General features: G+C 57.9%; 45 protein-coding genes, 1 pseudogene and 5 CRISPR repeat arrays (2 of these 51 running past the window's edge). Of the genes and pseudogenes, 27 read left to right on the top strand and 19 right to left on the bottom strand.

Annotation, left to right across the window (positions count from 1 at the left end; translation table 11 throughout):
• A protein-coding gene (locus GYH26_RS07450) for an ATP-dependent DNA helicase (protein ID WP_161541113.1) crosses the window boundary here: on the bottom strand, window positions 1–191 show its 5' end (the start). 1,846 nt of this gene lie to the left of the window's left edge; only the first 191 of its 2,037 coding nucleotides appear in the window; the start codon lies at window positions 189–191; the stop codon falls past the left edge of the window.
• A 188-nt stretch (window positions 192–379) separates the two neighbouring features.
• Between GYH26_RS07450 and GYH26_RS07445 the strand changes: the two genes are divergently transcribed.
• From GYH26_RS07445 to cas6, 11 genes are all read left to right on the top strand, one after another.
• Window positions 380–649 (top strand): hypothetical protein, encoded by a 270-nt coding sequence (locus tag GYH26_RS07445; protein ID WP_161541112.1) that lies wholly within the window; start codon window positions 380–382, stop codon window positions 647–649.
• Between the two features lie 7 nt (window positions 650–656).
• Window positions 657–1,013: a single-stranded DNA-binding protein gene (locus GYH26_RS07440; RefSeq protein ID WP_161541111.1), complete on the top strand. Its 357-nt coding sequence runs from the start codon at window positions 657–659 to the stop codon at window positions 1,011–1,013.
• A 312-nt stretch (window positions 1,014–1,325) separates the two neighbouring features.
• Window positions 1,326–1,592, top strand: coding sequence for a hypothetical protein (locus GYH26_RS07435; protein ID WP_242006305.1), 267 nt, complete (start codon window positions 1,326–1,328; stop codon window positions 1,590–1,592).
• Between the two features lie 60 nt (window positions 1,593–1,652).
• Entirely contained in the window at window positions 1,653–2,027 is a 375-nt protein-coding gene (locus GYH26_RS07430) for a hypothetical protein (RefSeq protein ID WP_161541109.1), read from the top strand.
• A gap of 218 nt (window positions 2,028–2,245) precedes the next feature.
• A CRISPR array of direct repeats spans window positions 2,246–4,198; the repeat unit is 37 nt; unit sequence GTCTGAAAACCTGACCCGATGAAAAGGGGATTACGAC.
• Window positions 4,199–4,403: 205 nt separating this feature from the next.
• Window positions 4,404–5,000, top strand: a complete 597-nt coding sequence (locus tag GYH26_RS07425) for a DUF488 domain-containing protein (RefSeq protein WP_161541108.1) — start codon at window positions 4,404–4,406, stop codon at window positions 4,998–5,000.
• A 2-nt stretch (window positions 5,001–5,002) separates the two neighbouring features.
• Window positions 5,003–5,485 (top strand): DUF488 domain-containing protein, encoded by a 483-nt coding sequence (locus GYH26_RS07420; protein ID WP_161541107.1) that lies wholly within the window; start codon window positions 5,003–5,005, stop codon window positions 5,483–5,485.
• On the top strand, window positions 5,482–6,207 hold the full coding sequence (locus GYH26_RS07415) for a dual OB domain-containing protein (protein WP_161541106.1): 726 nt from the start codon (window positions 5,482–5,484) through the stop codon (window positions 6,205–6,207). Before GYH26_RS07420 ends, GYH26_RS07415 begins: the two co-directional genes overlap by 4 nt.
• A gap of 140 nt (window positions 6,208–6,347) precedes the next feature.
• A complete protein-coding gene (gene cas1 / locus GYH26_RS07410) occupies window positions 6,348–7,892 on the top strand; it encodes a CRISPR-associated endonuclease Cas1 (RefSeq protein WP_242006304.1) in 1,545 nt (514 codons plus the stop codon).
• Window positions 7,893–8,174, top strand: coding sequence for a CRISPR-associated endonuclease Cas2 (gene cas2, locus GYH26_RS07405; protein ID WP_161541104.1), 282 nt, complete (start codon window positions 7,893–7,895; stop codon window positions 8,172–8,174). It abuts the gene before it with no gap.
• 14 nt (window positions 8,175–8,188) lie between these two features.
• The gene (locus GYH26_RS07400) at window positions 8,189–9,064 is read left to right on the top strand and encodes a J domain-containing protein (RefSeq protein WP_161541103.1); all 876 of its coding nucleotides are present in this window, start codon (window positions 8,189–8,191) and stop codon (window positions 9,062–9,064) included.
• A gap of 61 nt (window positions 9,065–9,125) precedes the next feature.
• Window positions 9,126–10,115, top strand: coding sequence for a CRISPR system precrRNA processing endoribonuclease RAMP protein Cas6 (gene cas6, locus GYH26_RS07395; RefSeq protein ID WP_161541102.1), 990 nt, complete (start codon window positions 9,126–9,128; stop codon window positions 10,113–10,115).
• Here the strand turns inward: cas6 and csx2 (GYH26_RS07390) are convergent.
• The 12 genes from csx2 (GYH26_RS07390) to GYH26_RS07335 form a co-directional block, all read right to left on the bottom strand.
• Window positions 10,101–11,444: a TIGR02221 family CRISPR-associated protein gene (gene csx2, locus GYH26_RS07390; protein ID WP_161541101.1), complete on the bottom strand. Its 1,344-nt coding sequence runs from the start codon at window positions 11,442–11,444 to the stop codon at window positions 10,101–10,103. The two genes, cas6 and csx2 (GYH26_RS07390), sit on opposite strands and share 15 nt — an antisense overlap.
• A 6-nt stretch (window positions 11,445–11,450) precedes the next feature.
• Window positions 11,451–12,635, bottom strand: coding sequence for a CRISPR-associated ring nuclease Csm6 (gene csm6 / locus GYH26_RS07385; RefSeq protein WP_161541100.1), 1,185 nt, complete (start codon window positions 12,633–12,635; stop codon window positions 11,451–11,453).
• Window positions 12,636–12,688: 53 nt separating this feature from the next.
• On the bottom strand, window positions 12,689–13,054 hold the full coding sequence (locus tag GYH26_RS07380) for a hypothetical protein (protein ID WP_161541099.1): 366 nt from the start codon (window positions 13,052–13,054) through the stop codon (window positions 12,689–12,691).
• Between the two features lie 3 nt (window positions 13,055–13,057).
• Complete coding sequence (locus tag GYH26_RS07375; protein ID WP_161541098.1) at window positions 13,058–13,456, bottom strand: hypothetical protein; 399 nt, start codon at window positions 13,454–13,456, stop codon at window positions 13,058–13,060.
• Between the two features lie 112 nt (window positions 13,457–13,568).
• Complete coding sequence (locus GYH26_RS07370; protein ID WP_161541097.1) at window positions 13,569–13,961, bottom strand: CRISPR-associated protein; 393 nt, start codon at window positions 13,959–13,961, stop codon at window positions 13,569–13,571.
• Window positions 13,942–14,391 carry a TM1812 family CRISPR-associated protein gene (locus tag GYH26_RS07365; protein ID WP_242006641.1) on the bottom strand — a complete coding sequence of 150 codons (450 nt, stop codon included), beginning with the start codon at window positions 14,389–14,391 and terminating at the stop codon, window positions 13,942–13,944. Before GYH26_RS07365 ends, GYH26_RS07370 begins: the two co-directional genes overlap by 20 nt.
• On the bottom strand, window positions 14,348–15,496 hold the full coding sequence (locus tag GYH26_RS07360; RefSeq protein WP_161541096.1) for an RNA-guided endonuclease InsQ/TnpB family protein: 1,149 nt from the start codon (window positions 15,494–15,496) through the stop codon (window positions 14,348–14,350). Before GYH26_RS07360 ends, GYH26_RS07365 begins: the two co-directional genes overlap by 44 nt.
• A gap of 50 nt (window positions 15,497–15,546) precedes the next feature.
• The gene (gene csx2, locus GYH26_RS07355; RefSeq protein ID WP_161541095.1) at window positions 15,547–16,395 is read right to left on the bottom strand and encodes a TIGR02221 family CRISPR-associated protein; all 849 of its coding nucleotides are present in this window, start codon (window positions 16,393–16,395) and stop codon (window positions 15,547–15,549) included.
• Window positions 16,396–16,398: 3 nt separating this feature from the next.
• On the bottom strand, window positions 16,399–17,217 hold the full coding sequence (locus GYH26_RS07350; protein WP_161541094.1) for a hypothetical protein: 819 nt from the start codon (window positions 17,215–17,217) through the stop codon (window positions 16,399–16,401).
• A 6-nt stretch (window positions 17,218–17,223) separates the two neighbouring features.
• Window positions 17,224–19,011, bottom strand: a complete 1,788-nt coding sequence (locus tag GYH26_RS07345) for a hypothetical protein (RefSeq protein WP_161541093.1) — start codon at window positions 19,009–19,011, stop codon at window positions 17,224–17,226.
• A 20-nt stretch (window positions 19,012–19,031) separates the two neighbouring features.
• The gene (locus GYH26_RS07340) at window positions 19,032–20,069 is read right to left on the bottom strand and encodes a hypothetical protein (protein ID WP_242006640.1); all 1,038 of its coding nucleotides are present in this window, start codon (window positions 20,067–20,069) and stop codon (window positions 19,032–19,034) included.
• A gap of 113 nt (window positions 20,070–20,182) precedes the next feature.
• Entirely contained in the window at window positions 20,183–20,368 is a 186-nt protein-coding gene (locus GYH26_RS07335) for a DUF4236 domain-containing protein (protein WP_054684809.1), read from the bottom strand.
• A 289-nt stretch (window positions 20,369–20,657) separates the two neighbouring features.
• A CRISPR array of direct repeats spans window positions 20,658–21,253; the repeat unit is 37 nt; unit sequence GTCTGAAAACCTGACCCGATGAAAAGGGGATTACGAC.
• Window positions 21,254–21,393: 140 nt separating this feature from the next.
• Between GYH26_RS07335 and GYH26_RS07330 the strand changes: the two genes are divergently transcribed.
• The 14 genes from GYH26_RS07330 (at window position 21,394) to GYH26_RS07265 (ending at window position 49,106) form a co-directional block, all read left to right on the top strand.
• Window positions 21,394–22,311 (top strand): CRISPR-associated ring nuclease, encoded by a 918-nt coding sequence (locus tag GYH26_RS07330; RefSeq protein ID WP_161541092.1) that lies wholly within the window; start codon window positions 21,394–21,396, stop codon window positions 22,309–22,311.
• 102 nt (window positions 22,312–22,413) lie between these two features.
• A complete protein-coding gene (cas10, locus tag GYH26_RS07325; protein WP_161541091.1) occupies window positions 22,414–24,627 on the top strand; it encodes a type III-A CRISPR-associated protein Cas10/Csm1 in 2,214 nt (737 codons plus the stop codon).
• Between the two features lie 29 nt (window positions 24,628–24,656).
• Window positions 24,657–25,043 (top strand): type III-A CRISPR-associated protein Csm2, encoded by a 387-nt coding sequence (gene csm2 / locus GYH26_RS07320; protein WP_161541090.1) that lies wholly within the window; start codon window positions 24,657–24,659, stop codon window positions 25,041–25,043.
• Between the two features lie 16 nt (window positions 25,044–25,059).
• On the top strand, window positions 25,060–25,854 hold the full coding sequence (gene csm3, locus GYH26_RS07315; protein ID WP_161541089.1) for a type III-A CRISPR-associated RAMP protein Csm3: 795 nt from the start codon (window positions 25,060–25,062) through the stop codon (window positions 25,852–25,854).
• Window positions 25,851–26,864, top strand: a complete 1,014-nt coding sequence (csm4, locus tag GYH26_RS07310) for a type III-A CRISPR-associated RAMP protein Csm4 (protein ID WP_161541088.1) — start codon at window positions 25,851–25,853, stop codon at window positions 26,862–26,864. Before csm3 ends, csm4 begins: the two co-directional genes overlap by 4 nt.
• 17 nt (window positions 26,865–26,881) lie before the next feature.
• Window positions 26,882–28,537, top strand: a complete 1,656-nt coding sequence (gene csm5 / locus GYH26_RS07305) for a type III-A CRISPR-associated RAMP protein Csm5 (protein WP_161541087.1) — start codon at window positions 26,882–26,884, stop codon at window positions 28,535–28,537.
• Window positions 28,538–28,726: 189 nt separating this feature from the next.
• Window positions 28,727–29,382: a CRISPR direct-repeat array (repeat unit 37 nt; unit sequence GTCTGAAGACCTGACCCGATGAAAAGGGGATTACGAC).
• A gap of 795 nt (window positions 29,383–30,177) precedes the next feature.
• A complete protein-coding gene (locus tag GYH26_RS07300) occupies window positions 30,178–32,910 on the top strand; it encodes an FG-GAP-like repeat-containing protein (RefSeq protein WP_242006639.1) in 2,733 nt (910 codons plus the stop codon).
• A 72-nt stretch (window positions 32,911–32,982) separates the two neighbouring features.
• Window positions 32,983–35,676: a TonB-dependent receptor gene (locus tag GYH26_RS07295; RefSeq protein WP_161541086.1), complete on the top strand. Its 2,694-nt coding sequence runs from the start codon at window positions 32,983–32,985 to the stop codon at window positions 35,674–35,676.
• 11 nt (window positions 35,677–35,687) lie between these two features.
• The gene (locus GYH26_RS07290) at window positions 35,688–39,086 is read left to right on the top strand and encodes a hypothetical protein (RefSeq protein ID WP_242006638.1); all 3,399 of its coding nucleotides are present in this window, start codon (window positions 35,688–35,690) and stop codon (window positions 39,084–39,086) included.
• Window positions 39,058–40,125, top strand: a complete 1,068-nt coding sequence (locus GYH26_RS07285; RefSeq protein WP_012845294.1) for a PorV/PorQ family protein — start codon at window positions 39,058–39,060, stop codon at window positions 40,123–40,125. The genes GYH26_RS07290 and GYH26_RS07285 overlap by 29 nt, the downstream gene beginning before the upstream one ends.
• A gap of 5 nt (window positions 40,126–40,130) precedes the next feature.
• On the top strand, window positions 40,131–41,753 hold the full coding sequence (locus GYH26_RS07280; protein ID WP_242006637.1) for a peptidoglycan recognition protein family protein: 1,623 nt from the start codon (window positions 40,131–40,133) through the stop codon (window positions 41,751–41,753).
• A gap of 256 nt (window positions 41,754–42,009) precedes the next feature.
• Entirely contained in the window at window positions 42,010–47,280 is a 5,271-nt protein-coding gene (locus GYH26_RS15225; RefSeq protein ID WP_161541084.1) for a T9SS type A sorting domain-containing protein, read from the top strand.
• Between the two features lie 24 nt (window positions 47,281–47,304).
• Window positions 47,305–48,198 carry a serine hydrolase gene (locus GYH26_RS07270; protein WP_242006636.1) on the top strand — a complete coding sequence of 298 codons (894 nt, stop codon included), beginning with the start codon at window positions 47,305–47,307 and terminating at the stop codon, window positions 48,196–48,198.
• A gap of 257 nt (window positions 48,199–48,455) precedes the next feature.
• Window positions 48,456–49,106, top strand: a complete 651-nt coding sequence (locus GYH26_RS07265; RefSeq protein ID WP_161541083.1) for a hypothetical protein — start codon at window positions 48,456–48,458, stop codon at window positions 49,104–49,106.
• An 828-nt stretch (window positions 49,107–49,934) separates the two neighbouring features.
• Here GYH26_RS07265 and GYH26_RS07260 read toward each other — a convergent pair.
• The 3 genes and pseudogenes from GYH26_RS07260 to GYH26_RS07250 form a co-directional block, all read right to left on the bottom strand.
• Window positions 49,935–50,186 carry a hypothetical protein gene (locus GYH26_RS07260; RefSeq protein ID WP_161541082.1) on the bottom strand — a complete coding sequence of 84 codons (252 nt, stop codon included), beginning with the start codon at window positions 50,184–50,186 and terminating at the stop codon, window positions 49,935–49,937.
• A 364-nt stretch (window positions 50,187–50,550) separates the two neighbouring features.
• Complete coding sequence (locus tag GYH26_RS15665; RefSeq protein WP_197738555.1) at window positions 50,551–50,856, bottom strand: IS1 family transposase; 306 nt, start codon at window positions 50,854–50,856, stop codon at window positions 50,551–50,553.
• A 70-nt stretch (window positions 50,857–50,926) separates the two neighbouring features.
• A CRISPR array of direct repeats spans window positions 50,927–51,360; the repeat unit is 30 nt; unit sequence ATTTCAATCCCTCATAGGTAGGCTACAAAC.
• A 14-nt stretch (window positions 51,361–51,374) separates the two neighbouring features.
• Window positions 51,375–52,135: pseudogene (locus tag GYH26_RS07250) on the bottom strand (IS5 family transposase); the annotation flags it as partial.
• A 98-nt stretch (window positions 52,136–52,233) separates the two neighbouring features.
• A CRISPR array of direct repeats spans window positions 52,234–53,872; the repeat unit is 30 nt; unit sequence ATTTCAATCCCTCATAGGTAGGCTACAAAC.
• 226 nt (window positions 53,873–54,098) lie between these two features.
• Here GYH26_RS07250 and GYH26_RS07245 point away from each other — a divergent pair.
• The gene (locus tag GYH26_RS07245) at window positions 54,099–54,365 is read left to right on the top strand and encodes a hypothetical protein (RefSeq protein ID WP_161541081.1); all 267 of its coding nucleotides are present in this window, start codon (window positions 54,099–54,101) and stop codon (window positions 54,363–54,365) included.
• Window positions 54,366–54,415: 50 nt separating this feature from the next.
• Window positions 54,416–54,679 carry a CRISPR-associated endonuclease Cas2 gene (cas2, locus tag GYH26_RS15660; protein ID WP_161541080.1) on the top strand — a complete coding sequence of 88 codons (264 nt, stop codon included), beginning with the start codon at window positions 54,416–54,418 and terminating at the stop codon, window positions 54,677–54,679.
• Between the two features lie 11 nt (window positions 54,680–54,690).
• On the opposite strand, the gene cas1b is transcribed toward cas2 (GYH26_RS15660), so the two are convergent.
• The 3 genes in view from cas1b to cas3 are tightly spaced (at most 1 nt apart) and all read right to left on the bottom strand, a layout consistent with a single transcriptional unit that may run on beyond the window.
• Window positions 54,691–55,683 (bottom strand): type I-B CRISPR-associated endonuclease Cas1b, encoded by a 993-nt coding sequence (gene cas1b / locus GYH26_RS07235; RefSeq protein WP_161541079.1) that lies wholly within the window; start codon window positions 55,681–55,683, stop codon window positions 54,691–54,693.
• 1 nt (window position 55,684) lies between these two features.
• Window positions 55,685–56,233 carry a CRISPR-associated protein Cas4 gene (cas4, locus tag GYH26_RS07230; protein WP_206751749.1) on the bottom strand — a complete coding sequence of 183 codons (549 nt, stop codon included), beginning with the start codon at window positions 56,231–56,233 and terminating at the stop codon, window positions 55,685–55,687.
• A protein-coding gene (gene cas3, locus GYH26_RS07225; RefSeq protein WP_161541077.1) for a CRISPR-associated helicase Cas3' crosses the window boundary here: on the bottom strand, window positions 56,226–57,671 show its 3' portion. The gene runs 1,038 nt beyond the window's last position; only the last 1,446 of its 2,484 coding nucleotides appear in the window; the start codon falls outside the window, past its right edge; it ends in the stop codon at window positions 56,226–56,228. The genes cas4 and cas3 overlap by 8 nt, the downstream gene beginning before the upstream one ends.

The following is a 57,671-nucleotide window of genomic DNA, read 5'->3' as shown; positions in this document are numbered from 1 at the left end:
CGTCCGGTGGGGGCAGCCAGCGCGTACTTGATACGGCGCTGGTGCAACGCTTGCACCAGGTGCCGGATCAGCAGGGTTTTGCCGGTCCCGGCACTGCCCGTGAGGATGAAGATCGGAGGCGCTTCGGGCCGATCAAGCCAGGCAAGTAGCTGATCAAGTATGCGCTGCTGTTCGCCTGAAAGTTCTACCATCAACTGCATCGGGTTTGGTGGTGGAGATTTTTTCGGGGCGTTTACGCAGCAGCCGGCCGTGCCGCCTCGTTCGGGAATTTCCCCGAAAGTTGCCCCGTCAATCCGGGTTTTCCGAAAAAGGGCCAGCGTGCAGAAAGTGCCGTATAATGTGGGCGAAAGATATGTTGCACTTTTAGCGCAGATTCACTATGAATGACTTCTGGTACGAAGAGGACTTCGAATTCGACGATGAATTCGAAGGCGATCCGGAGTCCGGCGACTACGAAGGCTTCCAGGACCTGCCCGATGCCAGAGACTGGGAAGAAGACTGGGACGACGAATGGGACGACTGGGACGATGAGCTGGACGACGGGCTGGCGACCTGCGATATCTGCGGAGCACCTGTCGGACGATATGGCTATGACGATGGGTACATGACCCTGTGCGAGGATTGCCGGGATCAAATGTACGGAGATTGAAGGCCCCATGGAACCATTGCAGCCGAAGCGGACGGTCAACCGCGTGATCCTGCTGGGGCGGTTGGCCGCGCCGCCAGAGCCGGTTTCGGAGGCCGGCAACGTCTGCCAGATGGTGCTGACCACTCAGGAGCAGGCCATCGGGCCTACGGGCGAACCTGCCGTGCGCCTGGAACCTCACCTGCTGCAGGTCGAAGATGCTGCGCTAAGGGATTTCTGCCTGCGGCACCTGACGGTAGGCCAGATCCTTTACGTCGAGGGCATGTTGCGGCGCAACGAATGGCCGGAGCGTAATGCGATGCCGGTCGTGGTGCTGGTGCGCAAGCTGCTGGTGGCCTCCTGGGATGCGGGCGAGCCTTCCGCGTAACGTTCGGGAACCCGTGCGCAACGTGTTCCGTTAGGAGCTATCCTTCCCAGACCAGCCGCCTCGAGCATGGGATTTATCGGCAGCCGGTTCGATTACCGGATCTCACGTTCCCACTTTTCCACACAGCCTTCTCTGCACTGTACGCTTCGCCGAGCATCCCCGGGCAAAAACAACCTCATGAAATAGATCGGTGCGGTTGATCTCCGTGATGGGGGAAGATTGTCCTCGACCCAACCACGCACCAGCCGATCTGCACGTATGCGGACCTCGTACCGATTTATGCTGCATTACCGGGGCAGTAACCCCGAGCTTATGCCGGCACTGATTCGAGCGCTGAGCCAGATGGGCTATGGGCCGGTAACCGGTCCTGCGTTCATCTGGACGTTCGAGCAGCCCCAACTGGATCAGGTGCTGAAGAAACTGCAGCTCCGGATCTGTCGCGAGCTGGCACGATCAGGTGCTCCGGGAGAAGAAGTGACCGTCTCCTACGGACCGGCGGCTGTAGCGGCCGGCCGCGTCGATCTGTTTGGTGAAGAACTCTCGCCGGACCTGGAGGGCTGGCCCGAGTTAAGCCGCTGAGGAAGCGCCTCTTAGCACGGCCCGGTGTAGCGCATTACCTGCAACCAACCCGATGTCCCTATGGCCTGTCCGGTACTGCTTGAATTCCTGCTTTACATTGAGGGCGAAAACGATCTTGAGAAAGACCTGGAAGGGCTCCGACAGCGCCTTCCGGAGGCGGAGGTGAATGCCTGGCCCGGGGCGTTCGATCTGGAAGTGAGCTGTCTGATCGAGGTGGAAGCCGAGCGCATCTATGACGAGGTGGAGCGTATCTGCGAAACGATCAAAAGCTGGGCGCGCTCGCATCTGAACGGGCGCGAGCCTTACGGCTCGATTTCATGGAAGGTGCCTCGCATGTTAGTGGGGCGAATGCGGATTCGTTACGAAGAAGCCCGGGAGTTTATGAATCGGCGGCGTGAGCGCATCTGCGCGCAGGTCCAGCAGCTCTGCAACTGATGTCGGAGGGGTGGCCGGCTTCGGCCACCCCTCTTGACATTCCATTGAAAAACACGTATGCTCCCTGGCAGATCGATGCGACCGGGAGAGGGTGTGACACGGAATTGTCACAGGGTTTTCGAAGCAAATTCTATTCCGTTTTTTGACGTGCTGACGGCGAAAAAATCGGCCTTTTTGAGGGCAAACAGGCCGGTTCGGATGGACCCCGTAACAATGGGGTCTGAAAACCTGACCCGATGAAAAGGGGATTACGACACGAAACGCTTCCCAAGCTGATCGAAGCCGTTGCCGAAGTCTGAAAACCTGACCCGATGAAAAGGGGATTACGACGGAGAAACGGTGCTCACCGAGACGGAGGCAAAAATTGGCGGTCTGAAAACCTGACCCGATGAAAAGGGGATTACGACCAGATAGCCAGCCACCGCCCGGCTTACCTCGCCGGGCCGGTCTGAAAACCTGACCCGATGAAAAGGGGATTACGACCGTTCGTCGTTGTCTAGCAGGTACACCTTCTGGCGCCACCGTCTGAAAACCTGACCCGATGAAAAGGGGATTACGACACGGCAGCAACGTCCGGTCTTCATCGCTCTTTCAGCACAGGAACGTCTGAAAACCTGACCCGATGAAAAGGGGATTACGACTGAATTGTATGAAATGGAAGTAGGCGACTTTCTTTCCTGTGGGTCTGAAAACCTGACCCGATGAAAAGGGGATTACGACGGAGAAACGGTGCTCACCGAGACGGAGGCAAAAATTGGCGGTCTGAAAACCTGACCCGATGAAAAGGGGATTACGACTTAATAACTTCGTGTTATTTTTATTCAATTCACGGAAAGTCTGAAAACCTGACCCGATGAAAAGGGGATTACGACTGCGCGCGGACGTGCATGTTTTTGTGCAGAAATATGTAGGCAGTCTGAAAACCTGACCCGATGAAAAGGGGATTACGACGCAGGTTAATGCGCTCCACGCTGCCGATCACCTGTGCCGTCTGAAAACCTGACCCGATGAAAAGGGGATTACGACGCCCCTTTCCTGGGCTATCTTTTCTAACTTGGCTAACTGGGGTCTGAAAACCTGACCCGATGAAAAGGGGATTACGACATGGTGAGACCTGCTGAGCGCTTGCTCAGCAGGTACACATGGGGCTGCGTCTGAAAACCTGACCCGATGAAAAGGGGATTACGACCAGCCATCGCTCCGAAGAATATACCGTGTCCGCCAAGTCTGAAAACCTGACCCGATGAAAAGGGGATTACGACTCACGTACACATCCGTGCGCACGGGCGACACCTCCACCGTCTGAAAACCTGACCCGATGAAAAGGGGATTACGACCCCACACCGTCGCCATGATCGACGCGGGCGCTCCGCCACTCTCAAGCCGAGACGGTCTGAAAACCTGACCCGATGAAAAGGGGATTACGACGCTGTAGTAACCGGACCAGCGCGCAGGTGAAGGTCATCTCACCCATGACGTGGTCTGAAAACCTGACCCGATGAAAAGGGGATTACGACGAGAGTAGCGTACCATTTCTCCATGCGCGGTTGGTTATTGGGTCTGAAAACCTGACCCGATGAAAAGGGGATTACGACAGTATTGTACCGGAGAGAATGGGGAAATCGACTGGGATCGGTCTGAAAACCTGACCCGATGAAAAGGGGATTACGACTATCGTCCAAGCCGAGCTTGGGTTCGGACCTGTCGGCGTCTGAAAACCTGACCCGATGAAAAGGGGATTACGACGGTTGGCCGTAGCCGTTTTATTCGATTAGCAAGCCCCTTGCCTTAAGGGCTTGTTTGAGTCTGAAAACCTGACCCGATGAAAAGGGGATTACGACAAGATAGATCATGGCAAGCCCGGCACATACCATTCGGTCTGAAAACCTGACCCGATGAAAAGGGGATTACGACGCTGTAGTAACCGGACCAGCGCGCAGGTGAAGGTCATCTCACCCATGACGTGGTCTGAAAACCTGACCCGATGAAAAGGGGATTACGACGCGTTCCAGAATCTCGGCAGCCTCCGAGAGTTCGGCCAGTGCCTCTAGTCTGAAAACCTGACCCGATGAAAAGGGGATTACGACCTGTTCGCGCGGTTCGTGTAACCCAGGATATCCTGGGCTACGCGGTGGTCTGAAAACCTGACCCGATGAAAAGGGGATTACGACCTGCGTGGCCCGCCTGCGCATGAGCGGGCCCATGTCAGCCAACCCTGAAGACTTGACCTGATGAAAAGGAGATAGCGTTGATAGTCTTGGGTGTAAGGTCGCTCGTAAGAGGTAATGCTCTGCGGTTGATCTTCCTGAAAGACCTTTTTATTTTCCGGAAAGGCTGGTGTATTGGGCGCGCCAAAAGTTTCAACCTGGAGATCAAATGAATGAGGTGCAGCCGCTTTTCACAGTGGGATATGGCACTTCCTCAATAGAGGAGTTTATCAATGTGCTCAAACAGTATGAAATTAAATGCATTGTGGACATACGCTCGAATCCTTATTCAAAATTCAATCCCGACTTTTCTATAGGAACGCTGAAGAATCATTTAGAAAAAAATGGAATTGCATATGAGTACATGGGGGATACTCTTGGGGGTAAACCTACAGACGAAAGCTGCCTCGAAAACGATAAACCGATATTTTCTGTAATAAAAGAAAAAGATTTTTTCAAAGAGGGAATTCGGAAGTTACTTTCGTTGTGGAGATACTATCAGCCACAGCGAATTGCTCTAATGTGTGCCTGTCAGTATCCTGATAAATGTCATCGAAGTAAGCTCGTTGGACAATATATATATGAGACCAGAAGTGACAACGATATACGTATTATTCATATTTACAAAGATAAAAATGGTGAATATAAAGTTATCGAACAGGACAAAGTTATTTTGAAAATTGTCAGCGGTCAGTTAAATCTTTTTGGTTTTGACTTCGAAAGCAAAATTGCCGTTTCCGGAAAGAAAATTAAAAAAGATGCCTGAAAATGATTGAGCAAATCTTTACAATTGGTGTCTATGGGAGAGACGAGGATAGTTTTTTTGACACTTTGCAGCAAAATAAAATCGATACCTTCTGTGATATTCGTCAACGCAGAGGAGTAAGGGGTCGTGAATATAAATTCGTAAATAAAAATTATCTGTGTCAAAAGTTGGACAAACTGGGTATCAGGTATGTTTACCTGAAAGAATTGGCACCTCCCAGAGAAGTAAGGGCCATCCAGAGAGCAGTCGATCAAAAAAAATCCATTCTCAAGCGCCAGCGTACCCTGCTTTCCCATGCATTTATTGAAGCATATAAACAGGCTTGTCTATCTAAAATATCTCCTGTTGATATCTTTGCAAAACTTCCAGTAGATTCAAAACGCATCGTGTTTTTCTGTGTGGAGAAAGATCCTCGCGCCTGTCATAGATCTATCTTGACCGACTGGATTGAACAAAAGGAAAATATACCCGTAGTTCATCTATGAATAAAATAAAAGTACTGATTGTTGCTCGTACTCGTACCAACAATGATCAGATGAGATGTATAGGTGGACTGGCTTGGGAGGAAAATGAGGCCCAATGTTATAGTGTTCGCCTGATGAACCCTCGTGATCTTTATAGAGGAAGGATAATCAGGCGAGGGTTTAAAGGTTTCTGGGATACGTCTGCGCCCTATCGGATTGGAGATGTCTGGGAGCTCACTGTAAGAGAGCTTGAACAAAAAATTCCTCCTCATGTAGAAGACGTGATTGTTGAAGATGCCATACTTTTGAAAAAGATCAGAGTAAGTGAAATGTATGACAGAATCCTCTATATGCTTCAAAAATCGAGATTGCCAATTTTGTGGCGCGGCGATCCTAACAACTTATTTGACGGAAAGATTCAGTTTAATAAGAATGGAAAGGGATATATAGATAAAAATAACGTTTCGAAATGCAGCACTGGATTTTGGTTGCCCGATAAGAATCTTTATAAAAGCTATGATTCTAACAATAAACTATGCTATCGGTATAAAGCAGATAATAATAGACTTTACTATATACCCTACGTAGGAGTCTTTTCAAAAACACCACCTGTCATAAAGGAAGGTTCGCTTATTCGCGTATCCCTTTCGAGATGGCATCGAGAAACAGAGATGTGCTGGCTGATGATCTCCGGCTGGTTTGAGCCTCCGCATCCGCGTCTCTCTTGCGACCTGTATGGCTAAAGGGAATCTTTTCCTATAGATAATGGGCTCGTTTGCCCATGCATTACGCTTTCCCGAGACGATAGATTGTCTGCATATCAAGGCAACTGATTGGCTTCATACAGTACATGCAGGCACCATACGAAGGCCCCTGTTGGCCGGTGGCATGGGTGTATGAGTTTGCCTACTGCCTGCGGCGAGGCTACTATGCCTGGGTGGAGGGGCCGGGCGAACCAGTTGCCCTCTCTTCGGGCGAGGGCACATGGATGGCGGCCGATGGCTGGTGCGGACCGGTGCAGTTCATCCGAGACGGCCATGGAAGCCCTGTGCCGGTGATCCGGTTGGCGCATGTAGCGGAAAGCGACACGGCCGAGCGGCCGGAGCATCTGATGCTGGCCGCGCTTGCCCGACTGATCGAAGCCGAAACAGGCCAGTCCGTTGCCCGCGGCATCGTGCAGTACGGTCCTACCGGCCGGCAGGAAGTGGTAACCCTGGACGAGCGCCTGCGGGCCGCATGGCAACGCCTCGATGCGGAGATCCGGGCGGTTATTCATGAAGGAAGGCTACCTGCACCACGGGCCGACCAGCGTTGCCCGGCCTGTCCACGGCTTGAAGTCTGTAACCCTTCTGGTGCAGCCGAAACTGCGGCCCAGTTGAACGTTCTGCCTCCGGTGCGTCAGGCCCGCACGCTCTACGTGGATGAAATCGGAGCCGTCGTGCGCCGTGATGGGCGGCAGCTGGTGGTGACCGTCAGCCGCAACGGCACCCGCCGGGAATTGCTGCGACTGCCCGCATTGCTGGTGGATCAGGTCGTGCTCGTCGGACCCGTGCAGATCACCTCGCAGGCCCTGCGGCTGCTGCTGCGCCAGAACGTGGACATCGTATATCTCTCGACCGAAGGGCGCTTTGAGGGACGACTGGCGACCGAGTTCCATCCGCACGTGGCCCTCCGGTTGGCGCAGTACGAGGCAGCCCGTGATCCGCAGCGCGCCCTGCCACTGGCGCGGCAGTTTGTGCGCGGAAAACTGCAGAATATGGCCCGGTTGCTTCGCCACTACGCGCAGGACTATCGAAACAGCACGCTCGAGGCCACCGCTGCAGCAATCGAAAGCGATCTGCAGCATCTGTCCGAGCTGAAGTCGCCGGACGCCGTGCGGGGACTGGAGGGAGCCGCTACCCGCCGCTATTTCTCGGTTTTCAATGAAATGCTGCGGCCGGAAGCGCACGAACCGATCGACTGGCCGGTTTTCCCCGGGCGCAACCGGCGCCCCCCCACCGATCCGGTCAATGCCACGCTGGGCTATCTCTACGCCCTGCTGCTCGGCAATCTCGTAACGGCCTGTGCAGTAGCCGGGCTCGATCCCTATGTGGGCTATCTGCACACACCGGCCTATGGACGCCCCTCGCTGGCGCTCGACCTGATGGAGGAGTTTCGCGCCCCGATAGCCGACCGGCTGACGCTGCACCTGTTCAATCGCGGGAAATTGCGTCCCCGCCACTTCGAGGAGCGTAGTGGTGGGGTGTACCTGAACGAAGAAGGCCGTGCGGTTGTGCTGGCTGCCTGGCAGGAATGGCGGCAGCAGGTAAGTCGGCATCCGGTGCTCGGTCTTGAAATGTCGCAGATGCGCCACTTCGAGGCGCAGGCGCGATTGCTGGCGCGTACCCTCCAGGAGCCCGGCGCCGAATACACGCCGTTTGTTGCATAGATGGCATTCTGGCTGATCGGATACGACATTGCCGACCCCCGCCGCCTGCAGCGGGTGGCGCGGCTGCTTGAAGACTACGGGCAGCGGTTGCAGTACAGTGTGTTTCTGTGTCGGCTTGAGGCCGAAGCGATACGGCAGCTCCGTCGCGGGCTGCTGCGCATCGTCGATCTTGAAGAAGACCGCCTGTTCTTTCTGCGTCTCTGTCAGGGTTGTATCGAAGCCCTCGAGCAGATCGGCCAGGGGAAAGGCGTGGACCTCAGACAGAACCACTGGATCGTCTGAACCTCGGGAGTACCATGGATCAGTTTGAACGAGTTAGTACGTTGATCGAACGAGGCAACTACGAAGCGGCGTTTCTGCTGCTGGGAGACAGTGTGGACCTGGCGCTTCGGGAACTCGAGGCCGATCGCCGGGCACGTCGCAACGGGACCATTCTGGGGATAGGGCTTTCTCTGCTTACAGGTGGCCTGGGGCTGGAGGACCTGATTATTGGACCACTGGCCTACAAGGCGGCCCGCTTCTTCGGAGGTGGAACCATGAAGCCCGAAGAAGCTGGAGCACTGCTATGGGAGGCATTGAATCTGCGCCTGCTCATGATCAAGCACTTCGCCGAAATCGTAATCACGGCAGAGAATCCCGCACGCATTCTGCGTGACCTGCTCGTCGTTTACTTCATCGCGAAAGAATCCTTCGAGCGTTTCGATGAGCTGCTCCCGGTGCTGATTGCTCCGACGCAGGAGAAGAACCTGCATCGGATCGTCTCGCAGCTCGAGGCGGAGGTTGGCGATGAACGTACTCATGATTTCGATACGATTCTTTTTATATGCCTGCTACTTTACGGTTTGCAACACTGGAATCTTTACCAGAAACTCCGGACAGGTCGTGAGGCACTGGAGCAGGAGATCGAGGAGATCCTCAGAGAAGAACGCTATGGGGCTTCGGAGGCCGGGGCCGATCTGGATCGTGCACTGGAACGCCATTATGCCGCCGTGCTGGAGCTCGAGGCCCCCTACACGCCCGAGAAGGTGCGCCGCAACTACCGGAGGCTGATCAAAACCTGTCATCCGGACCGCATGCAGCAGGCCTCGGCGGCCGAGCGCAGACAGGCCGAGGAGCGGGCGCGCGAACTGAACGAAGCCTATGAGTACTTCCGGGCCCGGCTGAATTTCTGAGTGGTGCTTGCGGGAGAGCGCTTCGGGTGGCTACCTTCTCTGCCGGTATGCCACACCGAATATGTACGAAACGTTGTTGCAGTCGTCCGGACTTGCGCGTCTGCGCTGGTCGGTGGTGCGCTTCGAGCTGGAGGCGGTCTCGCCCATCGACCTGGGAGATCTCCCCGCCTCGACGGTCCGTGGAGCGCTGGGAGCGGCACTGCGGCGGATGGTATGCATTACGCGGCTTCCGACCTGCACGGACTGTCCGTTTCGCTGGCCCTGCGTCTATGGCTACCTTTTCGAGACGCCGCCGCCTCCCGATGGCCGTTTCCTTCGTGGATTGCAGGATGTCCCCCGGCCCTACGTCGTCCGGCGCCCCGGGCTGGAGGAGCGACGGTTTGCTCCGGGCGAGCGTCTGACGGTAGAGCTGCTGCTGGTGGGGCGCGCCCGGATGTACCTGCCCTATCTGACGCTGGCACTGGTGCGTCTGGAGGAAAGCGGTCTGGGACGCGGGCGGCGCGACGGAGGCGGTCGCTTTCGGCTGGTTGCTGCGCAGGCGCTGCGGCCCGACGGTTCGCTGCAGCAGGTGTACGATGCCGGAGCGCGGCAGGTGCTGGCTGATGTGCCCGAATGGACGGCCGCCGAACTGCTGGCCGGTGAATCCCCGGCCAGCACCGTACTGCTCCGGGCTCCGGTACCGCTTCGCCTGAAGGCCCAGGGGCGGCTTGTGCGTCGGCTCACCTATCGCATACTGCTACGCTCGGTGCTCGGCCGCCTGTCCAGCCTGGCCGCCTTTCATGCCGAGACCGAGCTTCAGCTCGACTACGCCGATCTGCTGCGAAGAGCCGAGGCGGTACGCGTGCGCGAAGACCGCATGCAGTGGCGGGACGACCTGCAGCGCTACTCCGGCCGTCAGCGCACCACCATGCGCCAGGGCGGGCTGGTGGGCGAGATCGTCTTCGAGGGCGTACCGCCCGAGACCTGGCCCATGCTGCGCCTGGGGGCCGCACTGCATGTGGGCCACAGCACCGTCATGGGGTTGGGCGCCTACGAGCTACGGCCTCTCTAAGGGATACAGATGAGGCAATTGCTCCAGCGTGGGGTGGCCGAGCTTCTCTTCCAGAATGGTCAGCAGCGTTTTGATCTTGGTAAGACGATAGCCGGGATCGGGACCCTCGGAGTCCGTCCTGAAATGGGCCGTGTTGTTACGGATCTCCTGTAGCTCGTTGACGGCTTTGATCAGTTCTTTGAGCTCGGGCAATGCCCTGCTGATAATAGAGCCCCGTTTCAAAGCCTGAATTAGCTCGCTGCTATAGCGCTTTCCTCGCGAATTTTTGGCGGCGGGCCTTACTCCGTAGATTTCGCACAGACGGTGGACGACCGCTTCGTAGGCGGCCAGAACGGCCAGCGCGGGTCGTCTGTACTTCAGATGACGCCTGGCCAGTCGGAGCAGCGCCTCCCAGTCGCTTTGCGCACCGGCAAACGTCTCGCAGAAGTCCACCAGAAACGGCTCCACCAGCCGGAAAGGGGCGGGCATGTTTTCCTCTCGCTGGGACAGTCCGCGTAGTTGATGGCTCAGCTTCTGCGCACGGTTACGGAAGTCGTTGAACAGGTTCAGGTTGATCTGGCGGGCAAACTGACGCAGCTCATGGCGCAGGCGTTCCTGTCTGGGGTCCCGCAGCAATCCGAGCAGTGGCTCTGGATCCTGATACTGGACGAACGCCTGGGCGGCCAGGCTCCACTGCATCAACTCCAGCATCGGGCGCAGATCGAAAAGAGGGGCACGGCCCTCATAGTAGTCGTGCAGTTCCAGGGCTCCGTAGAAGACCGAGCCGAGCCGGACGTTTGGTCTGGTGAGATGGAAATACTGCAGCGCCAGCAGCAGAAAAAACGGCTGATACCGCAGTCCGTGCGTGATGTCGATCGAAAGGGTGGTGTTCGAGGGCTTCAGGCCCGTGAGGGTTTCGAAAATCTGCCAGAGTTCCTCCTGGGTGCGGCCAACCGGGATGAGTTTCAACTGAAGTCCCGGACGCCAGCGTTTTTCGAGGACCCGGGTCAGTCGAGGTAGCAGGTTCTCAACTTCGGCTTCTCTTTTGTGCTCGATAGCTTCGAACAGTTCCGTATAGAGCTCAATTTCCGCTTCCGTCTGGGTGTCGGATAAGAAGTGGATGAGCAGGGTATCCCACATCGAATCGACCGTGCCCAGAATCACGACCTGCGAGAAGCGATCGGGATGAAGCTCCAGAATGGCCTGGCCCACAAAAGGGGTTTCGATCTCTTTGTCGGGTGCATCGGGTAGAAAATAGCGGACCCTTTGGTATTCGCGGTCTTGCAGCTGGGCTTCGAGCTGGCGATTCCGGTCGCCGACGCCGAGGAACGTCAGCAGCTTTTCGGACATGGCACTTCAGTCGATGTAGGTTAACGGAACATGCTGAAACGGCCAGTTCTGAATGTAATCCAGTGCACGCGGAACGCAGACCCGGAGGGCGGGAGGTTCGGTGCCGAATGCATAAAAGGTTTCATCCCAGGTGCGGCGTGAGTGAATCCGGAGGTAACGATTGCAGAGCGGGTTGCCGGCCAGGAGCTGGTTCAGCTCGGAGATGCTGCGTGAGAGGGCGATCGTGTCGCCCCAGGGGCGAAGCTGGGCCAGATCCCGGCAGAAGGCGTAGGCCGCGTTGCGGAGCGCCTCGACCTGTTCGTTTTCGACCAGCTGCAGGTTGGAGATCTCCGGCGAGTCGGCACGGCGCAGCATTTCGTAGAGGGTGATCAACGTCACGAGAGGCAGCGGGGCCACGGGTTTCAGGGCGGCCATTTCGTTGCCTTCGGCGTCGAGCAGGCGCAGGCTGCGCTCGGTCCGGTCGCCCAGCACGACCTCGACGAGGGCGGGCCGGGCCGGTCGCAGTCCCAGCCCGGGCAGCGACTCCAGCTCCTGCAGCGTGCGCGGAAGCTGGCCTCCACGGTGCAGCCGGGCCAGTTCCTCGAGCTGGTTGCGAAAGCGCACCAGGTGCAGGTCCACCCGCTCGATGCGCACGTCCATCCCGGAACCGGGGCGTGGATAGAAAAACGTCGGGTCTTCGAGCACGGGGCGCTCCGGATGCACCAGCACGTGGATGCTTTCGTCTCGGGGACGGGCATACAGCGAAAAGGCCGTGAGCAGGTGGGCGCTCATGGTCTTGCGACCGCCGGCGATCGAGGCGACCACACGGGGCGCGTCGGGATCGGCGCACAGCTGCGCCACCACACGATAGCAGAGTTCGGCATAGCGGCGGTCGTCGTCCCACGTGCGAATGTCGTCGAGCTTGAGTCCGTTGCCGCGGAGCGGCACGTGAATGTGAAACCGGGGAGCCTCGGGGGCTTCGGGATCGAGTTGCAACACTTCGCGGCAGAAACGCGCCCAGACCGAGAGCCCCTCCTCATCGGGCGTGTCGAACAGACGGTTGCGAAGTGTACGCTCGCCCGTAAGGGTGGTCACCACGTGGATTTCTGCCGGGATGGCCGGCTGCGGATGTTCGACGGCCAGCGTCCAGATCGTCTCGGTCAGGACGGCCGGCGAAATTCCCAGGGCAATCAGCAGGTTGTATCGTTCCATGTCGTCTGTCGTGTGGGCTGAAAGATAAACGACGGGCTCCAATGCGACAATCATCAGTTGCGTTGCAGCCTCAGGAGGTGCTCGAGGGCCTGTTCTCGCGAGCAACCCCATCCTTCAAGGCTCCAGTTGTAGGCGAAGGCCGGACGCCAGGCGAGCGTTCCGCGGCAAGCCCCAAGGCGTAGGAGGCGCAGCTCCAGCGCCCGGAGAAACCGGGGAAGCCGCTGCTGAAGGCTCTCCAATCTGAACTCCCGAATAAAGACGGCCAGCATCGACCCGTCCGGGTTCGTCCAGAGACGGTCGGCCCGCTTCCGCAGGAAGTCCACCAGCTGAGGGGGGTGCTCGCCGCCCTCCAGCGTTACGGAGATCTCCAGGGTGCACGGGACTTCCCGGGCGAAGAAGTTCGTAAACCAGACGCGCATGGTTCAGCACAGGGGTGGTTCCGGGGGAAGAAGACGCGGATACTCCGGGGTGATCAACTGGCTGAGCAGTCGGTCGTAGGGGCTGCGCTCCAGTATCGTACCCAGCGGACGCGAGCCCGAGGCACCGGAGCTCGTAGAGACCGAAAAGATCAGCCGATACTCCTGCAGGAAGCGTCCGACCAGATGATAAACGCAATGAAGCATCTGGCGGAGCGCCGCACCCGAGGCCTCGGCGGGCTCCACGACCATCGCGGTATACAGGCTGAGCATGCGATGCTCGGGGTCGTATTCAAGCACGCAGCCGAGTTCCTCCTCGAACGCCTCGATCAGACGTTCGGCCGTCCGCAGGTCGTCCGGCTCCATGTCCGTGATGTAAAGGATCAGGTTGTGCGTGGTGCGCATCGGCGGCCCGTTTTGTTTGTTAGCGCGCCTGATACGCACCCATGACACGGCCTGATGCAAATCGGAATTTCGACGGCAGAAACGGCACTTCGGAAAACGACGGGGAATTTCGTCAAAAGGAGAGCGCCTGCAGACAGGGATAGGGGCGAAAGCGCTCAAAACGAAAATAGGCGATCTTCTTCCCCGAAGCAGGGTCCTCCTCGACCATGCGCTGCGAGGTGGACGCAAGGCAGAGAATGCCTCGCTGGTGCAGGAGCCGTACCAGTGTACAGGTAAAGGTCATCTCTCCCATCACGTGGACGGCATGGCAGCCCTTGCCGGCTTCGTTCAGGCGCCGAACGATACGTTCGGCGTAGGTCTTCGCCAGGTCGGCCACCTGACTTTCGTCCCACTCGGGTGGAATGAGTGGGAATTTCCAGTCCTCAATCTCTCCATAGATTCGGGCTGCCGCACGCTGCGCTTCTCCCCAGGTCGAGGCCGGGTGATTACTCAGGTTGATCAACATTGCGGGCGATCCAGTTTGCTGCCTTTTCTGCCAGCTCGGAGGCAAGGCGATGCAGATTGGCTGTCGTTTCCGGATGGCTGCGCATGCCGGCGTGGTTGATGTCGTTGCGCACGTTGGTCAGCGCGTTCCACAGCTCCGCCAGCCGGTGCGTTTCGGACGTATACCCGGCGCGCACAGCCTGATCCTGCAGGCCGCTGGCGAGGCGGCCCAGTTCGTGCTCGACCGCTTCGCGATCCTGCAGGGGATCACGCCCGAGGTCGAGCGCATAGCGCGTGACGACGGCTTCGCGGGCTACGGTGACGGCCTGCTGCACCAGACCGTAGTCGCGTAGCAGACGGATCAGTTCGGCCTGCAGATGGAGCCCATCGAGCGAGAGTGGATTGTCGTCAGCTACCCACGACTGAAGTCGTGGGCTTGCCCTCCCGACCACCGGCCGGGATAGCACCAGGGGCCGGCTGACAACGGCCCATGCCCTCAGAGCCCGCTCTTCGGGCAAGGTTCAGCGCCGCGACCACGTCCGCATTGTGCTGAAATCCACACGCCCGGCATCGAAACAGCCGCCCACTCCGACGATTGCGCCGATCAACGTGCCCACAACGCGGACATGTCTGGCTCGTATGCGCCGGGTCAACCACCACCACCCGCACCCCCTTGAGCCGCGCCTTGTATTCCAGCAAGCGCCGAAACAAGGCATAGGGCCACAGATGGTGCAGATGCCGATCGGTCCTGCCCCTGCGTATCGTACGTCCGCGAAGACCGCGAAGGTCTTCGATCGCCAGCACATCGCCCGCCGCAAGGCCGTCCACAATGCGGCGGCTCGCCTCATGCAGCACCTGCCGCACAAAGCGCCGCTCCCTTCCCGAAAGCCGTGCCCACAGCCGCCTCAGCGACCGGGTGCGTTCGGAAGGGCGATCCAGCTTCGAGCGGATCTCGGCGCGTTTGGCGCGGTAGTGGAGCCGCTTCGTCTTGAGCGCACCCCCGGAGAGACACTCGCCCGTCGAAAGCGCCGCCAGGAGGCGCTGCCCCAGATCGACACCTACCACCCGACCGGTCGGCAATGCTTCCGGCACCGCAACGCGAACGGTCAGGTGGACATACCAGCGTCCGCGTCGGTCGCGAAGCAGCCTCCCACCCTGCACGCTGCGCGCCCGAGCAAGCCAGTAGCGATGGTATGGACTCAGCCGCATGGGAATGCGCAGCCGCCCGCGCGTGGTCGAAAGGCTGACCGTCTGGCCTCGCAGCGAGAGCGTGCGCTGGTCATAGTCACAGGAGGTGGGACGGTAGTGCTTTGCGCAATGGCCTTTGCGATGGCTCACGCGGGCGATGGCCCGAATGGCCAGGTTGGCCGACAGGCCCAGCGCGCGGAGTTGTCCGTAGACGAGCCGCTGAAGTTTGAACTTGCTGAAGGTGCGGCATGCACGGGCCACCTCCAGCGTCAGATTGCACGCCTGCGCGAAGCGCTCGAGGGTTTCCTCCAGAGCAGCCGCCTGCTCGGGTGTAGGATCGAGCCGTGTGCGCAGCGTCAGCGTCTGCATGACGGGGAGCGTTTGTGGGGAGGTTATGATGCGCCGGTGTCAACGGTATGTCACGGGCATGGGGCAATTCCTCCCACGGCTGAAGCCGTGGGCTTCCTTGCCCGATTGTCGTGATACAGCAGACGCACGCGCTCGGCCGTCTGGTCGAGCAAAAGCTCGAAGGGGCGGAGCCGGGCGATGCGGTTCACCTCCTGGCGCACCTGCTCGAGGGCTTCCGGCAGACAGCAGGCATGCTTTGTCATCACCTCGGTCACACGCGCCAGTGCCAGACCGCGGGCAAAGCCCTGCAGCCAGGAAGCTGCCGGGGCGGCATGCCGGGCCTGCACCCCGGCACGTTCCACGTGCGTCCTCCGATGGATTTCCCGGATCAGCCGGGCCAGATCTTCGGCCTGTCCGTAACGCATGAACTGGTGGGCCGCCACGCTCCAGTCGATAAGCGTGAGAAAGGGGGTCAGGTCAAAGACCGGCGCCTCGTTGGTTTCGGGGTTGTGGGCCTCGAAGGCACCGTAGACGATGCGCTCAATCTCGACGTTGCGGGTCACGCGCAGATAGTACAGGGCCGCCAGCGCCAGCATGGGTTGCGTGCGAAAGCCGTGCGTCACGTCCACGATCAGCGTGGCGTCCTGGGGAACGTGTTCCGTCAGCGTCGAGAAGATCTCCCAGAGCTCGTCTTCGGTGCGGCCGTCGGGAATGCGAATCGGCTGGTAGGCGATGCGCGCGCTCAGGGCCTGCCCGTGTATGCGTTCGGCCTCTTCGGTCATGAGCACCAGGCAATCCTCCGGCTCGAAAAACTGAAAGGCCGCCTCCTGGAAATAGGGCGTTTCGCAGCGCTGGTCGTTCCAGACGTAAATGCAGGGCTGATACTTGCCGGTTCCGATAAACGAAAGCTGCACGCGCATGGCTTACTGGATGCTGATCTGTTCGTAGGGGACGCCGAAGGCTTCCAGCAGGGCGAACCAGTAGTAGCGTACGTAGCGGCTTTCCTCGCGGTTGGCGAAGTCGCCGGAGATCAGCACGTAATGGGCCTGGCGCAGCACCTCCGGACGGATGCGATAGCTGCGCTGAATGCGCTCGGCATCTTCGCGGGCCCAGGCTTCGGCCTGTGCTCTGCTGGTCGGCGGGCGACTTTCGAAGCAACGGCGCTCGGGACCCGGCATACACTCGAGCAGGTCGCTCAGCACCAGCACGGTGGCGGGGGGCATCTCGTTTGAAGCAGGGAGGGTTTCCGAGATCACCTCGAAGATGCCCCACAGGTCGGTAGCCTCCGTTACGCTGGTGGTTACCTGTTCGTCGAGCAAGCGGAGCAGCGAATCGCGGGCGGCCCGCATGCGGTATTGCACCTCCGAAACGTACTGACGGCAGGCCTGACGCTGCTCCGAATCGTAAGGCGATACACGTGGCAGGGGCGCATCCTGCACGAACGTGCGTGCATCGGCCTTGCCTGTCGTGCGACTGTGTACGAAAAAGACCTGGATCGTCCCGCCGCGGACGGGCAGGATCGCCTCAACCTGCTGACGCAGCGCCGCCTCGAAGGCGCGGCGCGTGTCGGGCGAGGCCGTTACGCTCGAGCTACGATCGATGAAAACCAGTGCGGTCCGAGGAATGCCCGTGAGCGACTCATGGGCAAGGTTTTCGTCTGCGCAGGCCGTCAGCGGATCGCGCTGCGCTTCGGAACTGCACCCGAGCGTAGCAATCAGGAAGAACAGGCAGAACCAGCGCATGTACTGCTATGCGGTCAGGTCCAGGATTTCATCGCGAATGTCGAGGAAGGGGCGGCGCAGGCCGTGCCGGACGCCCCGTTCGCGGCGACTGCGCCTCTCGGTCGATCTTTCGGCACCGTCGCCGCCCACAGCAGCCGATTCCCCTTCGACGTCCGAAGTTACGGAAGATCCGATTGGCATCGGGCTCGCAGCCCCATTGGATCCCGTCTGAAACGCTTCGGAGTCCTCAGGGGCAGCATCGGAATGCGCGACCGTCAGAGCTACCGGCTGCGCGGCTTCATGCTCGCCGGGAAGACTTTCCGGGGTTGCTTCCCGACTCTCGGAGCGTTCTCCGGGGAGCTCATCGGTAGCTGCTTCAGCCTCATGAAGGTCTTCCCGGTCGTTTTGCGCGACCGAGACCTCGGGGAGCGTGGAGGTTGCATCCTCCTGGTTGTCCTGAGCGGTCAGCATTTCGATCAGCGCGTCTGCTTCCTTCTCGGACATTTCTTGCGCGGCCGTAGCTTCGGGGAGCGCATCTGCCGCCTCCTCGTGCTCCTCTTGCTCGGAGGATGCGTCCGGTAGCTCGTCTGTTTCCTCCTTCGACGACTGACTGGCCAGCAGGCGCTGATAGTGCAATGCCCGCTCCCGGCCGCTCCGATAGCTGGCCTGTCGTTGTGCGACCAGCAGATCGGCCAGCTGGTCCTGAAGTTGGGCAATACGATCTTCCAGCTTCTGCAGATCCTGACGGAGAACTTCCGGCGTGCCCACCAGCGCCAGCGTGGCGGTGGCACGGGCAAGCTCCTCGCGTCCCCGGGTCAGATTTTCTTCGAGCGTTTCCAGACGCAGGGCGGCCTCCCGCTCCTGGTCAGAAAGCCGGGCGCACTTCTGGCGCAGGGGACGGTACCGATGGAAATATCCCCGTGCGTGCGTATGGGCCGTGCTGAAGCACACGGCGCCGGCGGTGGCAAACATAACCGCCGCCAGCATAAACGTCACGAGCAGCACGGTCCCGTCGGGACCCGGAATCTCCTGCTGGATGGACGGCGCGTCTGCCTCGAGCGACCAGGTGGTCTGTTCGGTGCTGCGCAGCATGTGCTGCCGTTGAATCTCCTGGGTGCGCAGTGCGCCCATGAAGATGAGTGTGATCAGCGCCAGCGTCGAGATACTCAGAATCACCACCTCGAATCGCTTCTGGACACGCTGCCAGAAGGGTAGCTCCACCAGCCGGTCGTAGGCCACCTTCAGTACGAAGGTGATGCATGCCAGGCCCACGGCAAACAACCAGCGCTCGTATTCGAGGGGCAGGTAGAGCACCTGGGCCACGATTTCCTTTGAAACGATAATGTCGCCCAGCAGGAAGGCAAGGCCGGCCGTTCCGTACATGAGCATCTGGACGAGCGAGTAGGCCTCGTGCGACTGGTGCAGCGTTTCCAGTTCCTTCTCGCACGCCTCCCGTTGCTGGCGCAGCTGCTCGTGGCGCTGGCGCGCCTCCGGCAGGGCGCGTTCGAGTGCCTGCAGGCGCTCTGGAAGTGTCTGCGCACTGATGTGGGCAGCCTCCGCCTGCCGGAGCTGCTCCTGGATCTGATGGCGCTGCTCGAGGAGCGCGGTGATGCGCTCGGCAAGATGCTCCCGGCGTGAGGCGGCCTGCAGAAACTCCGCAAACGCATCGTTTTCGACGGCCAGGCCGCCATCATACTGACCGTACAGATGCGGCCGGTTCGGGTCGGGCTCCTCGGCGCCGACCGGTAGCATCAGGATATTGTCCGCCGGAGACGAAGCCTCGGGATGCGACTTTCTGCGGAAAATCTGAAGCATGGGCTGTAACCGGGATGGTTCTACAGGGAGATTTCCGGAGAATGCTGCTGGCCGTTAGACTCGTAGCGCGCCCGCAGCAGGTTGCGCTGGCGGGCCAGCTCCATCTCGGAGCGGAAGAGCGCTTCTTTGCGGCGGCAACGGGCATCCAGGAATGCCAGCTTGCGCTCGAGCAGAGGGATCGTTTCGTCTTCGAGCTGCATGCGCAGTCGGGTCAGCTTTTCCAGATCCCTGCGGAGGGCGGCGGCCGCCCTGCGGTGGTGCCGGCGCAGGCGCCACCGATGCGAGGCCATGCGCCACCAGCCGCTCAGCTCGGGAAGCGTCCGGGCCAGCAGGCTCATGAGCAGCCGGCCGGGGATCAGCAGCAACAGCAACAGCGCGAACCCGATCACCAGCGTGGGCAGCCAGCCCTCCTCGGAGCGATGGGCGAGCGCGGCCACCAGCAGTGCCACGGCCAGTGGCGGGAGCAATTCCATGGCGTAGAGCTTCCACCGCTCCGGTCGCATCGGTGCTCCGGACAGGCGGGCATCGGCCGCAACCAGCAACGAGCGCCCCTGAAACAGGGCGAACAGCCCCAAAAGGCTGAGCGCCATGGCTACCGCCAGCGGATGCTCGAAGCGTTCGGACGGGAGCAATTCGGCTACGACAAAAGGCGTAAGGGCGCACACCACCGTCAGAATGGCGGCAAGCAGCAGGTTGCGTCCCGTCAGCGGCAGGCGGGTTTCGACTTCCGCCAGGGCGGCCAGCGCCCGCTCGTGCCGGACCAGCTCCTCGCGCAGTTCGGCTTCGCGGTGCTGGAGCCGCGTCAGTTGCCGGCGGATCGCCTCCAGCTGCGCCTTCAGCGGTGCCCGGCGCTCGTCGTAGTAAGCCCGAATTGTTTCCAGTTTCCAGAAGTGGGGGCCATTATTTTCGGAAAGCGGGTCGGTGCCGAGGGCACGCCCCACGATGACCCCCTCGTCGCGCAACAGGCCGTCGTCGGCGATCCAGTCCGGCGCTTCCGTCAGGATCGACGAGGGCGCCTCGGTGGACGCTTCCGTTGCAGGGTGTCGGATCACTTCCATGATGGCGCTGTGGGATGACATCAGATCCATCCGGTAGTTGTGGGAACTACCTTGCTGCGCCGCATATCGGCGTACAGCGATCGGCTACAGATTAATGCGCCGATGGATGAAGCCTAAGGGCGTTCGGGCAGGCGCTTTTCCAGGCGCCAGCGGCCGCGTCCCAGCCGGATGTAGGGCCGTCCGGAGGGCGTGCGTCCGATGCGCAGACCGCGGGTGCCGATGCTCAGGCCGATTCCCCGATGGCTGATCGTCAGCCGTACGGGACCCAGTCGAAACGTGCGGTACAGGTGCAGTGGCATGGTGCGCATTAAGGTTTTTTTCAGGGATGCACCGGATCAACGTGCAGGGCGCGTCCGGGATGCTTTTCCGAATTTCCGAAAAAGGGAGAGAACTTCGGCGAATACGGGGCTTGACATTCCGCTGAAAATCACTTATGCTTCGACGTGTTCAGAACGGAAGGGGTGTGACACGGAATTGTCACAGGGTTTTCAGAGCAAATTCTATTCCGTTTTTTGACGTGTTGACGACGAAAAAATCGGCCTTTTTGAGGGCAAACAGGCCGGTTCCAACGGGCCCCGTAACAATGGGGTCTGAAAACCTGACCCGATGAAAAGGGGATTACGACCACCAACATGAAAGCCTCGTTGACAAAACGCAAATCGGTAATGTCTGAAAACCTGACCCGATGAAAAGGGGATTACGACTGGGATGCGGCGCTCCGTGAGTTCGGCGTGATGCTCACTTTCCGTCTGAAAACCTGACCCGATGAAAAGGGGATTACGACCGGTTACGATGTACTGCATAACACCTCCATTGTTTTGTGCGTCTGAAAACCTGACCCGATGAAAAGGGGATTACGACTCGGAGTGCCTGCATGATGGCCGCCTCCGGTCTTGTGGTCTGAAAACCTGACCCGATGAAAAGGGGATTACGACTACTTCGCCGTTCCCGCAAACCGGAAGACCTGCACCGCCGAACCGTGTCTGAAAACCTGACCCGATGAAAAGGGGATTACGACTACTTCGCCGTTCCCGCAAACCGGAAGACCTGCACCGCCGAACCGTGTCTGAAAACCTGACCCGATGAAAAGGGGATTACGACTACTTCGCCGTTCCCGCAAACCGGAAGACCTGCACCGCCGAACCGTGTCTGAAAACCTGACCCGATGAAAAGGGGATTACAAAAAGACGGGCGCCTTTCGGCAGGGGAAGTCCGTTGATCGGGAGGCTTTCTTTGCACTCCAGAGGCCCGGGGTCTTGACAGCAAAAAGACCGCTTGCTTTTCTTTGCTATAAGGATTTGACGGAGTTTCTGGAGCTCAGTGCATGTCGGTTGCGCGTCGTCAGGGTCCGGTACTGATGGCCACGCTGGGCGAACAGCCCCAGGTGGTCACGCTGACGCTGGATCTGCTGGCGGCGCAACGAATGGAGGTGGAGGAGTTGGTCGTGTTTCACACGGCTGCTCACTATCCGGCACTTCGCCGCTCGCTCGAACTGCTCGATGCGGAGCTCAGGCAATGGCCGGCCTACAGATCGCTGACGGTCCGTCGTGTGCTTTTGCGGGATGAAGCCGGTCGGGAGTTGACCGACGTGCGTACCGAGCAGGAAGCGCGGCAGGTGTTTCGGATACTTTTTCGGGAGGTGCTGGAGGTCAAACGGCAGCGGCGCCCGTTGCATTTTCTGATCGCCGGAGGCCGTAAGGTCATGGCCGCGTACGGCATGGCCGTGGTCCAGCTCCTTGGCGAAGCCGGAGATCAGGTGTGGCATCTGATCTCGGAGGGGGAACTGCTCGCTTCCGGGCGCATGCATCCGGAGCCGGGCGACCGGGTGCACCTGGTGCCCGTACCTTTCGTGCGCTGGAGCGCCCTTCCACCGGCCGCCACGCGCCTGGCCGTCACCGGCGATCCCTTCGAGGCAATGCGCCTGCATGAGGCCTGGCTCGACGAAGAAAGCCGGCGGCAGCGCGCCTGGTTTCTGCTGCACGAGCTGACACCGGCCGAGCGCACGCTGCTCGTCGCGCTGGCACGCACCGGCGCTTCCAACAGCGAGCTGGCCCGCATGCTGAAGCGCAGCCCCAAAACCGTGGCCAATCAACTGGCCACGGTGGCCGACAAGTACCGGGCGTTTGCCGGACTTGCCGAAGGCGTGCCGCTGTCGCGGGCCGAACTGGTGGCCCACTTCGCGCCGGTGCTGGATCGAATTGGCGAGCCCTGTAGGGAGGAAAGCCTACAGACTTTCGGGTAAGGCATCCCTTGCGTATGAGCCGCCGGAATTCTGATATTCCCGAAACACGAATCGAGCCAGGCGGCCGTTCTCTTCGGTAGTTTCACGGTGTAGTACGAACCGATGGACCAGGGACAGATTGCCTATCTGAGCGGGCTGCTGCACGCAGTCGGCGTGCTCGAACAACTGGGCCCTCAGACGTTTCGGTCGCCTGCCGAGGCGAGCCTGCATTTCACCGATCAGGTGCTGGAGGCCTGTCCGGCTTTCGGACCGCATGCCGGAGCCATTCGCGAGGCGGTGCGTGCGGCGGCCGAGGCGTTACCTGCAGCGCGCCCTTCGTCCTGGCTGGAGTCGCTGCTGCAGCAGGTGCGGTTGCCCGGCCATCCGGAGCCAGCGGCCGGGCGCGTTTATCCCCCGCGCCCGCTTTCGGAGGGCACCGTGTACCCCGTTGCGCCCGAGGAGGTCGGCGACGGCCGGGAAGCCTGCCGTAATCTCTGGCAGGAATTGCAGGCCGAGACGACCCGCGCATTGCGGGGAATTCAGGATGTCGAGGCTGCTCTGGAGACGCTCTACACGCTGCTGGAGAAATATACCGCCTACGTCCCGGCGCCCGATGCCGGAGCGCGTGGTATTTCGCTGTTCGACTACAGCAGGGTAACGGCCGCGCTGCATCTGTGCCGGGCCCGCGCGGGAAGTGAACCCGCCGTGTTGCTGGTCAAGGGCGACGTCTCGGGCATCCAGTCGTTCATCTACCGCGAATTGCGGGGTGATGCAACCGAAAACCCCGCCCAGTTGCTGCGTGGCCGCTCGTTCTTTGTGGCGCTGCTGACGCGCACCGTGGTGCGCCACCTGCAGCGCCAGTTCCGGTTGCCCGATGGCTGCGTGCTCTACAGTAGCGGTGGGCATTTTCTGCTGCTGATCCCGAATACCGAGGCGGCGCCGCAACAGCTCGACGAAGCAGACCGCCAGATCAATCAGGCACTTTTCGAGGAGCTGCGCGGCGCCATTCAGCTGGTGCAGGCCTCGGTACCCGTCAGCATTGAGGAGGTCGAACGCCGCCCCCATGAGGCACTGCGGCAACTGGAAGAAGCACTGCAGATGGCCAAACTGCGCAAGGGGTGGAACGTGCTCGACACGCTTGTGGGGCAGCCCATCGAGGAGGCAAACCAGACCCCGAAGCTCCATCGCGTCGGGCAGGCGCTGCCCTATACGCACTACCTGGTGGAGGTGCCGGGGCTTGCCGCGAACCAGGCGCCGGATGGCGTGCGGTGCGCTCTGGAGCTGCGGGGCTTTGCGGTAACGTGGCTCTTTGTGGAAGAGGACAGGATCGAGGCGATAGTGGGGCAACTGGGCACGCGCCGGGGCACCGTTTTCAATATACGCACCCCACGAATCCCGAACTTACCGGGAGCGATGCAGGTCGGCCGGCGCTTTCTACCCGCCGGCGTGTATGTGCCGATGCTTGCGGACGATTCGCGACCGCTCATGTTCGAGGAGCTGGCCGCGATCGAAAGTGAAAACTACCCGCTCCTGGGCTTTCTGCGGATGGACGTGGACAACCTGGGAGCGCTTTTCGTGGTGGGATTGCATGCGGCTTTTGGTAACCAGCCCTTTGGTCTGCACCGTACGGCGGCGCTTTCCCGGGAGCTGGATCGATTCTTCGGGGGCCAGGTCAACGCCCTGGCCCGGGGCCATGACGTGTACCTGGTCTATGCCGGCGGGGACGATCTGTTTGCCGTTGGCTCCTGGATTCGCGTGCTGCGCTTTGCCCGGAGCATCCGTGAAAAGCTGCGTGAATACTGCGCAGGCAATCCGTCGGTGACGATCTCGGCCGGTCTGTCGATTCACAAGGAGCATTTTCCGATCACCGTGGCGGCCGAGACGGCCGGCGAGGAAGAAGATCGGGCCAAAGCGGCCGGCAAGAACAGGATTTCTGTTTTCGAGACCCCGGTGACCTGGGAACGCCTGAGCGTTCTCCTGGACGAACTGGGCGAGCCGCTGCTGCTGGCCGTGTCGGACGAAACCCTGCCCGACGAAGACCGCCTTCCTCGCACCTTTCTGCATACGCTGCTTCGCTACAGCCGCGAGGTGCTCGACGAAGAAGGGCGCATCGATCTGGCTGCGTTGGCCCGATTCAATCATCTGTTGCACTACACCTTTGCCCGCCGGGGAGTGCATGCCAGGGTGCTGGAGACGGACACGCAGGAGGGTGAGTCCCCGAAAATGCGGCTGGCCCGGGGCTTTTTGCTGGAGGGGCCCGATCGTAGCGAATGGTTTCGTACGTTCGTCATCCCGGCCGCCTACGTCCTGCTGAAAACCCGCAAACAGCGCAACTGATCTGTACATAAACCAGCCCTGATGCTGCCATGGACATCCCAAAGGATCTGGCCGAACTGGAGCCGGAGGCGATCGACAGACTGGCCCATGATATGGGTCGTAAGTACGCAGAAAAGGAGATCAAGACAGCCCAGGTGCGCAACGTCTTTGCCCACATCAACCGCATGCGCACGCGCCTGCGTCGCAATCGGAGTGTCAGTCCCGAAATAATAAAACGCGATCTGGTCATGCTCAAACCGCGCCTGGCCTATGCCGGAGGGCGACAGGAGAAGGTTCGTCCTATGAGCGAAGACCTCAGGCAGGTGGTGAATGCCGTGCTGAACTCGCAGAGCTTTGAGAAAGCGCTGCAGAATTTCTTTGATCTTGTGGAGGGCATTGTGGCCTATCACAAGTTCTACGGCGGAAAGGATAACTAAAACCGGGAGGTGCGTCATGGCCGGTTTTCTGGGCAATATCGTCCTCAAGGGCAAAATGGAATGTCTGACAGGGCTGCACATCGGCGGTTCGAAGGAAAAGTTTGAAATCGGCGGCGTCGATCAGCCCGTCATTCGCGACCCGGCGACGAACTATCCCTACGTGCCCGGCTCTTCACTCAAGGGCAAGATGCGGTCGTTGCTGGCGTTCGCGCTGGGTAAGGCCCACGAAGATCCCAATTTCAGGAGCTTTGATCCAGATTGCCCGCTGCAGCGCGTCTTTGGTACTTCGGCCGAAGCCCGTAACATTGGCCCTTCGCGTCTGATCGTGCGCGATGCGTTTCCGGATGAGGAAACAATCCAGATGTGGGAAAACCTGGATACTGAGCTGCTCTACACCGAAATCAAAGCAGAAAACGGCATCGACCGTCTCACCTCGGCCGCCAACCCGCGATTTCCCGAGCGGGTCGTGCGCGGTTCTCGTTTCAACGTCGAGTTTGTCTTCGGGGTCTATGAGGTCAGGGACGCCGATTACTTCAGGTACATCATCGATGGGCTGCGGCTGCTGGAGCATTCCTGGCTGGGACGCAGCGGCACGCGCGGCTATGGTCAGGTAAAATTCAAGCTGGCCGAGCCGATCATCGTTACGCTCAACGATTACCTGAATGGTGGGGAGGCATATCGCCGGGCCAATCTCCCCCATGAGGAGCTGACGTTCGATCTGGAGACGGCCAGCTTCGACGAGGGCCGGTTCGAATCAATCAAGCAGGCATTTCGCCAGGTTGCCGAAAAGCTTGCGACGAATCAGGCATGACGTTACAGGCGATTTATCTGTATCCGCGGGCCTCTTTTCGCACGCCGTTGCGCTCCGATACGCTCTGGGGCCTGCTCGTGGTGGCGCTGCGTGTGGTGGCGGGCGATCGAGAGGCCGATGATTTCATTGCCGCCTGCGAGGCGGGCCAGCCGCCGGTTCGGCTTTCTTCTGCTTTTCCCTTTGTTGAAGTTTCGCGCGGCGATGGAGCGCCCGTGATCCGGCATTTTTTCCCGAGGCCGGTGCTGCCACCGCCGCCTCTGCTGGAGCCGTCCCGGGCCGACGCCCGCACCGTTTTCGAGCAGATGAAGCAGGGAAAAAAACTTCGTCAGATTCGATGGCTCCCGCAGGAGCTTTTTGAACGGGTGCTGCAGGGCGAGCTCGACGAGGCCGGATTGCAACAGGCACTTCAGCAATCCGGTGAGCAAAAGCAATGGCCCGTGATCCTCACGCAGGACAACCTGCATACGTCGATCGACCGGCTTACGGGTACCACGCGCATGGAGAATGATGCCGGCCAGCTCTTTTACAGCCACGAATACTACCTGAAGCGGGGACACGGGCTGTTTTTCCTGTGCGAGGGAGACGTGGAACGCATCGCGCCGGCCCTGCGCTATCTGCACCATGTGGGGTGGGGTGGCGACAGTTCGGTAGGCAAAGGGCACTTCGACTGGGCATTGCGTCGGCTGGAGCTCCAGGTGCCCGCGAAGCCCACGCATCGTCTGCTGCTTTCGCTTTACAGTCCGAATCCTGAAGAGCTGGCGCACATTCGGCGGCATCGGGATCAAACGTTCTATCAACTGGAGCGGCGGCAGGGGTATGCCGGTGCCCATCGGCTACCCGGGAGTGCTTACCGGAAAAAGCCGCTTTATATGTTTGCCGAAGGGTCACTTATGCCTGATCCCGGCCATCCGTTGCGCGGCACCGTGCATACCGTGATGGAATCGGCAGGGATTCAGGTGCGCCACAGCGGACTTGCGCTGGATTTGCCCGCTTATCTTCGGTCATCATAACGGGAAGCGAACGGGCTATGCCGATTACGTTGAAGCTCATAACGCGGTCGCCGGTCCATATCGGCTCGGGCCATGAGCTTGAATCCTTCGAGTACATTATCCACGACGGGTTTTTCTGGCGACTGGACATTGATCGGGTGACGGCTTTTCTGCTGGACGAAATCGGCGAGGAGTCCATTGAGCAATTTGCGTCGTGGATTGAGCGTAATACCGAGCGTCTTGCCAACGCCCGGGACAACAGGACGCAGTCTGAAATACGTCGTAGCCTTACGCTGCGCACCTTCGTGCGCAATGAATTGGGCCGGCCCGACGTAGACGCCCGGCTGCTGCAGCAGCTTTCTGAGCTTTCGCGCTATGCGATGCGCACGCCCTTTTCCGAGTTCAGACAACTCGTGCGTGAACAGCTCAAAGATCCGGACGGGCGTCTTTACATTCCCGGGTCTTCGCTCAAAGGAGCGTTGCGCACCTGTCTGCTCTACCAGGTTCTTGTGGAGGCCGATGAGCGAAACCTGCAGCGCTGGCTTGAGCGTATGCGCGCAGCCCTGCCAGCGGCAGGGAAGAGACTGGGCGGCAGAGATCGCGTGTTTTTTGCCCGCTGGCTTGAGCAGGATATTTTCTATTGTGGTCTGAAAAAGAAAGAAAAAGTTAGCTGGAAAGATGCCCAGTTCGATCTGCTCAAGTTTCTGAAGGTAAGCGATTCGGTGCCCGTGGCGGCCGATGAAGGTGGTGTCGTGACGGATGTGCAGATCTTACTACCGGGCTCAAATCCGCAGCCGCAGGCTCCGCCAGTGGAGGCTCTGGAGGCCGGTGTGGAGTTATCGATGTCTGTAAGCTTCGATGTGTCCTTTTTCCGGGCAGCGACCGATTTGCTGAAGCAGGGAGCGCAGGGAATGGGGACAGAAATATGGATTGGCCTTCCGGAGAAATTCCAGCGGCTTTACGGTTTTTCTCTGGAGGAGGCGGCGGCCATGGCTCCCGAAGAGCTGGAGCGCCGCTTGCTGGAGCGGGTGCGTACTGCTGCGCGCAACTTTGCCCGTGCATTGAAGACATTTGAAAAAGAATGGTGTCGAAGGGCGGAACGAGGAAGCACGCTTCAGATCTCTCGTCGTCTGCAGCGTTTTTATGACGAAATGCCAGAGGATATGCTGCGGCTGGGATGGGGGAGTGGATTTGCCGCCGCTACGGTCTATCTGGCCCTGCGCGAAAAGCCGGCCTGGCAGGAAACGCTCGAAGATTTACTGTATCGTCTCTTTTCCCTGAAGGAGCGGGAGGATCTGCTGCAGACTTTCCCGACATCGCGGCGCATGGCTCTGGACGGAGAAGGTGCGATGATAGCGGAGCCAATGGGCTGGGTGGAGCTGGAATGGCCCTGGCCGGCATCTGAAGCGGAAGCCACCGCCGAAGAGGAAGAAGCCGCCGAGGATGACTCGGACCTGTGGTTGGATGAGATCGGGCCCAAGAGCCAGGACATCGTTGCCGAGGTGGTGGACAACAGTCGTTCACCGTTTACGATTCGTGTTTTTGTGCGCGGCCTGGAGAATGAAAGGTTTCCCTGTGGGGGCGCCAATCACAGGGTGCTTGAAGTGGGGCAGCGTATCCGGGTACAGGTGGCCCAGTGGAACAAGAAGGAGGGACGCCCGGCCATGTTCAGGGTGCAGAGCATTCGGGTTTGATTCCGCGAGAGGTTGACTTCTATGGCCTGACTGTTTATAATGCGATCAGGATGGAGGAGGGGGTGTGACACGGAATTGTCACAGGGTTTTCGGAGCAAATTCTATTCCGTTTTTTGACGTGTTGTTGGCGAAAAAATCGGCCTTTTTGAGGGCAAACAGGCCGGTTCCAACGAGCCCCGTAACAATGGGGTCTGAAGACCTGACCCGATGAAAAGGGGATTACGACCGAATGTAGGCGAGCATCTCGCTAAGCAAGCGGGCCGTTTTGTTTTCGTACTGCGTCTGAAGACCTGACCCGATGAAAAGGGGATTACGACACAGCCATGGACGCCAAGTTCTACCGGGTCAATGAAGTCTGAAGACCTGACCCGATGAAAAGGGGATTACGACGCTTGTAGGCCTCCCAGCTCAAAAGCCGACGCTCTTTGTCTGAAGACCTGACCCGATGAAAAGGGGATTACGACCTGTCTCCCTCACAATGTTGTAGGGCAAGTTCTTATGTCTGAAGACCTGACCCGATGAAAAGGGGATTACGACTTGGATAGGATCGGAACCGCTCAAAACGAAAATGGACGATTTTGTCTGAAGACCTGACCCGATGAAAAGGGGATTACGACCGTCTGGATCGACGCTGTCGTGAACGATAAGACTATCCAGTCTGAAGACCTGACCCGATGAAAAGGGGATTACGACGGTAATGCGCCATAAATATTTCTTTCACCGTCTTCAGTCTGAAGACCTGACCCGATGAAAAGGGGATTACGACGGTTAAAGATATGTTCAACAGCCCGCCGCCGTTCAAAAAGAAGTCTGAAGACCTGACCCGATGAAAAGGGGATTACGACGAGGGACGTCGCCATTCATGAGTCGAGGGTTGACAACAGCTGAAGTTTGAGGTATCACTCATAGAACTTTATGATATTTCTGTGGAATTATGAAGCTGTCCGATTAGGCCAGCAAGCACGGCGTCTCTTACAAGACGGCGTAGGACTTGTGACCGTATGGGCTGGCCCACCTGACGGGCCCTACCGCGAGTTCCGCGGGAAGTGACGCCTGTGGAGACTCCTCTGACGGCGGAACCCTCCGAGTCATGGGTCGATGAAGCAGGAAGAAGTCCGGGAATAAAATTCCATGGATTTCGGAACGGCACGTGTCTCTGGATCCGAGTTGATAAAGCATGGCGGTTTGGGTCTGACGCGAGGCGCCTTTCAAGTGGTCGTTGGCCTTGTGTAAAGAGGTGGTGCTGCGCAAACGACTTCTTACACAAGGTTCTGGTCTCTATGCGGCTTTGAGCGTCAGACGGACAAGATTGGCACTTCAGGAGGGGCGGACACAACCCGGTCGGAGGAACGCTTCACGAGCCTGGCTCGAATGCGCCCGTCAGACGCAAAGCCGGCCCATCGGGTTGGGTCAGGTAGGCGTTTGTCCGGCCACCCAGTGGTAACGGCCCGGGCGCTGCCTGCTCTCCAGGTGGCCTGTGGGAATCGTCCCGGCCAGCAGGGGCACCGCCTGGTAGAAGTCTTTTCATCCTGTGATTGCCTGAGTCTGGGACCGCTTTCAATCGCATAAAAGTTGACTTTTTCTGGAGGCTTCATTAACTAATCATGAAAGCGCATCCACTCACCAACCGGAAAAGCGCCATGTCCAAAGCTACTCCGCTCTGTATGCTGGCCGTTTTGATCATTGCCTGGCCATTGCAGGCGCAGAAGACGGATTACGTCTTCAACGTACCGGTCAGCGACAACTTCAAGGATCCCTATACTGTGGGATTCCACTCTGGCGCGCGCGGTGCCTATGGTCCCTGCGACATGGATGGCGACGGTCTGGTGGAGGTGCTGGTGACGGACTATTCGGGCGGCGGCCGCGTCTATGTGATTGAGAACAAGGGAGTGGACACCTGGGAGCTGGTCTATGCTACGCCATGGATGGATTCGACCAGTACCTCGCAGAACGCCCGTTATGCCGTCTGTGGCGACCTGGACGGTGACGGAAAGGGCGAGTTCATGTTTCTGTCGGGAAGAAGCTATAGTGCGACCAACCCGCTGGTGGGTCAACTTAACCTGCGGCCGGGGCTCTTCGTCTACGAGTTCACCGGCACCGATGACGATTACGGAACGGGTCCCGCTTCCATCTACGACTTTCCCGACGATTTGCCCGATCGTTGGGTTAGCGAGCAGATGGTCGTAGCTGATGTAGATGGCGATGGTCAACAGGAGTTGCTTTTCCCAAACAATGGCAGCAATAACCGCTACGACAACTGGTACATTCTATCCGTGACCGGAGATATCGGGAGCGGCTTTGAGGTGTGGGTCGAAGAAGTGCGCATCAGCAGCCGCGCCTCGGAAGACTTTGATCCGGTCAATCGTGGCGGCGGCAGTCCCTATGCGATCCTACCGGCCGATCTGGATGGTGACGGGACCTACGAACTGTCCATGCACTCCTGGAACAACTTTAACTTTACCAATGGAGACGTACTCGGCCCGGATCAATATCAGTTTCCCGATGCGAATGCACAGAACGTGTACGTGCATGCTTCCAGTGGCGACCACGTCGCGCTGTTCGGGGGCGTAGTGGTGGACATCAACGGCGATGGAGACGATGAGGTCTTTTATCCTAACTTCCACACTGGACAGCTGGCCGTCCTGAACTACGAAAGCGGCGAAAATCCCCTGGAGATCACTACCGATCAGCTCATCTTTCCGCTGCTGGAGGGTCCGACGAACCTTGGTATTACCACCGGCGATCTGGACGGTGATGGTCATCCGGAGCTGATCGGTGCAGGTTATTCGTATTCCGGAAGTGCCTTCACGGCGGGCGAGCCTTCCTATTTTATCCGTGTGGCGGAATTTACCGGCACCGATCCGGAAGATCCGAATTCCTATACGTTGATGGACGTCAACACGGCGCTTCCGATTGACAGCACCACCTTCAACGTGATCTTCCGCGACTCGGCCGGCGTGCCGAGCCGTTACTATGAGCCCAGCGGTGGAAACGACCCCTACTTCCCGGCCAAGCTCTCCTACCTTGGTGATCCCGATGGAGACGGCCAGCGGGAGGTGGTGGTCTCCTTCCAGGGTGTGGATGACAGCCTGGATACCTACGATGAGGTGTGGACGGAAGCAGTCGAGGCGCAGCAGTGGTCTTTCACGGCAGACGCCCGGGATGTGGCCTATTCTTCAGGCAACAACCTGGTGCTTGCGCTGGTGAAGGATGCCGGGGCACCGATGCTCCTGGCGCTTGATCCGGACGACGGGACTGCTGTGGACACGCTGGACATGACCGGCGTGGCCGGCGGAGACGAGGTGCTCAACGCCCTGGCAGCCAGCGGATCGGCGCTGATCGCCGTCAATCTGGTCAACGATGCCAGCACGGCGGCCATTCGGCTCTATCAGTGGACCGGAGCCTTTACCGGAGCACCAGAGGTGGTGCTGGACACGATGCTGGCGTCGGGTGGCCGCTTTGGCAACGCGCTGGGTGCTTACATCAGCACCGACTCCATTGCTTTTATCGGTGGGGATACGCAGATTTTCCGTACAGGCACCGATGGGCAGAACTTCCTGATCGATCTGCCTGCGCAGGGAGCGGCTTCCGGCGGCATTGCGCCGGTCAGCGCCACGCGTCTCTGGATCAATGGCGCAGGTCAGCCCGTGCGGTTGATCGACGACACGGGGCAGGTGCTGGCCACGATTGATGACAGCGTTGTGCCACTGGATGCGGCGGGCGTCGCCTACTATCGGTTCACCCCCGACTTTGCCGGCTTCTCGGCGGAATTGCTCGCGATCGGTCCGGACAACGCCGGCGTGTTTTATCTGGTCGACGTGACCGACACTCAGAATCCGCGTCTGGTAGGGACCACCTCCGGTGGGAGCGGATCGCTGATCAGCGGAGTGGGTGGCGGGGTGGCCTTCGACACCCGTCAGCGCCAGATCGTCGGCGTGAACGCGGGGGCTTCCCTTGTAGCGCATCCGTTCCAGTACGGATACGTGCGCACGCTTCGGGAGCGCAGGGCAGCCCCGGCCCGTGCGTTCATGCGGATCATTGCTTCGGACGGGCTGACGGTGGATATCGACCAGGAACGGGTCATCCTTCCCTCCGACTACAGGCTTTCGGCCGCCTACCCCAACCCGTTCCGTGAGCGCATGCAGTTTACGGTTACGTTGCCGCTGGCCAAGCGCATCACCGTGCGCATCTACGATATGCTCGGCCGTGAAGTGCGCACGCTGGCCCGCGATGCGCTGTACGGACCCGGCACCCATACCTTCAGCTGGGATGGCACGGATGCAGCAGGGCAGCGTGTGGCCAGTGGCCTTTACTTCTACACACTGGAATTCGGCCACTTCCGCAAGGTGGGACAGGTAATGCTGGTGCGGTAGTAAATTGCCGAAGGGGCGGCTCCGGAGGTCGCATGGCTTCCGGGGCCGCCCGATCTGGTCGTAAAGCGGGCGATGATGGCGACAAGGTATGGACTGTTGCCGGGATTGCTGCTCATGCTGGTGGTTCCGGTGTGGGCGCAGACCGGAAAGCTGGCCGGCTACGTCCGGGATGCCGAGACCGGCCAACCGCTCATCGGTGCTACCGTCTACATCGAGGAGACCGGCCAGGGAGCGGTAACCGACGCGCAGGGCTACTACGTGGTGCTGAATCTGCGGCCGGGCCTCTATACCGTGCGTTTTTCTTACGTGGGGTACGAAACGGTCCGCTACACGGACGTACGCATCGTCTCGGACCAGACGCGCGAACTTGAGGTGCGCCTTCGTCCCTCGGTGGTGGCGGGGGAGGAGGTGGTCATTACGGCTCAGCGGCCGCTCGTGCAGCGAGACCTTACCTCATCACGGAAGACCGTGGTGGCCGAGGAGATCCAGGCGCTTCCGGTGGAGAGCTTTCTGGACGTGCTGGCCCTTCAGGCCGGGGTGAACCGCGGCCCATCTGGAGAACTCCACATCCGTGGCGGGCGAAGCACGGAGATCGCCTACCTGGTCGATGGGCTCTCGGTGGGCAATCCCTTCAATGCCAATGGCCTGGCCACGGAAGTGGCCACCAACGCCATCCAGGAGCTGACCGTGGTCTCCGGCACCTTCAACGCGGAGTACGGACAGGCCATGTCGGGTATCGTCAACGTGGTGACGAAAGAGGGGGGCGAAAAGCTCGAGGGAACCTTCAGCGCTTACGCCGGCGACTACCTGACGCGCCACGAAGATATTTTCTATCTACCTCCGGGCATCCAGCGAAATACCACCACGATCGAGGGAACGCTGGGCGGTCCGGTGCCGCTGACCGGCAAAAAAGTACGTTTTTTCTTCTCGGCACGGCGCGATCAGTCGGACGGGCATCTCTGGGGCATCCGGGAGCACCTGCCTTCGGACTCGGCCAATTTCAACGTCAATCCCTGGTATTACGAAATCCAGGGACGTCCCTGGACGGCCTATGTCGACTCGCTACCCGTGCCCGACGAGCGTGTGCCCATGAACCCACGTACCAGCTCCAACCTGCTCTTAAAGCTTACCGCCCGCCCCTTCCAGACACTTAAAGTGGAGTATACGCACATGCGGGACCGTGCCCGCACCAGACCTTTCGCCTTCGAGTATCGTTTCAACCCGGACGGGGTGGTCACCTATCGAGACTGGAGCCGCAACCACGCGCTGCACCTTACGCACACGCTTTCTTCCCGGACTTTCTACACGATCCGGCTTTCCTACGCAACGCATTCCTTCCGGTCCTACCTCTACGAGAATCCCACGGACCCGCGCTACGTGTCGGACGGGCGCATCGTGGGTTTCCCCGGGAATCAGTTTCTCTTTGGCGGCGATCAGAAAGGCCACGTCTACGAGGACAGCCGCTCCTGGCGGGCCAAACTCGACATCACCCACCAGTTCGGGCGCATTCATCAGGCCAAGGCGGGCATCGACTGGAATGTACACTACCTGTCGCGCGAGAACTTTGTGGTACTCTACGACGGCAACCAGTACCGCGAGCCCACCGTGCCGCCGCTCGACTCGCCCGCCCACGATCGCTACCGTAACCGGCGCGTGCTCATCTGGAGTGCCTACGTGCAGGACAAGATGGAATTCGAGCAATTCATCGTGAACGCAGGTGTTCGTTTCGACTACTTCTGGCCCGAGGGGGAGTACATTCCTGATTTGCTCGATCCCCTGGGACCTCGCCGGCGGTCGCGTCCACGCTATCGTTTCAGTCCGCGACTGGGCATCTCCTTCCCCATTACCGAAACGGGCTTCATTCACCTGTCCTATGGCCACTTTTACCAGATGCCCCCGCTGCGAAATATCTACATCAACCCGGAATTCGAGTTTGGCGTCGGGACCACGCCCACGTTCGGCAACGCCAACCTGCGCCCGGAACGCACGGTGATGTACGAGATCGGCCTGCAGCAGCAGCTCGGCGCGCTGGTGGCCATCGACGTGACGGCCTACTACAAGGACATCCGGGATTATCTCACGCTGCAGACCGTGCAGTTTCGCACGGCCAGCGATCCGCTCTATCGGATCTACCTGAACAAGGACTACGCGAACGTCAAGGGACTGACGTTTTCGCTTACGAAGCGGCGCGGGCGGGACGATCGGCTGGCCGCCACGCTGGACTACACCTTCCAGATTGCCGAAGGTAACCGTGACGACGCCAATGCCTTCTATTTCAACTTTCTGTCGGGTCGTGAGACGCCGCTGGAGCTGGTGCCGCTGGACTTCGATCAGCGACACGTGGTGTCGAGCACGGTCACCTATGGGACGGGAAGCTGGGGCGTCAGTCTGAAGGGCCAGTTTGCCACCGGGTACCCCTATACGCCCGAGCTAATCAACCAGAAGGTGGATCTCAAGCCCAACAGTGCGCGCAAGCCCTCGCAGATGACCGTGGACCTGTACCTGTATCGCACGTTCACACTGGGGCCCGCCTCGCTGCAGCTTTTTGCCCGCGTTTACAACCTGTCTGACCGCCTCAACGAGCGGTTTGTCTTCAATGATACCGGGCGGGCCACCTACTCGCTGGCTCGCTATCGCAACCTGCACGCCACGTGGGAGCCGTATTACGGCAAACCGGGCATTCACACGCTGGACGAATATCTGACGCGCCCGCACTGGTTCGGGCCGCCACGAGAGGTACGTGTCGGAATGTCGCTGTCCTTTTAAAACGCGGGGAGATGATGCGTAAGACGGCCGTACTTGGCATCCTGCTGGTGCTGAGCCTGTTCGGTGAGCGGTTTGCCCGGGCTCAGTCGGAAAAAGAATGGCGTGAGGGGCGCCGACGCGAATGGACGCTCAAGCAGGTCTACCGCTGGTACACCTACCTGGAGCGGCAGCCGTTGCAACAGAATCAGCTGGACTGCCCGGACTACACCACGCGCCGGGATGTGGTGATGAACGGCAACAAGATCACCACGCAGATCACCAACTTTGGCTCTATCTCCAGTCCGGGCAATACGATCACGGACATTGTCTGGAACGGGCTTGGCTACGGTTACGAGTTCGGGCCGTTCGTGGCTGCCGAAGTGATCGACGAGGGCCATAAAGATCCCCAGAGCGTGCCCATGCGGGACGAGCAGGGGAACGTGGTCTACGATGCCAATGGCGACACCATCTGGGTGATGCACATCGTCTCGGACGGGCTGGTCTCGAACGGTGGCGAGCGCTCGCCGGATGGAAAGGAGTGGTGGGGCTGGCAGCCCATTCCCTGCGCCCAGCCGGTCGGCTCGTTCGAAGGGCTGGAGGTCGTCAACCCGGAATCTGACGAAATCCCCACCAACGACGCACCGGATCGTGACCTGGACGGACGCCCCGACTCGTGGCCCGAGAGCTGGTACAACCCGAACCTGCGCCAGTACGTCTGGCCCGGCGCATTGCGGCAGGGTGTCTCCAACGCTGACAAAGAGGCGCTCTACTTCATGAACGACTATAGCAATAAGGAATTCCACTACTATCCTTTCCCGGATGACTCGACCAAACGTGGGCTCGGGCTCGAGGTCGAGGTACGCATCTACCAGTGGTCCAATCCGCTGGCCGAAGATGCCATCTTCTTCGTGTACAAGATCACCAACAAAAGTCCGAAGGACCTGGAGAAGGTTATCTTCGGCATGTGGGGCGACCCGCACGTGGGCGGCCCGGGCGACTGGCACGATGACCTGGCCTACTTCGACCGCCGTCTGAACATGGTCTATGCCTGGGATGCCGACGGTCGCTCGGACATACCGGGACGCAAGCCGGGCTATTTCGGCTACAAGTTCCTGGAAAGCCCGGGTATCGACTACGACGGGATCGATAACGACGGCGACGGGATGGTCGACGAATCCTGGTACGATGGGATCGACAACGACGGCGACTGGGATCCCGAGCGAGATGACGTGGGCATCGACGGCATTCCGGGTACCGGTGACGAAGGCGAAGGGGACGGGCTGCCCACGCCGGGCGATCCTTACGACATCCGGCGGCCGGGCGAGCCCAACATCGACTTTACGGACATCGACGAGAGCGACATGATCGGGCTGACCAGCTTCGCCTCGCCGCCGTTTGCCGGAAACCGCATCAGCAACGACGAGCGGGTGTGGAGCTTCGTGCAGCCGGGACGCTTCGACGAGGTGCCGCCCGAACCGGGCGACTACGTGTTCATCTATGGATCGGGACCCTTCCGCCTGCGGGCCGGCGAGACCAAGCGCTTTTCCATTGCGCTGCTGATGGGCGAAAACCTGGACGACCTGATGCTCAACGCGGAGACGGTCCAGGAGATCTACAACGCAGGTTACCGCTTTGCCAAACCGCCCGAGAAGCCTCACGTCGTGGCCGTGCCGGGCGACCGCAAGGTGACGCTCTACTGGGACGACCGGGCCGAGTACTCGGTAGATCCGCTCAGCGGAGAGAACGACTTCGAGGGCTACGTGATCTACCGCTCGACCGATCCTGAATTTGCCGACCTGCAGACCATCACCGACATCAACGGCACGCCGTTTCTCTATGAGCCGCTGAAGATGGTTACGGGCGTGCCCGCTCGCTTCGATCGGATCAACGGCATCCAGGGGCTTTCCCCGGTGCCCTATCCGCGGCGTGGCGTGGCCTACTTCCTGGGAAACGACACGGGCCTGCGCCACACGTTCATGGATTCCAACAACGTCATTAACGGTCAGCGGTACTTCTACGCAGTGGTGGCCTACGATCACGGGGCCCCGGACCTGGGCATCCCACCCAGCGAGACCAGCAAAACCATCACCTATAATCCGGAGACCGACACCTACATTTTCGACGTCAACACGGTGTCTGTGGTACCGCGTCCCCCGGCCGCCGGATACGTGCCGCCGGAGGTGGTTGCCGATGAACCGTCGGCCACGGGACCTGTGGCACACGTGTCGGGACACGGCACGGGTACGATCCACATCGAGGTGATCGATCCGATGGCGGTGGAGGATGATAACCCCTATCGGCTGATCTTCGAGGAGGTGGATGGCCAGCTCGTCTATTCCGTGATCGATGAGAAGCCGGTAGAAGTAACGATTCAGGTTGGCAAGGTGGGGAAATCGGCGGGGCTGGGCTACCGCAACATCATTCCGGAAACCTTCGAACTGCTGCATAACGGTCAGCCCCTGCAGGAAGGCGTCGACTACACGCTCAACGCTCGGGCAGGCCGGGTGATCTATCTGGACGGTGGGGCCATCGAGCCCGGCATGGAACTGGTGGCCCGTTTCCAGTACCGTCCGATTGACCGCAGCAGCCTGCTTAACTTTGAGGAAGCCAATCCCATCTTTGACGGCCTGCACCTGTTCGTTCGGAACGACCCGCTGGCGATCGACTCGGTACACACCGGCTGGGTGCAGGGTGGATCGGGCTTCACCTATCAGGTGCGGGTGGCCACGGCCGGTCCCGGCCGCCGAGGGGTCCCCTACGACTACGAAATCCGCTTTGCCAATCAGATCGTTGATACCAGCTTCTCCACGCGGCTGCCCCTGCCGTTCCGGGTCTATAACCGGACGCGGGCCAATGAGCCAGTCGATGTCTTTGTGCCGGATGTAAACCGCAACGGTCGCTGGGACATCGACGAGCGCATCATCTTTCTGGAATATCAGGACGGCTCACCGATCGCTACCTGGGAGGTGCGTTTCTTCGATCCGGAAAACCGGGGCACGCTGCCGGGAGAGGGGGACGTGTTTCAGGTGGTGACGCGCAAGCCCTTCACGATAGAGGATGTCTTCACCTTCCGCACGCGCGCGGCCCGTACCGAACCGGAAAAGGTGCGTCGGCAGATGCGGGAGATCTACGTGGTGCCCAATCCTTACGTGGCCACCAACGTGCTCGAGCCGCGCAATCCGGTTTCGCGCACGCGGCGCGGAGATCGGCGCCTGTACTTTGCGAATCTACCGCCTCGCTGCACCATCCGCATTTACACGCTGGCAGGCGAACTGGTGGACGTGATCGAGCACGATAGCCCGATCGACAACGGAATTGCTTACTGGGATCTGCGCAGTCGTGACAACATGGACATTGCCTACGGACTTTACATCTTCCACGTCGAGTCGGAAGAGGGTACCTATGTCGGGAAGTTTGCGGTCATCAAATAACCTGCTGAAACTGCTGGCCGTCGTTTTTCTGGTGGGCGGAGCGCCGGCAGTCCGGGCCCAGCTCTCCAACGAAGGGCCGGCGCGGGGCACCATCACCAAGGTGGGGACGACGGGCGCACAGTTCCTGAAGCTGGGGGTGGGGGCCCGGCCGCTGGCACTGGGCGGTGCCTACGTGGCACTGGGGACCGATCTGCCGGCGATCTACTGGAATGTGGCGGGTCTGGCGTGGTTTCGTGGGGGAGCGGCCCAGTTCACGCACACCGACTATCTGGCCGGGATCTCCTATGACGTCGCGCTGGTGGCCATCTCGCTGGGATCGGCCGGCTCCATCGGAGCTGGACTCTATTACCTGAACTCCGGAGAGATGCCGGTGCGTACCGTGGAAGAGCCGGAAGGTACCGGTGAGCGCTTTTCGGTGCAGAACCTTGCGCTGCAGCTCTCCTATGCACGCAACCTCACCGATCGCTTTGCGCTGGGCGGCTCGGTCAAATACATCCGGGAGTCGATCTGGCATAGCAGCGCCTCGGCCGTGGCCGTGGACATCGGGGTGCGCTTCATCACGCCGTTTGAGCGCCTGGTCATAGGCGCCAGCATCTCGAATTTCGGTCCCAAGATGCGCATGGACGGAAGGGACATCTACTTCAGTGTGGATCCGGACCTGCAAAACCAGGGCAACGTCGAGGTGGTCAACGCGGCTTATCTGCTGGATTCGTACGACCTGCCGCTGCTGTTTCGCTTTGGTGTGGCCTTTACTGCCTATGAAAATCGAGATGTTCGGTTTATGCTGCTGAGTGATGCGGCGCACCCGAACGATAACACGGAGTACATGAATTTCGGCGCCGAGCTGAATCTCCGCGATCTACTGGCCCTGCGGATCGGCTACAAGAATGTCTTCGAGCGCGACGGCGAGCAGGGATTGACGCTCGGAGGCGGATTGACGCTGGTGTCTGCCGGATTGCGTGCTCATTTCGACTTTGCGCACGCGAGTTTTGGCCGGCTGGGGTCGACCCGGTGGGTCAGCGTGGGTGTCGCCTTCTGATGGCCATGCGTATGCCAAGACGACTTCTGTTGCTGGCGTTGCTGGTTCTGGTGCCGGTTGCACGGGCGCAGCAGCGCTCCGATGTGGTCGAGCGCCCGGTCAGGATTCAGACGCCCGCTCTCAAAAAGGAAGGCGGTCACACGGTCTGGGAGGCTCGTAGTGACACGCTCCCTGGACCATTTACCGGGATCATACTCCGGGGAACGACCAGGCCGGGCGCGACGCTCCGGGGATGGATCCGGCTGGGCGACCGCGACGACTGGCATGAACTGACAATCCTGCGGCAGCAACGGTCGGCCATTTTCTGGGCGGGCTATCGAAGCGATAGCCTGTTGCATGCACCGTTTTTCCGCGTTCGCTTCGAGGGCGAAGGGGCCGGCGTGTTACAGATCATTGAGGCGGGCACCTTTAATCACCTTGACGACTCGTTGCAAGGGGCCCTGAAGTGGCACATCGTGCCCGGGCGTCCATCCGGTCATATTCGGGCGCCCCACCTTATTCGTCGAAGCGAGTGGGGCGCTCGCCCTTTCGTCGGCACACCGACACCGCAGCCCTACTACGACTACGAGACCTTTCATCATACGGCCGGATTTGCACCGCGCACCTACGAGGAAGGAATTCAGGAGGTGCGCAACATTCAGCAGTTTCATCAGGACGTGCGGGGCTGGAGCGACATCGGCTATCACTTTCTGCTCGATCTGGAGGGGCGCATTTACCAGGGACGCCCTTTTGCCGATGAGAGCATTCCGTTCGATCAGGGCCCGCCGCTTGTGATCGGAGCCCACGTTGGAGGACACAACACGGGCAATATCGGCGTGGCCATCATGGGGTGTTTTCATCCGCCCGAGGGCTCGCATTGCATTGATCAGCTCACGCCTGCGGCCCGCGACTCGCTCGTGTTGCTGCTGGCCTACCTGATCGACACCTACGGCATCGATCCGCTGCACATCCGCGGGCATCGTGAATGGCCCTCGGCCTCGACGGCCTGTCCGGGTGACAATAACATGGCGCTGCTACCCGCCATCCGAGAAGAGGTGGCCGAACTGCTCAAGCGGGGCACCACACAGCCGGCCGAGCTTGTGGCGGAGGTAAGTGTCGATGCCGATGGGGTGGTGCGTCTGCGCTGGAACGTCGTCACCCTTCGTAATGCCAGCCGACTTGCGATTGTGCGACAGGCCGGGGTGCGGGCGGATACGATCTACCAGACAACAGAACTGGCGTCCGGGGAATTTGCCGACGTGACGGCTCCCACATCGGCCCAGCTGGTCTACCAGTTCGTGGTCTTCTCTGATACGGGCTATCCATTCGTTCTCGCGGAGGACACGGTTCAACTGCCGCACTATGCCGACTGGCTTCGTGTGGCGGTCTTCCCGTCACCTTTCGTTGAGGAAGCGCGCCTTCGTTACTACCTGCGCACCACGGCCTGGGTCGAGGCCGACCTGTTTGACGTGCTCGGGCGCCCGGTGCGTCGTCTGATCCGGGGATATGTCACCTCGGGCTGGCATGGCGTTTCCTTTGCCCTTCGGGGAGCGGCTACCGGGATGTACTATGTGCGTTTCCGTGCCAGTCTGATCGGCAATCGGGAATTCGTGCGGGTGATCCCCGTCGTGTACGTGGGAGGACTTTAGATGCTCATAGCCGTTGGGCCTGGGCTTATGATTTGATTTCTGATTTCGGCAAGGTTTGCTATTCCCGGAACGATTCTTCTCAAAGAAGCAGGTCTCTAAATCGGAGGCTTTCACGAAGGCAGGAGACGCAATTTTTGTGTAGGCCTACGTACTGCTCCGCCATCTTTTGTACACAATATCACCCATTCGGGTGATTGACGCCCTACTAAAGAGGGGTTAAAATCTTACGGAGCTATATCTCAATACCAATGGAGCCATGAGGCGCAGCCTGCCCGTTTTGTTTTTCTGGGCCGCACTTGGTCGCTTGCTCTGGGCCCAGACTTACGACTCGACCGTGGTAACCGTTCGCGCGGGATGTTATCCTGAGGTTGTTTTTCCTGGGGAAACCTTCGCTTTTCGCTTTGACTACCGCGCGAGTTCAGCCGTAGATACGGTTTACATCCCGCAGGATTTTGATTGGTCTCCATTAGAGGTTGTAGGTTATCGATACATAGAGATGGTTGAGGATGGGAGTAAATCGCTCCAGGTTATCCTGCGGGTACCAGATACTCCGGACAACTGGAGCAGGGATATGGTTATTGGCAAGCAGCCTCCAGTTCGTTGGCGTTTGAAGAGTGGAGAGGAAAGAGAGGAGGAACAGTTCTGTTCAACCTTGGTGCATACAAGGTATATCTACTATACGTCTCCAGAAGGAGGTCTTGTATATGAAGACAGATCGGCTGGTTCATGGCATCTCATCAACAGAGGGGTAAGAGATAATACAGTGTTGCCTATCGCACGAGGTTCAGGGTATCTCATCTTCGGATTGGAACCGGGTCTTGTAAGATTTTCCCTTTGGCCTTGGGGAGACGGAATTTTCAAGGTATGGGTAGAGGGACCACTTTATTTGTATCATATCAATCCTTCCATGGATACAAAAGATTTCAGTTTGGTGACATGGCAAGTTTCATATTTCAAAGATTCAGAATATTTCAGAATTGATCCTGTGGACACCTTTACAACAAATAGTGTTCCTTATCATACGGGAGATTATGAAAGATATCTTGATAATGCATGGCGTTTACTTGTTATTCCCAGGCCAGAGGCTCCAAATGAAAGTCGAGGAAAAATCGTGGCTGCTTTTTATCGTGAAGGAGTTGAGCTTTTTAGAAGGGAGTTGAACTTTTATGTATATGGTGACTTTCTCAAAAACAATGTCTTTCTAACACCTATCTTTAAGGATACGTCGGGATCTTTTTATACTTGGGGGGATGATTGGAGTAATCGACCTACGGTTCAAGAAATATGTAGTGGATATACAATAGTATCAAACATATGCCCAAGTCCTTCTATAGCGGGACCTGATACAGCGGTTTATTCTTTTTTATATAGCAATACAGGATCTTTATCCATAATTTCCAATTATGCCCATGATGGTTTTGTGAATCTGAGTGTTTCTTCTAGTTTTAGCTATATTAGAAAGTTAATTTGGGAATACAAGGGAAAAACAAAAAATAAGAGACCCGATATAAATGAAATATTAGAAGAACTAGAAGAAAAACTAAAGGAAGAAGAAGAAGAAAATGAAAGAGAAGATAATACTAAAATATTTTATACTTCAGTAATAGGAGACGCGACAGATGAAACAGAAAATTATTACGCTGTCTTTAATCAAAATGCAAGGGTTGTTTTCGAATTGGGAGAGCGGTATAATTCTAATTTTCTATCAGATACTTTGCATCCTATTTATGCATTAAGAAATTCTTATTTTTTAGGCCAGTTTAATTATACCAAAAAAATTATAGGATATCCGGGATTCGTTATTCAGTGCACCATTAAACCCAGCGATTGTAATGTCATAGGTACTTACGGATTAGAACCTGTTATCCTAAATGGTACCTACAAAAGTGAAAATAATCCTTCTGGTTCGCTTGCTGTTGATGGCTACGATGATAGAGACATAGTGTTTTTCCATAACTATTTTAATGAATTGTTTTATTCTCCGCATGTTATAACAACAATATTCAACTTTCCCTCGAAATCTTCTCAATTATCTCCGGAAGACACAACCTCGCCACCGTTGATCGACATTCGTCTGCTGGCCAATCCTTCGGTGCAGCGGCTGCAGGATCTGGCAGGTTCTTTGAATGATCGACGGCCTTTTGAATTTATCGTACAGGTCTATCAGAACGGCCAGCCCCTTGCTAATACGCCGCTAACTGTGGAGGGTCCTTTCGCCGATGACGAAATCCCCTCTACCGACGCCCTTCTGCTACTGAACGAGCCACAGCAAACGAACGCTTTTGGTATCTATAGCTTCTTCTGGATTCCTCCATCCAAGAACTGGTTTGAGGGCAAGTCGATGCCTTATGGCTTCCGATTCCGCGTGCGCGTTGGCGATACGTGGGAAGACGCGACGGTCCAGGTCTCCAACTTGATTATTCAGGGGCAGCTCGTGCAACGCCATGCTGGCGCCAAGCTCCGGCAGGACCCGGACCGGGACGGGTTATTGCCGCTTGCCAACGTGGAGGTCAGCCTGGAGCCCGATTTTCCACCGGACCGCACCGTGCGCACCGACGCCAACGGCCACTTCGAACTGGGTGTACCGGAGGTGGGAAGCTATCAGGTCTATGCGCGCCGTCGTGAGTTCTGGCCCGACAACTTCCCGAAATGGAGCCGCACCCAGGGGCGCGTTTTTGTTACGGAAAGCGGCCCTGTGCCCGATACGCTCTTGCTCTTTCTGGCCGAGTTGCCCGTCGGTCCGATGCTGCAAAGATGGATTCCCGAGATCACCTTCGACATGGAATCGGTACGGGACTCGCTGCAGCATCTACGTGTCATTCCAGAGATTGTGGGCTTTCTGTCAGAAATTGCCCGTCAGGACAGTACTGGGGCGTTGGATGAGGAAGCCGTACGGCGGTTGCAGCAGGCCGTTTTTGCCACATACGATCTGTTTCAGGGAGCACACGACCTGGCAGATTGTGGCAAAACAGCCATCTGGGAAGGCTCGTTGGGGATCCTCTTTGAAGTGGTTAAACTGATTGTTGAAAAGATAAAATTGCTTGAGAAAATCAGCCAGAGCATTCGAAGCAAACTGCCGGCTGACTGGAAGCAATCCTCGGACCCTAAGATTCGTCAGCTGGGACGCACGCTGGAGGCGCTTGAAGGTATCAAGATAAGATTGGTCAACATTCTGGAAAGGATTCAAGCATGGGCCCAGAAAAGCTCCAACGACCTTCTGGAAGGCATGCGGCACGCTATTATAAATGGAGATTTTGCATCGTTCAATACCATGTATTTCTTGCGGGGGAGGATTTTTGAGCCGCTGGCTGAACTGATCAAAAGGGTGACAGATCTGGCCAAGAAAACCAAACTGGATGAGTTCTCTCGAGAATTTGTCTTTTCCCAGGCAATGGAGCAAAGCGGTTTGAATCGCCTACTCAACTCGCTTAGCGACACAATCAAGGAGATACTTCTGCGGGGACAGCTTGATGATCTGCGTGCGGTTGTAGCCACAACGCTTCAAGAAGAGGTCGAACTGGCACGTCAGCGTCAGTTTTCAGCGTATCCGCTGAGTTTTTATCATGCCCGTCGAGCCAGCAACGGATGGCTGGAGCTAATGCGCCAGGAGCGCACCCGGCTGCTGGGGCGCTGCGAGGGATTGCTTGGCCTGAACGAGATGGCTAATGCGGCTATGGATGCCATAAAAGCGGCCATGCTCGGGTTGAGCGTAGCGACCTCAGGGGCTCTGACACCCGCGGCTGTGGCTGTGGATCGGCTTTCGACGGCGGTGGGGCTGGTTCTGAAAGCGGCCATGATTCTCACGGGCCTGGAAGTTATGTCGGCCATTCATCCGAAGGGCAATTATGGGCGGCCTGGGATTGCGGCCGTGCGACAGGCTTTTTCGCTGAAAGCACCGGCGCTTGCGGTGCGCGTACACTCGCCCGTACGTTTGATGGTGGTCGATACGCAGGGACGCCGCACGGGTGCTGATGCTACAGGACAGTTCTACAACGAAATTCCGGGTGCTGGTTACTGGCCTGCCAGTGATTCGCTGGAAGAGACGATCTTGCTCCCGGCTGATATCGGACCGTTTCGGGTGATCGTGCACGGCAGCGGCAGCGGTACGTATGCCCTGGAGCTGTTGCAGTTGGACTCGCTGGGCGAAGAGACGGTCTTGCGCCGTTGGACAGGAGAGGTTTCGCCCCTGGATCGCTGGCAGTTGGTTGTGGAAAGTCCTGAAGAAGCAGTTGCTTCAGCTACGCTTCAGAGTTTACCGGAAGCGACAGATCTATTTGTGATGCTCGCGGGTCAGCGGCGAGACTCGGTGCGCGTAGGCCTGGGTCTGAGCGTGACGCTCGAGGCTGTTGCCACCTATGGCGACACGACGCTGACCCTCCCTGCCACGAACGTGCAATGGTCGGTGAGCGATACGATTGCTGCAGTTGCAGAAACGGAACGACCCGGGCAGGCCTCGGTGGTGGGACTACACCCGGGCAGCACGACGCTGACGGTGCAGGCCGAGGCATTCACGCGTCGGATCGTGTTGGATGTGGCGGGCCTTGAGGGAGCGATCTCGCTTTCGCGCCGCAGCCTGACCGCCAGCGACACGGTATCGGTTCAGGTACGGGTGCGGGCTCATGGGGTTGCACGGCCCGAACAGATTGCCGTGGAGGTACGCACCCCGACAACTCGTTACTGGCTCCCGGTGATGCCTGACGAGAACGGTGTTGCTACGGTGGCCTGGCGCATGCCGGACAGTCTCTCGGGCTATAGTGGTCCTGGTCAAATGGCCCTCGTTGGAGTGGTAGAAGGCGATACGATTACTCTTGCGTCGGTGCCGTTTGTGCTGGTAGCGTCGGACGTCGAGGTGCCGGAGGTGCTGGAAGCCGAGGCTACGGAGGATGGGGTTGTGGTAGCCCGTGTGCAGCTACCGCGATCGGTACTGGCCGCAGCGCTTCAGCCGGAGGTGCTGCTTTCGGTTGTGGATTCGCTGCCGGCGGCCTTACCCTCGGGCTTTACGGCCATCGGCCCCGCCATTGGATGGAGTTTCTGGGATCAGGCGCAGGCCACGGCTGTGGCACCCACGTCTGCTTACCGCATGCAGCTTTGGAGTGGAGCCTATCAGGGCAGACCAAAGGCCCTCTACTGGGATGGTACCGCATGGGAGGCACTTGAAGTCGAAGCGGCTTCTGGCTTCTGGGAGGCCACGCTGGAGAGTGCCGGGGGAGTGATTTTGCTGGCGCGTCCGGAGCAGGTGGTCGCGGTAGAAAAGGCCGAATTGCCGGAGCAGGTGCGACTGGAGGTTTATCCGAATCCGTTTGGTGGTCGGGTGCAAATTCGCATAGGGATCCCTCGGTCAGGATTGGTTCGTCTGACACTTTACGATGTACTGGGACGTGAGGTAGCCCGTCTTTTTGAAGGAGAGCAGACGGCGGGCTGGCATACGCAGAGCTGGGATGCTTCCGACCTGGCCAGCGGATTGTATTTGCTGGTGCTGGAAGGTGAGGGATTTCGCACTACCAAAACCATGGTGAAGGTGCAATAGCGATAATAGATTCTTTCTTTACAAATGGTGCGATGGCTTTTCCTGGTGCTGGCGGCAGGGCTGCTGCCGTGGGCGCTTGCCTTCCAGACGGAACCGTTTGGCAGGATCGAACACCGCTACGAGCTCACGCTCGGCGTGGCGGCCTACAACCTCACGACGGGCGCGTCGGTGTTCTATCGGGCCGACACGCTGTTTCCTACTGCATCGGTCATCAAACTGGCCGTTCTGGTCGAGCTTTATCGTCAGTATGAGCAGGGCTATCTGAGTCCGCAGGATACGGTGGTGCTGACGGCCGGGCGGATCTATCCGGGCAGCGGCGTGCTGCAGCATCTTTCGGTACCCCGTGTGCTCTCGCTGCAGGATGCAGCCGTTTTGATGATCATTCTGAGTGACAACACAGCCACGAATCTTGTTTTCGATCGGCTCGGTCCGCACCATGATGCGCGGCTGGATTCGGTCAACGCCACGCTTCGGTCGCTCGGTCTGCAACGCACGCGTATGTTGAACAAGCCGTTTGGCTTCAGCACGCGCAAGAACACACCGGAGGCGCGTCGCTATGGGATCGGGATGGGCACGCCGCGCGAGCTGATGCAGCTGATGATAGCGATGGCACGGGACAGAGTGGTTTCAGCGGAGGCCTCGCGCGAGATGATTGAGATCTTAAAGCGTCAGCAGTGGACGGAGATGGCGCCGCGGTTGCTTCCGGTGGAGGCAGACACGCTGCAGGTGGCCCATAAGACCGGAGCGATCAGCACGGCCCGCTGTGATGTGGGTTTGATCTTCAGTCCACGCGATACAATCGCCTTTGCTGTGATGACGGATCATATAAAGGATCCGCGCTGGTCGGTTGATCAGGTGGGAAATCTGGCCGTGGCCGAGGCGGCGCGTCTGGTCTACGAGCGGCTGCATGTTCGATGAGGGGTCGCATGGTGGTCGATGCCCTGATTTGGTAATCGAATCGCTCCGAGTTTCTTTCATTGCCTTGTGTAAAATACATGCTGTCTGCTGTGCTCTTCTTACACAAGGCATCCACCAACAACGGCATATAGCAGTATGAGGAGACGCCCGGGAATGTGAGGTAAGAAGGAGGTGACATAATGCTGTCACTACTAGGTACTAATCTGAACGGTGTGATGGCAGTACATGTTAAACCTCAGACCATAGGAGCAGTAGAGATGGTACGTGTCTTCTGGGCCGATCCGCGGAAGCCGACGCCTTCGCAGCTTGAAGTACTTCGCGAGCTGCTGGAAGAAGACGTAGAACTGGTGAAAGCCGAACGACCGTTTGTCTCGGCTGAGGAGATTGCGGCACATTTTCGCAAGAGCGGTTGTGAGGAGCTGGTAGTGGACTGGAACGCTCCCGCCCGGGTTCTCGCGCATCTGGTAGAGCAGGGTATACATCCTCTGATTGCCGAGATGCAGGAGGTGCCTCTTGAGCAGGCAGATTTTGTTGAGAACGGTAGGGGATATCGCTTTGATTATTTCTATCGGTTGGAAGACGTGCGCCTGTTGCTTCGCCGGGTTCGTCGCGGTGAGGCCCTGTGCGGGAGCATCGCGTTGCCCCTTCTGGCACGTATCGACATTCAGGGAGATCAGTCGCTCTATATCGTCTTTTCAAAAGAAGATCTGGACGGCTTGATGTTGGATGCTGGTTGTGAAGTGGTGGACTTTATGCATATTCCGATCGCCCATGCGGGGATGTTGATTGATCTGATCGATCGGGGGCTGTTGGAGGGAGGCTATTGCCTGCTGTATCCAGAAAAGGTGGAGCAGGTGCGAGCAGTGGGACGTGCGGCACTGACGAAGCGGGAAGGTTCGTCCGAATAAAGTCTGTGTTTTTGCTTTTGTATAGGCCGGTTTGAGTAATTCAGAGAGGACATTGTTACGCGAGGTCGATAGAAAATTTCCGCAGTTGAATAGCGACGGTAGCGTTGAAGGTTAGAAGGTGGACCGTTTATGCGTGGAAAACTGGACTAATCGACCCGCCTGAAACGAATACGTTGGCTCTGGAGGCCAATGCAAATAGATTGAAGCGCCTTGTGTAAGGCTGATATGCCGGTACGCTTTTAGCCTTACACAAGAACGGCGCCACTACATTCCGGACCATAGAGGCAGACGTATATATTTTTTCAGGAAGGCGACCGCGGCGTGTGGCCTGTAGCACCCGGAGATTCGTGCAGGTTCGAGAGTGGTTGTTGGAGCGAGCTGGAGTTGATGCGGGCAGCGGTTCCGTTATTGCTATACTCACACACTCAGCAACAGCCCAAAGCCACGAGAGGAGCGGGTGCAGCGCCGCTGGTATTCTACTTCTGATAAGTGGATTTATCGCAACTCAAAATAGACCCGCGCTCTGAGCTTTCGTGCTGGTCTTGTTGGGGGTTTAGTATAGCAATAACGGAAAAGCTCCGACCTTTCCTGTCACACGCTTGCGGCCATCTAAACCATCGCGTTTTACATCATGCCCGGACATGATGTATCCGGGCTTTGCCGATCAACCCGTCCAGGCAACATGAAACCCGGACAGGCCCGCCACCTCTCGCAATCATTCTCCAGCGTCCACCTTCCGCACGGCTTTGAAACGGCAAGACCTGAGCAATGCCCTACCTTGTGTAAGGATTGATCGGTCACTCACTTTCTAACTTACACAAGGTCGGATTATAATCCTGGTAGCCACTCTTTTTGGTAATGTCTGAAGGTCAGGAATTCTTCCCAACTCCAAACATGCTCAGCCAAGCCAATCGCCCTGGCTGACGTGCCTGGCCGATAGCGCCGCTCGCCCGGCAAGCCGGCAACGCGCTCTCGCAACACCCGATGCAGGCGCATCCAGTTGTGATCGAACAAACAGAGCCACACCAGCGCATCCCAGCTTGTCGGCTTCTTCGCAAAAGCATGCGTTTTACGCGTCAAGGCGCTGCGCCGATCACGCAACACTCCGTTGAGGTGTTCCTCGTGCACATAGTGGAGTCACAATACGCTCGCCGAATGGCCTTCTCATAGGCTTTCCGGCCATCACTAACCCAACACACACCAGCCTGCCCCCGAGTGCGCTCACGGCTCAGACGGACCACTTCCGGCGCCAGTTCATCCTCGGTCGGTCCAAAAGCCCAGGCCACCACAAAGCGGCAGGCACGGTCCTGGCTTATGCATCCCCAGCGCGGGCCCACCCCGTCCGGCGTGCTTGTCCTACTTCTAAGCGCGCCCCGCTTTTTTTAACAAACGACCAGAAGACGTCTACTTCCAGCTGGCTCAGCTGGAGCTCGCACACCAGGGCCTAGGTGATGGCCTCCGCATGGTGTGCCGCCCGACGCAGCCAGCGACCAATGGTCTCATACTTGTGGCCGGTGATCTCCTCGGCGGCGCTCAAACTCCCCCGCCGCATGACGATGAGCAGGGCACGGGCCACTTCGGCCGGTGGGGTGCGCAGACGATACATCGGGGTGCCCAGGGTGAGACCGAAGGAACGGCCGCAGCCGCGACATACCCAGCGCGGGCGGCCGTCTTTATGGCCGTTGCGGACCGTGTGCTTGTCGCCACAACGGGGACAGGGTGGGTTGTCCGGTGATGCTTTTCGAGCCATGGTTCACCTCCTGCCCCTAATTATAATCACTACTGCATAGAGTGACAACCGATCGCTCAGATCGCCACGGATTTCAATCCCTCATAGGTAGGCTACAAACCAACCGCGCACCCCTGGCCAGCTCATCACGATACCGCTCATTTCAATCCCTCATAGGTAGGCTACAAACCGATCTCGAGGCCCAGGCGCAAGAGCTGTTTTCTCAGTCATTTCAATCCCTCATAGGTAGGCTACAAACGAGTCGGTGGAGGACGTCGACGCGGACGTCTTCTACGAATTTCAATCCCTCATAGGTAGGCTACAAACGGTTTACGTATGGACGCCTGCTGGATATTGTCAGATATTTCAATCCCTCATAGGTAGGCTACAAACTCGAAATCCGCTGCTGGGAATGCGGCCGCGTGCTCGGATTTCAATCCCTCATAGGTAGGCTACAAACGATCTCCGTAACCGATATTCCGCGCAGGTACATGTATTTCAATCCCTCATAGGTAGGCTAGAAGTCATCCGAAAAAGGTTCTCAAGAAGATCATGAGGCACCCGAGCAATACAAAACCCAGGTAGTTTTCCGCGTAGCGCTCATGACGCATCACAATCCGGCGAAAATGCCCCAACCACGCAAACAACCGCTCTACTTTCCAACGGCGTCGATAGCGACGAAGCTTACGCCCATCCTGCGTCTTTTTCCGCTTCCGATTCCGCCGATGCGGGGCAATCATCTCTATACCCTGTTGCGCCAATGCCTTATCCAGCGGATCACTGTCATATGCCCGATCTCCAATCAAACGTACTGGCCTGGCCTCGGTAAAACGAGCCGCCAGAGTGGCTTCGACCAACCGGGTCTCATGTGGCGAAGCACTGGCCACCAGCACCGCCAGCGGCATCCCATTGGCATCGGCTATCGCCATGAGTTTGCTTCCTTTACCTCGCTTTGTCTTGCCCACACACGTCCCCCCTTTTTAGCAGCGACAAAGCAGGCATCGATAAAGCACTCCGAAAGCTTGAGCTTGCCCTGTTGGTGGAGTTCTTCGGCCAACACCTGCAAAATGCGTTGGAGGGTGCCGTTTCGGTTCCATGCCTGGAAGCGATCGTGGCAGGTGGACCTGGGCGGAAAGTGGGCGGGGAGCTTGGCCCAGGGAGCGCCGGTCTGGAGTATCCAGAGGATCGCTTCGAGGATCTCGCGGTCGGCGCGTCGGGGACGGCCGCGTCGATCAGGGCGTTTAGGAGGGGAGACGATCAGGGGCTCGATGCGTGCCCATTGTGCGTCGGTGAGTTTCATGAGGCCGCTCCGATTATCGTGGCGATTACAGAGTATCCCTATTTTCCGGATAAGTTCTACAAACGATCTCCGTAACCGATATTCCGCGCAGGTACATGTATTTCAATCCCTCATAGGTAGGCTACAAACCTGGCGGAGCTACCGCCAGGTCCATCCGAAGACCGGATTTCAATCCCTCATAGGTAGGCTACAAACTGAGCGGCTGGAGCACGGCACGCTCTGGCCGGCTCGGATTTCAATCCCTCATAGGTAGGCTACAAACGAATCGCTGGAAGACGTCGACACGGACGTTTTCTACGATTTCAATCCCTCATAGGTAGGCTACAAACCCGAAAAACGCTCGCTGGTGGCCGCCTTTATCTTCCAATTTCAATCCCTCATAGGTAGGCTACAAACAAGCTACCCGTAAGCGCATTCGCGAACGGATCAAGCGATTTCAATCCCTCATAGGTAGGCTACAAACCCAAAGCTCTCGTAGCCAGCATCCCTGGCATAGGCGTATTTCAATCCCTCATAGGTAGGCTACAAACCTGCGCGCGCACGGCGGCGCGCGGACCGTTTGCGCTATTTCAATCCCTCATAGGTAGGCTACAAACGTAAACTGCTCGTGGGGCCGAACCATGTGGCCGTAGCATTTCAATCCCTCATAGGTAGGCTACAAACTCAAGCGCGGGGCCAGCGGCCCGCTCTCCTTCTACTAATTTCAATCCCTCATAGGTAGGCTACAAACGTTCTCGAGCGCCGACGAGGCGCATCTGACCTTCGTATTTCAATCCCTCATAGGTAGGCTACAAACATGTGGCGAGTGGCGTCATTGCCGCCGTGCTTCGCAATTTCAATCCCTCATAGGTAGGCTACAAACTCTACTTAAGACCGTCCGATATTACCACCAGGTTGAAATTTCAATCCCTCATAGGTAGGCTACAAACCGGGTGGACGGAGTATGGCTTTTCCGGAAAGGCTACCATTATTTCAATCCCTCATAGGTAGGCTACAAACCAGGCGGAAGGCGAAGAGCCTGAGCCGTCTGCGTCATTTCAATCCCTCATAGGTAGGCTACAAACCCGCGCGCAGGAGGCTCCATGACGCGGCGAAGGCGTGAATTTCAATCCCTCATAGGTAGGCTACAAACTCGCCTGATCGGCGTCCGCCTCCACGGAAAAGACGATATTTCAATCCCTCATAGGTAGGCTACAAACGGGCATCCGCCTGCTGTGCGTCCGTCGCGTGCATCGCAATTTCAATCCCTCATAGGTAGGCTACAAACGACCGGCGCGTCCTGGCGCTTGGCTTCGACGGCCACGTATTTCAATCCCTCATAGGTAGGCTACAAACGCGCGCGGCGTGATCTACTGCGATCCGAACCTGGCGCTATTTCAATCCCTCATAGGTAGGCTACAAACGGCACCTCGGCGCTCGGCGCATCGGCACCGACGCGAATTTCAATCCCTCATAGGTAGGCTACAAACCGGAAGCCGCTTATAGGCTTTCTCACCTTCCATCCAGAATTTCAATCCCTCATAGGTAGGCTACAAACTTTTATTCAATGCTCATTGACGTGAACGGAGAAATCGATTTCAATCCCTCATAGGTAGGCTACAAACATCCGGAAACTATGAGATTGTAGACGAACTTCCTGATATTTCAATCCCTCATAGGTAGGCTACAAACCCAACAACCTCCGTGAAAACTTTGATATCGGTTTTGATTTCAATCCCTCATAGGTAGGCTACAAACCCAAGCAAACTATGTATTTCAGCAACATTTCTGATCCGATCCATTCAATCATAGAACAAAACAGGCCTTTTTGTTTCCCGGAAAGGGTCTTTTACTTCGTTTTATGTCGTCGATCGCTGGAGGCTACAACGCTATTCTACATCGACGACACCAATTCTGGCAGCATTACCCCCTATTGACAGTGCTCGGAGTTCTAAAATGAAAGCGGCAAGTTCGGGTCGAAGTGGTGTTGGAGGTGTATGCCGATCCTTTGGGGCGAAAAGAAAATAGCAATATCGATTTCAGAGTTACGATGGGCATATTTATGATTGTCGGAACAAACGCTTTGACCATGGCAAACGATTTGCCACCAACGCGGAATAATGAGAAGGGACAGCTCATGCAGGATCATCGCCGCTCGGCAGCGTGTTTTCTACTGTTGTTGCAACAGCGGGAAGGAGAGAATCTCGCTGCAAAGCAGTTGAAAGCACTAAAGGTAGCCCTGGTCGCATAACTACTCTGTCCTTCAATTTAACTACTATAAGCCAACCAGGTAAATACATTATGTACGTAATTATGGTATATGACGTTAGCGTTAAGCGTGTAGCCAGAGTGCTCCAGATTGGCCGAAAATATCTCACCTGGGTTCAAAATTCTGTAATGGAAGGCGCACTAACCCAAACGCAGTATCAGCGCCTTAAGCAAGAAGTTCTCAAAGTAATTGACAAAAATGAAGATAGTGTGTTATTCTACACCTTAAGATCCGAACATGATTTGCGCAAAGAAATACTGGGAATCATCAAGGGCGCCCCATCGGACATTGTTTAACGATCTGTTTTTCACCATCGTAAACGAAAAGGAATGTAGGCTTTTTCATCCATAAAATGTTTTTCCAGTTTATATAATTCCAGTCGAATAGCCCGACGGTATGTAATGTTTCTTTTCAAACCTCGATGATAAAACGTGCTCTTCAGACGCTTTTCCCATGCTTCCAAAAACACGCGTCTCCCTCTATCATTGAGATAAAGACCATTTAATTCTTCATTAAAATCGCTTGCCTTAATTTGATCTTTCGATACAAGGGTAAAGATGACGCGATCAACAAGAGCTGGCTTGAAAACTTCAGCAACGTCAAGATTCAAGGTAAAACGACGAAAATTTGTAGCATGTAAGAAACCAATACGTGGATCCAAATGAGTGCGATAAATTTCCGATAGGACAGCTGTATAAAGAAGAGAATTTCCAAAAGAGATAAGGGCGTTAATTCGATTGCGTGGAGGGCGACGTGAACGCTGTTCAAAGGCAAAATCCGGTTTCTCCAGAATTTTGTCAAATGCCGCATAATAGGCATTGCGTGCTTGCCCTTCCGCCTGCATCAAAGCGGCGATATCTCGAATATCATCAAGACGAGAGCGATGCTGGACGAGCGACAACTCTATGTCTTCAAGAGGTTTACCTCGATTACGATAATAGCGTACCACCTTGTACAAATTAAACAGAGCCCCTTTTACAAAACGTCGAGCCAAATCCAACCGCTTAGCTTCATCCATATAGTGCTCCGCCTGACGAAGAATCATATATCCGGAGTTGTAATGCTCCCGTGGGTAATACGTGCCTACATAATAGCCTCTGTAGTTGTAGAAATGCAGAAGAATATGCTGTCTGGTAAGAAATTCAAGTAGACGCTTGTTCAAGTCTACTTCACCAAAAACATGAATTTCCTCAATCTGCTCAATTGGAAAATATCGATTCCCCTGCTCACCCACCAGGACCAGTGTATTCTGGCGCCGCCGAAGACGCCCGCTGGAAACCACATACAATCGCTTTCTCATGTCATTCCTCCGGGTCGTCACTCCAACAGAATTCTCTATAAGCACAGGAGCGGCAATAAGTGATACGTTTTGCAGGAGGCGGAAACGGCTGCTGCATAATGGCCCTTACACGCTCTATAACACGAAGTAAATCCGCTTCTGCGGATGCGTCCAGGACAATACGCATACGACGCCGCTCCTGAGGAAAACGTAATTCCCCTTCGGCCTCTACACCAGACTCACGCAGACGCCACAGGTAGAATAACATCTGCATTCGAGTGGCCTCTACGAACCTGGACGACGATTTAATCTCGCCCACCACAATCCGTGCACCATGTCTTTCCACAATGTCCAGCTTCATTCCCGGTAGATTGATCTCTCGCTTTCGACTGCGTGGGTAGCTCATTTGTCCAAGGAAACGCCCCCACTCCAGACGTGCATCATCCCGGTCCGGCTCCAGCTCATGGGCCATCAGCCAGACTTCCCGCTCACAGATCATTGCGTACCAGACAAGTGTTCCGGTAATACGGTCAGGCATACGCAACACCGAACAGACCAGTGCATCACGCAAACATGGCGTCTCCCTCACTCTCCCTCTTGAAACCAATCACAGCATCGTAGTAGTGCTCCAGCACCTCTCGTTGCACCACATAAATGCGCAGGTCCTCGTCCCAATAAGGTGCGGTTTCGGGCTTGAGGGCCACACTGATCACATACTGGTAAAAACAGGACCTTATACGGGCGAAGCGCTCCCGGGCCTTCCAGACATCATGATCGCGACGTAAATCCAGCAGAATCTTCTTTGCTTCGCTCCATACGGCCTCTGCCCGCTCATCTAACTGCACAAAGACATCCCGCTTGTAAGGCTGCTGCTCAATCAAACAGAACTGGCTGAGATGCGCACCCGGCGCCTCTTTAGCCTTGAGCACGCAGGCCTTGTCCTTCTCGCCGTCAAAGCGCAGCGTGCACACCGCCTCCCACAGCGCGTCGGCTACATCCCTCGGGATGCCCGTCTCCCACACATCCCGGAAGTAATCCTGCAGCAGGTTAAGAAACTCTGGTTCCCGTAGATGGGTATGCTTTTCTAGATGGGTTTGCGTACGGGCCAGTAGTACAGGGTCGTAAATCCAGTGCGCGTAGGAGCGATCCCTGTCGTCTATCCAGTACACAATGTGGAATTGTCCTCGTCGCCCTGCACGCAGGTTACGGTTACACCGCCCCGCGGCCTGCACCAGCGAATCCAGCGGGGCCATGTCGCGATAGACCACATCAAAATCCACATCCACTCCGGCCTCAAGAAGTTGGGTGGACACTGCAAAACGGTAGCGTCCCTTCTTCAGGTCGCGAATGCGCTTTCGTCGTTCTCCGGGCGTAACGCCGGTGGAAAGGAAGGCCACCTTCTCGTTCAGAGTCTCTTCCAGCAGACGGTGTAGCTTCTGCGCCGCGGCAATGGTGTTCACCATAAAAAGATAAGACTTGTCCGGCTCTGGTTTGAAGTCAGCCACAAAATCTTCCAGCCTCCGTGGTTCCAGACGAATGTACACGTCCAGCCGATCCAGAGACTTGAAGTAAGCACTCGGATCAGGCACCAGTTCACAGGCGTCTTCCAGAAGATATGGCTGAGTTGCGGTCATCAAGACGACATACACTCCCAGGCGTTCGGCCAATTCAATGAGCAGGTTGCGCACGAGCGGCCAGTACAACGCTGGAAGGGCCTGCACTTCGTCGAGTAGTAAAATAGCGCGGTGCAATCTGTTCACCCGCCGCGCCGAGGCATTACGCCAGGCCAGCAATGTATCGAAAAGTTGCACGAAAGTTGTAATTATGATTTCCGAGTGCCAGCCCTCGGTAAGAAGCCTTGAGGTAGCATAATCCAGCTCCTCCACCCCATCATGTGCCTGCAGCCGATACTGCACATCGGCCAAGTGGTGGTGTTTGATGAGCAGACGACTCTCCACGGGACTATCGCTGCGGGTCTCTGAGGCACAGTGATCGGAGAATGCCACGGA

The organism is Rhodothermus marinus, from assembly GCF_009936275.1.
In the GTDB taxonomy this organism is placed as follows: Bacteria; Bacteroidota; Rhodothermia; order Rhodothermales; family Rhodothermaceae; genus Rhodothermus; species Rhodothermus marinus_A.
This window is presented reverse-complemented; position numbering and strand designations above follow the sequence as displayed.

Coding starts and splice junctions, on each gene's coding strand:
- GYH26_RS07360 (WP_161541096.1), bottom strand. CDS start 15,496: ATGCAGACGCTGACGCTGCGCACACGGCTCGATCCTACACCCGAGCAG.
- cas10 (WP_161541091.1), top strand. CDS start 22,414: ATGGACCAGGGACAGATTGCCTATCTGAGCGGGCTGCTGCACGCAGTC.
- GYH26_RS07375 (WP_161541098.1), bottom strand. CDS start 13,456: ATGCGCACCACGCACAACCTGATCCTTTACATCACGGACATGGAGCCG.
- GYH26_RS15665 (WP_197738555.1), bottom strand. CDS start 50,856: ATGGCTCGAAAAGCATCACCGGACAACCCACCCTGTCCCCGTTGTGGC.
- GYH26_RS07335 (WP_054684809.1), bottom strand. CDS start 20,368: ATGCCACTGCACCTGTACCGCACGTTTCGACTGGGTCCCGTACGGCTG.
- GYH26_RS07265 (WP_161541083.1), top strand. CDS start 48,456: ATGGTACGTGTCTTCTGGGCCGATCCGCGGAAGCCGACGCCTTCGCAG.
- GYH26_RS15225 (WP_161541084.1), top strand. CDS start 42,010: ATGAGGCGCAGCCTGCCCGTTTTGTTTTTCTGGGCCGCACTTGGTCGC.
- GYH26_RS07435 (WP_242006305.1), top strand. CDS start 1,326: ATGCCGGCACTGATTCGAGCGCTGAGCCAGATGGGCTATGGGCCGGTA.
- GYH26_RS07295 (WP_161541086.1), top strand. CDS start 32,983: ATGATGGCGACAAGGTATGGACTGTTGCCGGGATTGCTGCTCATGCTG.
- GYH26_RS07350 (WP_161541094.1), bottom strand. CDS start 17,217: ATGCGCTGGTTCTGCCTGTTCTTCCTGATTGCTACGCTCGGGTGCAGT.
- cas1b (WP_161541079.1), bottom strand. CDS start 55,683: ATGAGAAAGCGATTGTATGTGGTTTCCAGCGGGCGTCTTCGGCGGCGC.
- GYH26_RS07345 (WP_161541093.1), bottom strand. CDS start 19,011: ATGCTTCAGATTTTCCGCAGAAAGTCGCATCCCGAGGCTTCGTCTCCG.
- csm6 (WP_161541100.1), bottom strand. CDS start 12,635: ATGGAACGATACAACCTGCTGATTGCCCTGGGAATTTCGCCGGCCGTC.
- GYH26_RS07415 (WP_161541106.1), top strand. CDS start 5,482: ATGAATAAAATAAAAGTACTGATTGTTGCTCGTACTCGTACCAACAAT.
- GYH26_RS07270 (WP_242006636.1), top strand. CDS start 47,305: ATGGTGCGATGGCTTTTCCTGGTGCTGGCGGCAGGGCTGCTGCCGTGG.
- GYH26_RS07400 (WP_161541103.1), top strand. CDS start 8,189: ATGGATCAGTTTGAACGAGTTAGTACGTTGATCGAACGAGGCAACTAC.
- csm3 (WP_161541089.1), top strand. CDS start 25,060: ATGGCCGGTTTTCTGGGCAATATCGTCCTCAAGGGCAAAATGGAATGT.
- GYH26_RS07290 (WP_242006638.1), top strand. CDS start 35,688: ATGATGCGTAAGACGGCCGTACTTGGCATCCTGCTGGTGCTGAGCCTG.
- GYH26_RS07440 (WP_161541111.1), top strand. CDS start 657: ATGGAACCATTGCAGCCGAAGCGGACGGTCAACCGCGTGATCCTGCTG.
- csx2 (WP_161541101.1), bottom strand. CDS start 11,444: ATGTCCGAAAAGCTGCTGACGTTCCTCGGCGTCGGCGACCGGAATCGC.
- cas2 (WP_161541104.1), top strand. CDS start 7,893: ATGGCATTCTGGCTGATCGGATACGACATTGCCGACCCCCGCCGCCTG.
- csm4 (WP_161541088.1), top strand. CDS start 25,851: ATGACGTTACAGGCGATTTATCTGTATCCGCGGGCCTCTTTTCGCACG.
- GYH26_RS07425 (WP_161541108.1), top strand. CDS start 4,404: ATGAATGAGGTGCAGCCGCTTTTCACAGTGGGATATGGCACTTCCTCA.
- GYH26_RS07445 (WP_161541112.1), top strand. CDS start 380: ATGAATGACTTCTGGTACGAAGAGGACTTCGAATTCGACGATGAATTC.
- GYH26_RS07340 (WP_242006640.1), bottom strand. CDS start 20,069: ATGGAAGTGATCCGACACCCTGCAACGGAAGCGTCCACCGAGGCGCCC.
- GYH26_RS07330 (WP_161541092.1), top strand. CDS start 21,394: ATGTCGGTTGCGCGTCGTCAGGGTCCGGTACTGATGGCCACGCTGGGC.
- csm2 (WP_161541090.1), top strand. CDS start 24,657: ATGGACATCCCAAAGGATCTGGCCGAACTGGAGCCGGAGGCGATCGAC.
- csx2 (WP_161541095.1), bottom strand. CDS start 16,395: ATGCGCGTGCAGCTTTCGTTTATCGGAACCGGCAAGTATCAGCCCTGC.
- GYH26_RS07280 (WP_242006637.1), top strand. CDS start 40,131: ATGCGTATGCCAAGACGACTTCTGTTGCTGGCGTTGCTGGTTCTGGTG.
- GYH26_RS07285 (WP_012845294.1), top strand. CDS start 39,058: ATGTCGGGAAGTTTGCGGTCATCAAATAACCTGCTGAAACTGCTGGCC.
- GYH26_RS07300 (WP_242006639.1), top strand. CDS start 30,178: ATGTCCAAAGCTACTCCGCTCTGTATGCTGGCCGTTTTGATCATTGCC.
- cas2 (WP_161541080.1), top strand. CDS start 54,416: ATGTACGTAATTATGGTATATGACGTTAGCGTTAAGCGTGTAGCCAGA.
- csm5 (WP_161541087.1), top strand. CDS start 26,882: ATGCCGATTACGTTGAAGCTCATAACGCGGTCGCCGGTCCATATCGGC.
- GYH26_RS07430 (WP_161541109.1), top strand. CDS start 1,653: ATGGCCTGTCCGGTACTGCTTGAATTCCTGCTTTACATTGAGGGCGAA.
- GYH26_RS07380 (WP_161541099.1), bottom strand. CDS start 13,054: ATGCGCGTCTGGTTTACGAACTTCTTCGCCCGGGAAGTCCCGTGCACC.
- cas6 (WP_161541102.1), top strand. CDS start 9,126: ATGTACGAAACGTTGTTGCAGTCGTCCGGACTTGCGCGTCTGCGCTGG.
- GYH26_RS07420 (WP_161541107.1), top strand. CDS start 5,003: ATGATTGAGCAAATCTTTACAATTGGTGTCTATGGGAGAGACGAGGAT.
- GYH26_RS07370 (WP_161541097.1), bottom strand. CDS start 13,961: ATGTTGATCAACCTGAGTAATCACCCGGCCTCGACCTGGGGAGAAGCG.